The sequence below is a fragment of the Vibrio maerlii genome (assembly GCF_003415655.1).
GTDB classification, from domain to species: Bacteria; Pseudomonadota; Gammaproteobacteria; order Enterobacterales; family Vibrionaceae; genus Vibrio; species Vibrio maerlii.
On the sequence record NZ_QRHC01000016.1, the window covers coordinates 1 to 56,878 of the forward strand.

The window sequence follows — 56,878 nt, forward strand, 5'->3', positions numbered from 1 at the left end:
GCTAATCTTGACGCGAGAGGCCCGAAGGTCCCCCTCTTTGGCCCGAAGGCATTATGCGGTATTAGCCATCGTTTCCAATGGTTATCCCCCACATCAAGGCATATTCCCAGGCATTACTCACCCGTCCGCCGCTCGACGCCGTTAACGTTCCCCGAAGGTTCAGATAACTCGTTTCCGCTCGACTTGCATGTGTTAGGCCTGCCGCCAGCGTTCAATCTGAGCCATGATCAAACTCTTCAATTTAAGATTTTGTCGGCTCAATGAATACTGATTTAAGTTTCTAGTGACTAGAAGCTAGTTCCTAGAGACTTTGAATTGACTGTGCCGATAATAAATTATCGATTGGTCACTCAGTTCATTGAAAACCATTTTGATACCGAAGTATCTGTTTGCCTTTGCTTATAAAAGCGAAAACAAACTTAGTGATTATCATCAACGAGTGCCCACACAGATTGATAGGTTTAAATTGTTAAAGAACATTCCTTCTAACAAGAAGGGCCTTTCGGCTTGCTTTGTGATGTAACTCTCAAAGCGGATGTGCATTCTAGCGTTTTGAACTTCAGTGTCAAACACTTTTAAGAAGTTTTTTTGAATTTCTTTTCAATTCGAAACTCAATGCCAGATTGTCTTGCTCATCTTACTGACTATTCGATAAAGCCTTGTGGGCTCTGCCGTGTCAGTGGATGCGCATTATAGAGATCGCCGTCACATTGGCAAGCCCTTTTTTGAAAAAAAATGGAAAAAGTGGCATTTAATTCAATTTAACTTTGAAAGCCTTATTTATCCCACTTTGCCCCCCTATTAAAGAACAACTTACTCACAGAGTTATTCACATTAGAACAAAAAAGCAGCACAACTGCTGCTTTTCACTGTTCACGGTGAAAACTTTAAAGACTATATACCTGAACCGTAGTTCTCGACGTTGTCATCTTCATGTAGTCCACACTCACGCTTAAGCCCAAAAAAGCGCGTTTCTTCTTCCGTCATTCCAGGTTCCCACTTCTTAGTGGTATGTGTATCACCGACAGTTAGGTAACCTTCATCCCATAGAGGGTGATATGGCAGGTTTCTTTCCTCCAGGTAGTAGTGGACATCTTTATTAGTCCAATCTATTACCGGTAGGAATTTGAATACGCCGTTTTGCACCGAAAGAATGGGTAATGTTGCTCGTGAGTTTGATTGCTCACGCCTTAGGCCTGAGAACCAGATGGATACATCAAGATCATCTAAGGCTCTACGCATCGGCTCAACCTTATTTATCTTATTGTACTTATCTATTCCCTCTAGCCCCTGCTCCCACAGTTTTCCGAAGCGAGCTTCTTGCCATGCTGCAGATTGATGAGAACGGTAAACTTTTAGGTTCAAACTCAATCTTTCAGTGAGAGTGTCAATAAAATCGTATGTCTCTTTAAATAGATATCCGGTATCCGTCAAAATAACAGGCATGTCTGGAGAGACTTTTGTCACCAGATCTAGCATCACGGCAGACTGAATACCAAAGCTACTCGATACCGCCGCTTTACCTTCTAGGTTTTTAAGAGCCCACTCTATACGTTGAATTGGAGTTAACGCTTCTAGCTCAGCATTGACCTCTGCAAGACGGAGTATTTGTTCCGTCTTGGTCAGTTTGACTAGTTCCGCTAACTTCAAGCTTGAAGTCGCTGAATCATGCATGAAAATCCCTCTTAGATACTTTCACTTCAGAGATGATGCCAGCACGGATAGTGAAGTCACCAAACCCTTCATTAGTTTCTCTTTCTTTAGACCAACGCCCCACCAAACTATCGATTTCTTCTAGGATTTGCTGCTCTGTAATATTCTCTCTATACATCTTAGGCACACGCGTACCTGCTTGGTTACCGCCTAAATGTAGGTTGTATCGACCTGGTGCTTTACCAACGAGGCCAATCTCAGCCAACATTGCACGGCCACAGCCATTAGGGCAGCCCGTTACACGTAAGATAATGTTTTCTTCTTTATCTAAACCATGCTTATCAAGGATACCCTCAACATGTGTAACAAACTCTGGTAAGAAACGCTCTGCTTCCGCCATCGCCAGCGGACAGGTTGGAAACGCCACACATGCCATTGAGTTTTTACGCTGCTCACTAACTGTGTCGTCCATCAAGCCATGTTCACGAGCGATCTTTTCAATTTTGGCTTTTTGACTCTTAGCTACACCAGCAATAATCAGGTTTTGGTTTGCAGTCATGCGGAAATCACCTTTGTGGATCTTCGCAATCTCAGCCACACCGGTTTTTAGTGGCTTACCTGGATAATCAAGTAGACGACCATTCTCTATAAACAATGCAAGGTGATGTTTACCATCGATTCCTTCCACCCAACCAATACGGTCACCGCGATCGGTAAATTCATAAGGACGGCTCTCTTCAAACTGAATGCCCGCTCGTTTTTCAACTTCAGCTTTAAAGACGTCACTACCAACACGATCTAGTGTGTATTTGGTTTTGGCATTTTTACGATTTGAACGGTTACCCCAATCACGTTGAGTCGTCACAACCGCAGCGGCTACATCAAGTGTCTTTTCTAAAGGTACAAATCCAAAATCATCAGCACGACGTGGGTAGGTCGAAGTATCACCGTGCGTCATTGCAAGACCACCACCGACGAGCACATTGAAACCCACCAGCTTGCCATCTTGTGCAATGGCAACAAAGTTAAGGTCGTTTGCATGCACATCGACATCATTCTGTGGAGGAATTACCACGGTTGTTTTGAACTTACGAGGAAGATAGTTACTGCCCAAGATTGGTTCTTCATCTTGGGTATCTTCTACTTTCTCGCCGTCCAACCAAATCTCTGCGTATGCACGGGTCTTTGGAAGTAGGTGTTCACTGATCTTCTTCGCCCACTCATACGCTTCTTGATGTAGTTCAGATTCTACTGGGTTGGTCGTACACAACACATTGCGGTTTACGTCACCCGCTGTCGCAATTGAATCAATACCAATACTGTTAAGCGTTTGGTGCATTAGCTTGATATTGGGCTTTAATACACCATGGAACTGGAAAGTCTGGCGAGTGGTTAAACGAATACTTCCATACAGAGTGTGGTCCGTTGCAAACTTATCAATCGCCAGCCATTGCTCTGGCTTAATGATCCCACCAGGCATACGAGCACGTAACATCACGTTATGAAGTGGCTCAAGCTTTTGCTTAGCTCGCTCATTACGAATATCTCGATCATCTTGTTGGTACATTCCGTGAAAGCGAATGAGCTGGAAGTTATCCGCCGTAAATCCGCCAGTAATGCGATCTTGCAGATCGTTCTCGATTGTTCCACGAAGGAAGTTACTTTCTCTTTTAAGGCGTTCGTTATCTGCTAATGGGCCCAATACCTGCCCTAATACTTCTTGTTGTGCGATATCTTGCTTGCTCATTAGTACACATCCCTTTGGTAACGCTTCGCTTTACGTAGATCGTTGATATATTCTTCTGCTTGTTCTCTTGATAAGTTGCCTTGTTGTGATGCAACCGTGATCAGAGCTTCATGCACATCTTTGGCCATTCGCGTGGCATCACCACATACATAGATATAAGCCCCTTCTTGCAACCACCCCCAAAGCTGTTGTGCTTGCTCTAAGATTCGATGCTGTACATAGACTTTTTCATGCTGGTCGCGGCTAAACGCGACATCAAGTTGGGTCAACAGCCCCGATTTAAGATACTTTTGCCACTCGACTTGGTACAAGAAATCTTGCGTAAAGGTACGGTCACCGAAGAACAACCAGTTCTTACCTTCAGCATCGCGGTTGTCACGCTCTTGAATAAAGCTACGGAACGGTGCGATACCTGTACCTGGTCCAATCATAATCACTGGCACATCATCACTTTCAGGGAGTTTGAAGTTATTGTTGTTCTCAACAAATACCTTCACTTCACCGCCTTCTTCAAGGCGATGGGCTAAGAAGCTTGAAGCACCGCCAAAGCGTTTTTCGTCACATTTGTCGTATTCAACCAACCCAACCGTTAGATGCACTTCTTCATCCACTTCTGTTTGGCTTGAAGCGATAGAGTACAAACGTGGGGTTAACTTACGAAGTAAGCCGACAAGCTCTTCGGCCGACAATTTGGTTTTCTTCTCTTTCAGTACGTCAATTAACTGAGTATTTCCTGCGTATTCGCGCAGCTTGTCTTTGTCATCAACCAATTTAAGCAGCTTCTTACTGCCTGACAGCTCGGCATACTTAGTTACTAATTGAGGGTTCGACGCAGTAATCTCATACTTACTCACCAAAGCACTGTGGATAGATAAGCTCTCGTCATCGACATCAATACTTTCGACACCTGATAGTCCCACCTGAGCTAGAATCGCATTGACGAGATCGGAACTGTTTTCAAACCAAACCCCAAGCGCATCACCTGGCTGGTAGGTAAGTCCAGATTCTTCTAAGTCGATTTCAATGTGACGTACATCCTTACCTGAATCTCGACCAGTAATCTTTTGACTCGTTAATAGCGTTGCCGTGTATGGGTTTTGCTTGTTGTATTGAGAATGAGCAGCCTGTGCAAGAGGAAGCTGAACTACCTCCGCTTCAATTCCAGAGGAAAGTGCTTCTTTCACTTGTTCAAGTGCTTTTGCTCGCCAAGTTTGAGCCTCGCCTTCATAGTCCACATCACAGTCAATACGATCAATAAACGATGTCGCGCCTTGTTTTGCTAAGAAGGCATCAAAGTCTTTACCTGTCTGACAGAAGAACTCATAGCTAGAATCACCGAGGCCGATAACACCATATTTAAGGTTGGGTAGCTTAGGTGCTTTCTTTGATTGCAAGAACTCATGCAGCTCAATGGCATTGTCTGGTGCCTCACCTTCACCATTGGTCGATGCGACAATAATGACGTGCGTTTCTTTGGCTAGGTTCTTACCTTTGTAATCACTGGCATCAAATAACTCGACAGCGATACCTTCCGCCTTCGCTTCAGCTTCTAATGCTTCCGCCACACCTTTAGCGTTACCGGTTTGAGATGCAAAGATAATCGTCAGTTTTCCAGCCGGCTTTGCTGCAACTGCTGAAGCAGCATTGGCAATAGGAGCAGCTGCAGCTGAAGGTTGGGATTGACTTAAACCCCAAAAGTAGCCACTCACCCAAGCGAGTTGTTGGGGTGATAATTCAGATACGGTTTGTTGAAGTTGACCAAACTGTTGGTCATTGAGTGGAGCCGTCAAGCCAGCTATCCCTGATGGAGCGCTATTCTCTGGCGACGTATTATTTTCTTTCTTCTGTAAAGACATTGTCACGACATCCCTATTCATTGCGTGACGTAAGATTAACCACCTTTACTAATAACAAGAAAGAATAGAAAAGTATGTTTTATAACTTTTTGGAAGAAATATAAGAGGAGTTAAGATTCGATTCGAACCTGACTAAAACCGACTGCCATCGCTGAACGCGATGCGGAATCAAGGTTTTCATAATGGCACTCTTCGCCGTTCGCATCAGTAAGTAATACAAAGCCACCACGAGCATGACGAAACTCAACAATGTATGCATCTTCCTGGGAAGAAGGCTCGATGATCGCTTCTACCAGCTCTCTTTCGCGGTATAAAGCGCGCAGTTCATTAATGGTCATCGTTGCTCCATGCCACTAGACAGCTATTCCATTCTAGCTATAAGCATGGTCCAAAGTGAGCAAAGTGAGAAATGTTGTGAAGGGTTTATAATCAAAAGATATAAAAAAACGCCGCTAATAAAGCGACGTTCTAAAGAACCAAGACGATTAAAAGGTTACATCCGCCCCTAAGAACCAACCATCAGCAAAGATAAACTCTTTCCCTTTAATACCATCTTCTGCTGACGAGATGGCGAAGTCTTCAGACTCAAGATCAATCACTCGGTAGCCGCCACGGAAGTTGACGTCCACTTTGCCCATTGGGACTCGGTACTGCACACCAGCCATCAAGTCGGTACTTTTAATGCCGCTGCTGTCACCAAAGTTCATCTCACCAATGATCTCTAACTCAGTATTTGGGACTTTAATTTCACCATAGCCATACCAAGCCCAAATGAACGAATCGAAATCCGTTCTGGTGTCGTTATTAGCATCTCGATATAGCGTGTTTCCAAGATCACTGAACGTTAGCCCGGCATCAAAATGCAGTAGTTCATGATCCATGAGCTGGTATGATAGAGTCAGGTCATACTTATCAAACGCCATGTAGTCAGCGTCCACCGACGAGTAGCGCACGCGAACGTTCGGTACGTAATCAATATCATTTCTTACTGACAAATAAAAGCTTGGGTTGTCTGAGTCATCACGACGGACTTCGTTTACCTTAGTACTGGTCCACCACATTTCAGCACCTAGAGTGACATCAAAGTTCTTGCTCTCTGACGCGATGCTTTCTGGAGCATCGGTATTTGCGAATGCAGGAATTGCAAATGTGAAAGCAGCAACCGATGCAGTTGCCAATATTTTGAGAGTCATTCAGGCGTGCTCCAAGTTTCTATTAATTAATTCAATAACATCGAAAATAGTAGCACAGACTCTCTTAGCATCTATAGCGATTTCCGTCATTGCAAATTCAAGCTTTCGTTAGGAACGTTCCAACACTAGGGCCTATTCACCTAATAACGACGAGACTGCACCACGTAGTTTTTGAAGAACCAATAACCAACAGCAATCACAATGATCCACGGCAGCAACTTAAATACCATCCCTACCATACCGAGTATAAACATCACGGCAAATGCTAAGAAGGTAGCGCCAATCACAGTCACCATAGTAAAACCCGTAACAAGTAACGTCGCTGCAAATACAAGAATAAATATCAGCTCAAACATGGCTTAACCCCTTAAAGTCATATCGATTATTTGTTCTATTGCAGCAACCAAGCCAACTATGAAGAATTAACATAAGATCATGTTTTATAATAGAAATAAAAAAGAGCACTTAATCTAAGCGCTCTTCCTTATTACATGGTGTGGTATATATCGCCAAATAGGTGTAAAAAATACACCCTGGCTTACTAAGCTGGTTATTCTGTCGGGATCTTCTTTAATGCCGCTTCGACTACTTCAATACCTGCGCCTTTCTTATGCGCATTTTCACTGATATGACGACGCCATTGACGGCCACCTGGTTGAGCATGGAACAGCCCAAGCATATGGCGCGTGATATGACCAAGGTTCGCCCCTTTTGCCATTTCACGTTCAATGTATGGATACATCAGTTCAACCGCTTCATGACGAGATAATACTGGCGTTTGCTTGTCGAAGATTTGCTGATCTACCTGAGCCAAGATATATGGGTTGTGGTAAGCCTCGCGACCAATCATCACGCCATCAAGATGTTGAAGATGTTCTTTTGTTTCTTCAAGCGTGGTGATACCACCATTAACACCAATGTTTAGGTGTGAGAAATCTCTCTTAATGTGATAGGCGCGTGTGTAGTCTAGAGGTGGGATCTCGCGATTCTCTTTCGGGCTCAAGCCACTTAACCAAGCTTTACGAGCATGGATAGTAAACTGCTCACAGCCGCCTTTTTCTGAGACAACAGTGATGAAGTTAGTTAGGAACTCATAAGAATCTTGCTCGTCGATACCAATACGTGTCTTCACTGTCACCGGGATATCAACCACGTCTTTCATCGAAGCGACGCAATCTGCCACCAGCTCTGGTTCTGCCATTAAGCATGCTCCGAAGCGACCATTTTGCACTCGGTCTGACGGACAACCAACGTTAAGGTTGATCTCATCGTAACCACGCTCTTGAGCCAGCTTGGCACATTCTGCTAGCTCTTTAGCATTTGAGCCACCCAACTGCAGTGCTAGTGGGTGCTCTTCTTCACTATAAGCAAGAAAATCGCCTTTACCATGCAGAATTGCGCCTGTGGTCACCATCTCGGTGTAAAGAAGCGTCTCTTTAGACAGCAAACGGTGAAAGTAACGACAATGACGGTCAGTCCAATCGAGCATCGGGGCGACTGATAAGCGGTTAGCTGAGTACATATAAATTAACCTATATAATTTCAACGCCTTAGCTTATTCCGTGCATTGTGGCATTTGAGAGTCTAAATGAATTCGTTTGAGGACATACGCTAAACATAGCTTCAGCCCTATTTTGAGACAGGGATTATACATATCTGCTCGACCAGCGACAAACGTGATGGTACTGAGAAAAATGCTAATATTGAGATATTGTAAAAGCGTACAAAATTAGAACATGATATATTATTACGATCGTCACAAAATGATGGTATAACGATTGGAACAGTTAACGACCGGGCAGATCGAGAAAATCTGTCAGGCTCGAGGAGTTCGACTTACTCCTCAGCGTAGAAAAGTATTTGAACTCATTTGCGAAAGCAAAAAAGCATCCAGCGCTTATGAGTTACTAGAAAAGCTAAAAGTAGACGAGCCTCAAGCAAAGCCACCAACAGTGTATCGAGCGCTTGATTTCCTGCTTGAGCAGGGCTTTATTCATCGAGTTGAGTCAACCAACAGTTTTATCTCTTGTTGTGCGTGCAGTGACCACAAACACTTTTCCCAGCTATTGGTTTGTGATCAGTGTGGCAGCGTGATAGAACTCCAAGACGATAACTTAATAGCTTTATTAACTAAAAATGCACAAAAGCAGGGCTTTCAACTGACAAATCATGTCATCGAATCTCACGGTACCTGCGAAGTTTGTTTATCGAAGTGATAACTCACGATTTAAGAAAGAAGTATTATGCGAGCTGAATTTGTAAACCCGTTTTTAGCCTCTCTAATGAACGTACTAAAAACGATGGCTTCTATGGAATTGAAGCCTCAAAAACCACGTATTAAGAAAGATGAAATCGCACGTGGCGATGTATCTGGCCTAATCGGTATGGTTGGCCCACAGACTCGTGGCTCAATGTCGATCACTTTCGATGAAGCTCTTGCACTGCAAATCATGGAAAACATGCTGGGCGAACGTCCAAACGGTGTAAACGAAGAAGTGACTGACATGGTGGGTGAAATTACCAACATGGTAACTGGCGGTGCAAAACGCATTCTTGCAGAAAGCGGCTTCGACTTTGATATGGCAACACCTGTTGTGGTTTCCGGTAAGGGCCATACCATTCGTCACAAGTGTGAAGGTGCGATCATCATCATGCCATTCAACTCTGAATGGGGAAATGCTTTCATCGAGATTTGTTTCGAGTAAAAGCTAGAGAGCTAGAGAGCTAGAGAGCTAGAGAGCTAGAGAGCTAGAGAGCTAGAGAGCTAGAGAGCTAGAGAGCTAGAACTTTGAAGGGTTGACGATGTTCGTCAACCCTTTTTTATAGCTGTCATCCTCAAGAGGGAAGAATGACCGAGTTGGGGATCTTCAAACACTCACGCTAAGATCTCTTACTACGCTCCTTCGTCGCTATAGGTGATGACAAATATGAAAAAACGCCAGCATCAATGATGCTGGCGTTTTGCTATAACTTGGCTTCTGACTAACTTACGCTTTGAACGCTTTAAATGCGTTAATTAGACCGTTAGTCGAGCTGTCGTGAGAGTTGATTTCCGACTCGTCTGCTAGCTCAGGTAGGATTTGGTTTGCTAGTTGTTTACCTAGCTCAACACCCCACTGGTCGAAACTGAAGATGTTCCAGATAACGCCTTGTACGAAGATCTTGTGCTCGTACATTGCGATTAGGTTACCTAGAGAACGAGGAGTGATCTCTTTTACTAGGATTGAGTTAGTTGGGCGGTTACCTTCGAATACCTTGAATGGTACTAGTTCAGCCACTTCTTCTTCCGTTTTACCTGCCGCTAGGAACTCTGCCTTCACCGCCTCTGCTGACTTACCGAATGCTAGTGCTTCAGTTTGAGCGAAGAAGTTAGACATCAGCTTCTGGTGGTGATCGCCAGTTGGATTATGGCTTACTGCTGGAGCAATGAAGTCAGAAGGGATTAGCTTAGTACCTTGGTGGATAAGCTGGTAGAACGCATGCTGACCGTTAGTACCTGGTTCACCCCAGATGATTGGGCCAGTTTGGTAATCTACTGCGCTACCGTTACGGTCAACGAATTTACCGTTTGATTCCATGTTACCTTGCTGGAAGTATGCCGCAAAACGATGCATGTACTGGTCGTAAGGTAGGATAGCTTCAGACTCAGCGCCGTGAAAGTTGTTGTACCAAATACCGATTAGAGCCAGGATTACTGGGATATTGCTTTCAAGCTCTGTTGACTTGAAGTGGTTATCCATCTCGTGAGCGCCCGTTAGAAGCTCAACGAAGTTGTCGTAGCCAACACCTAGGATGATCGACAGACCGATTGCAGACCATAGAGAGTAGCGACCGCCAACCCAATCCCAGAATTCGAACATGTTTTCTGTGTCGATACCAAACTCAGAAACCGCGCCAGCGTTAGTAGAAAGTGCTGCGAAGTGCTTAGCAACGTGTGCTTCATCACCAGCAGAAGCTAGGAACCAATCACGTGCAGAGTGTGCGTTGGTCATTGTTTCTTGCGTTGTAAACGTCTTAGAAGCCACTAGGAATAATGTGGTTTCTGGGTCTACCTTCTTCAGAGTTTCCGCGATGTGAGTACCATCAACGTTAGAAACAAAGTGCATGTTTAGACGCGTTTTGTATGGTGCAAGCGCTTCAGTCACCATGTAAGGACCTAGGTCTGAACCACCGATACCGATGTTTACAACGTCAGTGATTTCTTTACCTGTGTAACCTTTCCACTCACCGCCAATCACGCGCTCAGAGAAGCCTTTCATCTTTTCTAGAACAGCATTAACAGCTGGCATTACGTCTTCACCTTTAACAGTGATTGGTGTGTTGCTGCGGTTACGTAGTGCTACGTGTAGAACAGAACGACCTTCAGTTTGGTTGATCGCATCACCGTTGAACATCGCTTCAATCGCTGCTTTAAGCTCAGTTTCGTTAGCTAGAGCGAACAGGTGCTTCAATGTTTCTTCATTGATAAGGTTCTTTGAGTAATCCACAAGCATCTCTTCACCGAAGCGAGTAGAGAACTTGTCAAAACGTGCTGCATCTTGAGCAAATAGCGCTTTCAGATCCATATCTTGTGCAGATTCAAAATGCGCAGTTAGCGCTTTCCAAGCTTGTGTTTGCGTTGGATTGATGTTTTTCAACATGGTGTCTATCCCATTAGTTCTTTTAGGTTTTAATTCCATCAGCACCGCCTAACGGCCGATTAGAATTCCCAATTTTAGCAAAACAGTTTGACGAGTCAGTGTAATTTTTTGTATCAACTGATAAGCCTAGAGGTATATCGCTGACTCTAAGAGCCCAGTGCGCTAAGTCACTAAACTTCGTAATATTTTTTCATCGTTAATCATTTGAGCGGTGTACATTATCGCCAATGTCACTTGCACTCACTTTGAGGTAGGTCACGTTAAGCAAAGTACTTTTCACTGCATAGCGTTATCTGTGTCACGATGAATGCCAATAAAGATAGCGACAAAGCCTCACTATTTCCAACACATTTCAAGGTATACACCATGTGGTTTCAGAAGCAATTCCAACTCTCAGCCCAAAAACGTGGTTTTCATCTCGTCACTGATGAAATTGAACAACATATTTCAGAAATTCATTCCCTATCTGTAGGCTTGGTTACCCTGTTCATTCAGCACACCTCAGCAAGCCTAACGTTGAATGAAAATGCAGACCCAACAGTCCGGCAAGATATGGAATCTCACTTTAATCAATTTGTACCTGAACGCGCCGCTTATTATCGCCACACCTATGAGGGCGACGACGACATGCCAGCACATATCAAATCGTCTTTGCTCGGTAGCAGCGTGACCATACCGATTACTAATGGGCGATTAGCACTGGGGACCTGGCAAGGAATTTACCTCGGCGAGCACCGTGACTATGGAGGCTCTCGTACCATCATCGCGACAATTCAAGGTGAACACGGATAACTAGATGACTATTCATACCAGACAGTTCATACCAAGTAGATAATAGCCACATACCTATAGTAAAAAGCCGCTCATCGAGCGGCTTCAAGCATAAAAGGATTGATATTTAGAACGGCTGATTGATCATGACTCTAAATAAACCTTCTTCTTCCCCGCGGGATATCTCTGTACGAACAACAATACCTTCAACCTGAAAACGTACTGCACCACCGATACTCCATTTCATATCCGTGTGTAATGTCTTGATGTCGTACTCTTCTGCGACACGTCCTACGTCAGCAAACACAACCCACTGCCACCAAGGTAGATCGTAATAATTGATAATTGGGATATCATCGAGTGGTTGCCAATCGGGAAGCACGCGATACTCTGCCGAATAATGGATCGCCGAGCGTCCGTGATATCGACCTCCGGTATAGCTACGCAGTCGGTAGAGGCCTCCTAAACGAACTTGTTCATGCTCTGGCGGACGAGCCCTATCTGATGTATAGCTTGCATTCCACGTTGGGGTGTCAGCCGTGTAAAAATCAAAAGCTAACACTTGCTTATCAAATATATTGCCCAGCGAGCCGATGTCAAAGTAGTGGCTGTTTTGGAACTCCAATTTCAACCATGGCTCCAGCGTGCCTAAGGTTTCAGAGCCGAACGTCAAATCGAATCGGGTGTGAGAACCTGTAGTTGGGTTTCGTGAATTATCACGATTGTCCCAATCAAATGCGATCTCTAAACCCGTCGTTTGTTTGCGTTCGTCGTCAATATCGAGATCTCGCGAAGAATAGAACGGGGTAAAGCTGATAGAGCTCACACCGGAGTCAACCGGAGAGGCAAAACTCACATCGCGATTCGCTTGAAACGCACCTAATAGGCCATTGTCCCTAACCGAGCCCCATGGAAGAAGATAGCGGAAAGTGGCTTCGTATCGATTTTCTAAGCCATTGGTGACGGTGCCTTGGAATAGCGGATCAGAGTCATTATTGCCTTGGTCACCAAGATAATAAGGATTCTCGTTGAATTGAGCCTGATAAAGCTGAGAGCTTACTAACCAATTGTCGGAAACGGCATAGTTTAAGGCAGATAGGAAGCCAACATAGCTATCTTTATCTGTGTACAACCCCATACCGAAGAGGACAGCCTGTGGTTGCCCTACCCCTTTCATTACACCTGCAACACCAAATGAATTGCCTAGTGTTTCAGTGCTGAAATAAAAAGGGACAAAAGCAGAATCTTTTGGCTCTCGGGGTTCTTTCTGCTCTTCCGCATATGACGGTAAACAGAGAGTTGAACAAAGTGTTGCTGCCAGTAACGACTTATACAGGCTTTTCATTAATTCGATATTCCATTTCGACACGTGAAGTTAGCTTTGTCACTAGCTCATAAGCGATAGTACCAATATGTGCAGCAACCTCTTCACTCGGGAGTTCCTCTCCCCAAAGAATAGCTTCATCGCCGACTTTATCTAGCGCACTCGGCCCAAGGTCAACGGTCAACATATCCATCGAAACTCGACCAGAGATCGGTACTCGACGACCATTAACGAGAACAGGAGTGCCATTTGGTGCAGTTCTAGGGTACCCATCACCATAACCAATAGCGATAACACCGACCTTAGTATCTCGCTCGCTGGTCCAGATTCCACCGTAACCAACACTCTCGCCAGCTTTAACTTCACGAACAGCAATCAAATGGGATTTGAGTGTCATTACGGGCTTGAAGCCAAGTTGTTGCGCGGTTTTATCACCAAATGGTGACACGCCATACATGATGATGCCAGGTCTCACCCAATCGAGTTGGCTTTCAGGCCAAGCCAGGCAACCAGCAGATGCAGCAAGGGAGCGCTCCCCCTCACAACCTTCAGTCAAAGATAAAAAGCATTGCGTTTGCTCAGCGCTCACTACGCTATCGAGTTCATCAGCGCTCGCAAAATGACTCATATAACGCAATGGTTTAGCAACATTAGGACAGGCCTGTAGACGCGCAACCACGTCTTGAAACTGTTCAGGACGAACGCCTAAACGGTGCATACCACTATCGAGTTTTACCCAAACAACCACAGGAACTTCCAGCTCCGCTTGCTCAAGGGCTTGGAGTTGCTCCTCACAGTGCACCACAGTTTGGATATTATTGGTGATAAGTACCGGAAGATCGCCAGCCGAGTAAAAACCTTCAAGTAGCAGAATAGGCTTTACTATGCCTGATGCACGAAGCTGTAATGCTTCTTCAATACGTGCCACACCAAAGCTGTCAGCCCCATCTGCATTTTTGGCAATATGACGCAACCCATGGCCGTAACCATTGGCTTTCACCACAGCCATCACCTTACTCTTTGGGGCTTGGTGACGAATCTGTTTTAGGTTGAATCTGAGTGCATCCAGATCGATCGCTGCCGTAGCAGCCTTCATATAACTCATCCTTGGTTACTCATCGTCATAATCGAAAGCAGGACCTGCATAATCATCAAAGCGAGACCATTGACCTTGGAAGGTCAGACGCACTGAACCGATAGGGCCGTTACGCTGCTTACCAAGAATGATTTCAGCCGTGCCTTTGTATTGGCTATCTGGGTTATAAACCTCATCACGGTAGATAAACATGATCAAATCGGCATCCTGCTCGATAGAGCCTGATTCACGAAGATCCGAGTTCACAGGGCGTTTATCCGCACGTTGCTCTAGGGAACGGTTAAGCTGAGATAGTGCGACAACCGGAACGTTTAGCTCTTTTGCTAGCGCTTTAAGCGAGCGTGAAATTTCGGCGATTTCCAAAGTACGGTTATCCGATAGAGCAGGAACACGCATTAACTGAAGGTAATCGACCATGATCATCGACAGACCACCATGCTCACGTGCAATACGACGCGCGCGAGAGCGAACTTCGGTTGGTGTTAGACCCGAGCTGTCATCGATGTACATGTTCTTCTTCTGCATCATCATCCCCATTGTCGAGGAGATACGAGCCCAATCTTCGTCATCTAGCTGACCAGTACGGATCTTAGTTTGGTCGACACGAGAAAGGGACGCCAGCATACGCATCATGATCTGTTCTGCAGGCATCTCTAGAGAGAAGATAAGTACAGGCTTTTCTTGCACCATCGCTGCGTTTTCACATAAGTTCATCGCAAAGGTGGTTTTACCCATCGATGGACGTGCGGCGACGATTACTAGGTCAGAACCTTGCAGACCCGCAGTCTTCTTATTGAGGTCAACAAATCCCGTGTCCACACCCGTCACACCATCTTGTGGTGACTTATACAGCTCTTCGATACGCTCTAACGTTTTCTCAAGAATAGAATCAACGTTTTGCGGACCTTCATTTTCATTGGTGCGCGCCTCCGCGATCGCAAAAACCTTGCTCTCTGCAAAGTCGAGCAGCTCTTCTGCATCGCGACCTTGTGGATCATAACCCGCATCGGCAATCTCATTCGCAACGCCAATCAGGCTGCGAACCTGAGAGCGCTGCGCAACAATTTCAGCGTAGGCATTAATGTTTGCTGCACTTGGTGTGTTCTTCGCCAGGTCAGCCAAGTAAGCAAAGCCACCCACATCATCGAGTTGTTCTTTTTGCTCAAGTGCTTCGGATAAGGTGATCAGATCCACCGGCTTGCTTTCTTCAAACAAGGTTTGAGCAGATTCAAAAATAAGGCGATGAGGTCGGCTATAGAAGTCTGACGGTACCACGATCTCTGCCACTGTATCCCAACGCTCATTATCAAGCATTAGGCCACCGATCACCGACTGTTCGGCTTCGATAGAATGTGGAGGAACTTTAATTGCGTCGACTTGAGAGTCTCGTTTGTTTGTCTGCGGTACGCCTGCCATGACTTCACTCGATAGATTTGTGCACTAGAACCGCCCATTATAACGAAGATATAAGGATTGTAATTAACTGATTCATTTTGGCTGCCTATCTCTTTATACTCATGAACTTTTGACGATTGGCTGACGTATTTTCGATTTGTTTGCCTACAATTAGGTCAGTCTAAATTCATTGATGAGGGTGATGTGTCGAATAAGTGGTTTCTAGGTATTTGGTTTTTCGGATGCCACCTCGCATACGCTGAACAAGCAAGCGAAGACAATACGACGCAAACGGAAATTGAAGTACCCTCTCCTCTTAAAACAGAGGTGGAATTCGGCTATCAGGCGCACTCCGGCAACTCTGATTCTAAGTCGATGAACTCACGACTCGGTGGTGAGTATATAGCTGGTCGTCACCGTACAACAGGTGAGTGGAAATACTACCTGCTGTATAAAGATGGTGAAGAAGACAAACGTCAATCTACCTACGCAATGCAGAGTGACTACAAGTTAGGCACTCAGACCTACCTGTATGGTAGCTTTCAAGGTATCGATTCCCGCTACGGCGCATACTTCAAGGATTACACTTTATCTGGTGGTCTTGGTTATCAGTTTTTCAATACTGATGACTTGGTACTAGAGGTGGAAGTCGGTCCGGGTTTTCGTTATCAAGAACCCAATCTCGATGAAATCGATGATGATGACTTGATCTTCCCAGAAATTGTTGAGGAAGGCATTTTTCGTGGACACATTAATGCACGCTGGCAAATGTTGAAGAACCTTGCCTTTGAGGGGGATTTAACGGTTATCTCTGGTCACAGCAATACAAGAACGGATACCGATGTGAGTGTGGTGAACAACATCACCGAAGATATTGCCCTGCGTGTCTCTCATACTCGAACCTACCATAACCGAGTTCCTGAAGGGCTGAGCAATGACGACACAATTTTCTCCGTCAACCTACTGTTCAAGTTCTAAAGAGTGATTGCTTCAGACATAAAAAAACACCCGCCGAGGCGGGTGTTTAAATTAGTCACGAATCAAATTCGTTTCTAAACTGAATTACTCAGCAGCAACTACTTCTAGGTTCACAGTAGCGAAAACTTCAGAGTGAAGTTGAACGCTGATCTCGAACTCACCAGTGTTACGTAGAGCGCCTTCAGGAAGACGAACTTCGCTCTTAGCTACTTCAACGCCTGCCGCAGTGATTGCGTCAGCGATGTCACGAGTACCGATAGAACCGAATAGTTTACCTTCGTCACCAGCTTTTGATGCGATAACAACAGCTTCTAGAGCGTTTACTTTCTCAGCACGAGCTTCAGCAGCAGTTAGTTGCTCAGCAACTTTTGCTTCTAGTTCAGCACGACGAGCTTCGAACATTTCAACGTTAGCTTTAGTTGCCATTACTGCCTTATTTTGAGGAATAAGGAAGTTACGAGCGTAACCAGATTTAACGTTAACAGTATCGCCAAGACCACCTAGGTTACCGATTTTATCAAGTAGAATAACTTGCATTGTTTAATCCTCTTTCTTAATAAAACGACCGATTACTGATGCTTATCAGTGTACGGTAGTAGAGCTAGGTAACGAGCACGCTTGATAGCGCGAGCTAGTTGACGCTGGTATTTAGCGCTTGTACCAGTGATACGGCTAGGTACGATTTTACCAGCTTCAGTGATGTAGTTTTTAAGAGTTGCTACGTCTTTGTAATCAATCTCTTGTACGCCTTCTGCAGTGAAACGGCAGAATTTACGACGACGGAAGAAACGAGCCATGGGCTATCTCCTGATCTAAATTTTGATGATGTTGTCGGCATGTAACACTAATTTTCCCAAGCCATTTCGGCCGGTTTGATAAGCAACAAAGCCGCTTACCTTAATGTGACTGCCTATAACTAATTCTTGAGTTAATTCTTTTGACCTTAGCCCACTAACAACAACCGGCATTCGACAATAAACTTGTCGCGGAAGGTTAGCTTCAACCACTGTAGAGCGATGTTCTAGCCAAAATCGGCAATGCTCAACACCCGCAGGGCTTTGGCTTCGAATCGGATCTTTTGCGACGGTGCCGCTAAGCTCCATTCGATTGGTCATAAGGGTTATTACTCAGCAGCTGCTTCTGGCTTAGCTTCTGAACGCTCTTCACGACGAGGAGCACGCTCTGCACGCTCTTCTTTTTGCTTAAGCATGATAGATTGCTCAGTGATAGCCGCTTTCTTACGCATGATCATGTTACGTAGAACTGCATCGTTGAAACGGAAAGCAGTTTCTAGTTCATCGATTACAGCTTGGTCAGCTTCAACGTTCATTAGAACGTAGTGAGCTTTGTGAAGCTTGTTGATTGGGTAAGCCATTTGACGACGACCCCAGTCTTCTAGACGGTGTACAGTACCGCCAGCTTCAGTGATTGAACCAGTGTAACGCTCGATCATGCCAGCAACTTGCTCGCTTTGATCAGGGTGCACCATGAATACGATTTCGTAATGACGCATGTGTTGCTCCTTACGGATTACTAGCTTCCACGTTTGGCCCGGTCGTCCAGAGGAAGCAAGGAACTAAAGATAAATGACCGAGTTTTAAGGACGGCAAATATTATAGAAGTCGACGGGTATTAGCAAGCGGAATTTGGTGAATAATGAAACAGTTTTTAGGAAGGAAGTTCCTGGAAGGAGTGGTTCCTAGTTCCTAGAGGTTCGACGCTCTAAAAACTAGGAACTAGTAACTAGTAACTAGTAACTTGGTACTAGGAACTAAAGATTTCGCTGGCGCACAGCTTCAAACAGACAAATACCGGATGCTACCGATACGTTAAGGCTCGAAACACTACCTGCCATTGGAATCTTAATTAAGTCATCACAGGTTTCACGCGTTAGACGGCGCATACCATCACCCTCGGCCCCCATAACAATCGCTAGTGGACCCGTGAGCTTGGCATTGAATACGTCATGAGTTGCCTCACCCGCAGTACCCACAAACCATACACCTTGTTCTTGCAACGCACGCATCGTACGAGCAAGGTTAGTTACACGTACAAGTGGTACCGTTTCAGCAGCACCCACAGCAACCTTGCTTACTGTCGCAGTCAGTGGAGCGGATCTGTCTTTAGGTACAATAACCGCAGCTACACCCGCTGCATCCGCATTACGCAGGCAAGCACCTAGGTTATGCGGGTCAGTGACACCATCAAGCACGAGCAATAACGGCTGTTCATGCTGGGCTAGAATTGCATCAAGGTCATGCTCATTGAGTTGCTTAGCCGGCTTTACCTTTACGATAATGCCTTGGTGGTTCGCACCCTTCGCTTTGTCATCAAGTACTTTACGACCCATCTGTTGAATCGAAACACCGCATTGCTGCAGTTCATTCAGCACTGGCATTAATCGCTCATCTTGGCGACCTTTTAGTACATAAGCTTCGATGAAGCGTGCTGGATCATTTGCCAGCACAGCCTTCACCGCGTGGATGCCGTAGATAAATTCGTTACTCATTTAATCTGTTCCGCGTTTATTTCTTATTACGAGCTTTATGCTTCTTCGCTCGTGCTTTGGCTTTGCGGGCTTTCTCCGCAGCTGATGTCTTGCGTTTCTTGTTACCAGAACCTGCCTCATCACAGCTTCCATCTGGACGCTTAGTTGGCTCTACCATAGGTGTTGCCTTGCCCGCATTACGGCTTTTCACTGCTGCGCGTTTTTTGCCTTGCGCTTTCTTCTTCGCGTCAGCTGCACGCTTCTTCGCCGTTTTTCCTTTGCCGCGTAGCTTACGGCTTGTCTCGGCAATTTCAAAGTCAATTTGTCGACTATCTAAACTAACAGATAGTACTTTGACTTTAACAGCATCACCCAAGCGATAAATCGCACCGGAGCTCTCACCTACCATACGCTGACCAATTGGATCGAACTGATAATAATCATTACCCAAAGAGGACACATGCACTAAGCCGTCAATGTGCAGTTCGGATAATCGAACAAAGAAACCAAAGCCAGTCACATTCGCGATCACACCGTCGAGTACTTCACCTACGTGGTCTTGCATGTACTCACACTTCAACCAATCAGCCACTTCACGGGTTGCATCATCGGCGCGACGCTCTGTCATCGAACATTGTTCACCATAGACATCCATATCATCGAATGAATAATGGTAACCACCAGTTGGTGTCCAACGGTCTTTGTTACGACCTTCTTGCTTAGCAATGAGGTATTTAATCGCGCGGTGCAGTAGCAAATCAGGGTAACGACGAATAGGGGATGTGAAATGGGAATAACGTTTCAGTGCCAAACCGAAGTGACCTACATTATCCGCGTTGTATACCGCTTGCTTCATTGAACGCAGCAGCATGGTTTGAATCAGCTCTTTATCCGCACGTTCGCCAATTTGATGCATGAGGTCAGCATAATCCGTTGGTGATGGCTCTAATCCCCCATTAAGAGACAAACCTAGTTCACCAAGAAAATCTTTAAAGCTTTGCAGGCGCATCTCACCCGGAGACTCGTGAATTCGGAACAACGAAGGCTCTTTGAGTTTTTCCACCAGCGATGCTGATGCGATGTTTGCCAAAATCATACACTCTTCGATGATCTTATGGGCATCATTACGAATCACAGGCTCAATGCTGTCGATCTTACGCTCCGCATTGAAGATAAACTTGGTTTCTACGGTTTCAAACTCAATCGCACCGCGCTGATCACGTGCGGTTTTCAGCACCTTGTACATTTTGTGCAGCTCTTCAAGATGCGGTACAACTGCTCCGTAGCGAAGACGAAGTTCCGCATCGCCATCTAGGATCGCTCCTACCTTGTTATAGGTTAGGCGAGCATGTGAATTCATCACCGCTTCATAGTGCTTGTAACCCGACAATTTGCCGCTTGCAGAAATAGTCATCTCACAAACCATACACAGGCGATCAACCTGTGGGTTTAGTGAACAGAGACCATTTGAAAGTACCTCTGGTAACATTGGTACCACTTGGCTTGGGAAATAGACCGAGTTACCACGGTTAATGGCTTCTTTGTCTAGCGCTGTGTCCGGGCGCACGTAGTAACTTACATCGGCAATGGCTACCCATAGACGCCAACCGCCACTTTTTTTCGCTTCACAGAACACGGCGTCATCGAAATCTCGCGCGTCTTCACCATCAATAGTGACTAGTGGCAAATCACGCAGATCCACACGCCCCTCTTTTGCTTCCTCAGGAACGTGTTCACCTAGGTTCTCTAACTGTTTAAGAACTTCGTTTGGCCATTCATTTGGAATCTGATGGGTACGGATAGCGATTTGCGTCTCCATACCTGGGTCATTGCTCTCACCGAGAACCTCAACCACCTTACCGGTCATGCCACGCGATCGACTACCACGATCAGTAACTTCAATCACTACCACATTACCCATACGAGCAGCTAAGCGTTGATCATTTGGAATGAGAATATCTTGGCTAATACGTGAATCATCAGGCACTACATAACAATAGCCTTGCTCTAGGAAGAATCGACCAACAATCTGCGTTTTACGCTCTTCTAGTACACGAACAAGACGTCCCTCTCTACGGCCGCGTTTACTATTATCTGTTGGCTGAGCTAATACGTAGTCACCATGAATGATGGTGCGCATCTGATGGTGTGGTAGCAAGATATCGTCATCTTTGCCTAAGCTGCCTTCTGGGCGAACCCAACCATGACCATCTTTATGGCCAATCACATAGCCCTTAACCAGCTCTAACTTTTCTGGAAGAGCGTAGCACTGGCGACGAGTAAAGATCAGCTGACCATCTCGTTCCATCGCACGCAGGCGACGACGTAGGCCTTCATACTGCTCTTCACCCGAAAGCTGTAGCGCTTCAAACAAATCATTGCGATTCATTGGCACATTCGCTCCCGTTAAGAATTCAATAATGAACTCTCGGCTAGGAACTGGATTTTCATAATTCTTTGATTCACGTTCCGCGAAGGGATCGTTATTGATAGTCTCTGACATAGGTTGACCTACTTAGAAGAGAGGGGAATTAAAGCTAGTATATCTGAGTAACGAGATAACCTACAGATTTGCTTTAAAAAAGCTGCTCAACCACCCCAGCCAATGCATATCACAACATAAGTTTTCACAACTTCACTTAACTCGAATCAAGATCACTTGCGACGCAGCAAACGTTTGCAATTGATAGAGAAGTCACTATCATTCGCGCTTATAAAACACCATACTTTGAGAGTTATTATGAATATTAAGCAAACGCTATTAGCAGCGACTATCGCTGGCTTAAGCACCTTCTCGCACGCTGCACAAAAAGTTGATCTAATGATCACTGATGCGTTGGTTCTTACCATGAACCAAGAGAAAATTGTGTATGAAAACGGTACGGTTGTTATCGATGACAACAAAATTGTAGCAGTCGGTGATCAAGCGCTTGCTAAACAGTACCAAGCTGAGCAGACGCTTGATGTTGATGGCGATATCGTTATGCCTGGGTTGATCAACACTCACACTCACGTATCGATGACGGTGTTCCGCTCACTTGCCGATGATGTGCCTGATCGCCTGCACCGCTACATCTTCCCTCTTGAAGCGAAACTGGTTTCTCGCGACATGGTTCGTATTGGTGCCAACCTGGGTAACGTTGAGATGGTTAAGGGTGGCGTGACTACTTACGCAGATATGTACTACTTTGAAGACGAAGTGGCGAAAACAGTAGATGAAATCGGTATGCGTGCCGTGCTTGGTGAGACAGTCATTAAGTTCCCAGTAGCCGATGCAGCGAACGCTGAGGAAGGTATCAAGTACGCTCTGAACTTCATTGAAGAGTACAAAGATCACCCTCGTATTACGCCAGCGTTTGCTCCTCATGCACCATATACCAACACAACCGAGATCCTACAGAAAGTTGCAAAACTATCGCTAGAACATGATGTGCCTGTGATGATCCATCTTGCAGAATCACATCGTGAAGAAGAGAAGATCGCAGCACGTGCTGAAGGCATGTCTCCGGTTCAATACATGCACAGCATCGGCGCACTAAACAAAAACCTGGTTGGCGCACACATGATTCTTGTTGATGATGAAGACATCAAGCTAGTGAAAGAGTCTGACATGGGTGTGGCACACAACATGAGTGCGAACATTAAGTCAGCAAAAGGCGTTTCACCAGCGCTGAAAATGTATGACGAAAATGTACGTATCGGCCTTGGTACCGATGGTCCTATGTCAGGCAACACACTCAGCACAATTGATGAGTTCAACCAGGTTGCTAAGGTTCACAAGCTAGTCAACAAAGACCGCGCTGCAATGCCACCAATCAAGGTTATTGATATGGCGACTATGGGTGCTGCAAGAGCACTGCACATGGAAGACAAGATTGGTTCTCTAGAAGCAGGCAAGCTAGCCGATGTCATCGTTGTTGATACTAAGGCGCCGAACATGGTTCCAGTCTACAACCCATACTCTGCATTGGTTTACTCAGCAAACTCTGCAAACGTTAAGCACACGATTGTTGACGGCAAGATCATCATGAAAGATCGCAACATGCTGACAGTCGATGAAGACAAGATCCGTGAAGAGGCGCTAGAATTCACTAAAGTGGTTCGCGAGACTGTCATCGAATCAGGTGAAGTCGTACAGTAATAACACTAAGTAAATGATACTAGATCAGCCGTTTGGGATAGCCCCAAGCGGCTTTTTTGATTTCATGACGGGACATACAATACGAAAAAGCCACATTGATTCACAATGTGGCTTCAGATTTAAGAGTCGTTTGGATTTGGAGAGTGTTACCAGAATGTCTCGCGGCGTTTGGCTCTTGCGATCACATTCTGTGGCATACGATTTTCTAAGCCATTTCGCAATACAGCGATGCGCTGATGTTGGCGTTTATCTGCCGTTACTGAGTTATACAACCAGCGGTAGGCATCTTCATAATCGAGAGGACTACCATAATCACGTAGTAGAAGCTCTGCAAGATGAATACGTGCTTTAAGATTACCCATCGCTGCTGCTTCACGAAGGTATGGGATTGCGCGTTCTTTATCTTGCTGGACTAATGTGCCACGCGAGTAATAACGACCAAGCTGCTCAAGAGCACTAGGTAAGCCTTGGTGAGCTGCATTTTCCATGTAGTAGAGACCAAGCTCTACATCTTGCTCAACACACACCCCCCAAGCCAACATGTCCCCGTAAAGGAACTCATAGGATGGCAAGCTTATGCGCGTTGCTCGAGCAACAATGTCTTCCACCAGCTGACATTGATCCGCTTTGACACGTTCAAGGTGCTGGTTGTTATCAATTAGTTTTATTAGTTCTGCTTCAGTGTAGATAGGTACCGGAGCTCCCACATCCGCTAAGTTAGCTTTCGCTAGGGGAGACATCACCGATATCAGCAATGAAGCAGCCACTGCTTTTATCTTCATACGAATACTCTTAAATCTCGACAAGCTGCATTTATCAGCCTGATAACATTATCGGCAAGCGTAAGGTTATCTTTAGACAATAATTGCCGCTCATGGGCAATATTTTGCCAGATGAAGTATGAAAGATCATCACGTGCAGTGATAGGAATGGAAACAACATACAAAAAAGCCGGCAATAAAGCCGGCTTTTGTAATCTAGATAATGCTACGCATTAAGCTTGGTATGGGTGAACCTTAATGATTGTTTCATTACGGTCAGGGCCCGTTGAGATGATGTCAATTGGCACACCAGTTAGCTCTTCTAGGCGCTTGATGTAGTTTAGAGCCGCTTGAGGCAGTGCATCGATAGTCTTAGCACCGAAAGTCGTCTCAGACCAACCAGGCATTGTTTCGTAGATTGGCGTCGCTTCTTCGAAAGATTCAGCAGCCATTGGAGAAACTTCTAGGATTGAGCCATCAGCCATCTTGTAACCAGTACAGATCTTAATTTCTTCAAGACCGTCTAGTACGTCTAGCTTAGTTAGACACATACCTGTTAGTGAGTTGATTTGGATCGCACGACGCATAGCAACAGCATCGAACCAACCTGTACGACGTAGACGACCGGTTGTTGCACCGAACTCATGACCAACATCACCAAGGTGCTTACCAACAGGGTCTTGCTTGTCTAGGCCATCGTAAAGCTCAGTCGGGAAAGGACCAGAACCAACACGAGTACAGTAAGCCTTAGTAATACCAAGGATGTAACCAATGTGACGAGGACCAAAACCAGAACCTGCAGCAACACCACCAGCAGTCGTGTTAGAAGACGTTACGTATGGGTATGTACCGTGGTCGATATCTAGTAGCGTACCTTGAGCACCTTCGAACATGATCTTGTCGCCACGCTTACGTGCCGCGTCAAGTTCGTCAGTTACGTCCATAACCATAGACGTTAGTAGGTCTGCGAAGCCCATGCATTGCTCAAGAACTTCTTCATAGCTTACTGTTTCAGCTTTGTAGAAATGCTCTAGCTGGAAGTTGTGGAATTCCATTACTTCTTTTAGTTTCGCGGCAAATGCTTCTTTATCGAAAAGGTCACCAACGCGTAGACCGCGACGAGCAACTTTATCTTCATAAGCAGGACCGATACCACGACCTGTTGTACCAATAGCCTTTGCACCGCGCGCGATTTCGCGAGCTTGGTCGATAGCTACGTGGTATGGAAGAATTAGAGGACAAGCTTCAGAAACGAAAAGACGCTCGCGTACTGGGATACCACGATCTTCTAGAGGCTTCATTTCTTTAAGAAGTGCTTCAGGCGAAAGTACAACGCCGTTACCGATAACACATTTAACGTTATCGCGTAGGATGCCTGATGGAATTAAGTGAAGAACGGTTTTTTCACCGTCAATTACAAGTGTGTGACCTGCATTGTGACCGCCTTGGTAGCGAACCACATATTTTGCATCTTCAGTTAAAAGGTCAACAATTTTACCTTTACCTTCGTCACCCCATTGGGTGCCTAGAACGACTACGTTATTTCCCATCTTTCCAGTATCTGTTGCTAGTTAAAAATGGATTCTAGCACCGAATCACAATTCTTGCAGTCATTTTTTGTTCACAATAATGGCAACTCAAGCTTTGTTTCGATTGGCTTCATTTTCTAGCCGTGGTAATAAGCTGATATCTTTGTCATTTTTAAATTCAGTGAGAAATAAAATGTCACACTCTATTTGGATCGCACTAGGGCTAGTATTGATTGTCGAGGGACTCGGACCGCTCATTGCTCCCAACGGCTGGCGTAATATGGTGGCTCAACTAAGCGAGCAGCCTGATAACCAATTGCGTCGAATCGGTGGCTGTCTAGTGGTTGCGGGTGCAGTGATTGTGGGGATGATGATTTAAGTGCCTAGTGCCTAGTGCCTAGTGCCTAGTGCCTAGTGCCTAGTGCCTAGTGCCTAGTGCCTAGTGCCTAGTAGAGCAAGATAGCCACCTTTATTCTAAAAACAAAAAGCGCAAATTGAATCAACAATCTGCGCTTTCTCTTACCTATAGGAAGAAGTCCGTTCTATAGCGAAGCGTCCTTCAACCTTTTCGCTTACTCAGCTGTCGCGCCTTTTGCGTTGTTCATGTATTGGAAGAAGTCGCTCTTCGGATCCAATACAAGAATGTCGCTCTTATCGCTGAATGATTTCTCGTATGCTTTCAGAGAACGCAGGAATCCGAAGAATTCTGGGTCTTTGTTGTAAGCATCAGAGTAAATCTTAGCAGCTTCTGCATCCGCGTCACCTCGAGTTACACGAGCTGTCTTGTCTGCTTCTGCAAGTACTGTTGCTACTTCTAGCTCAGCTTGTGCACGGATAACTTCGGCTTTCTCACGACCTTGAGAACGGTGACGACGAGCCACAGACTCACGCTCAGCTCTCATACGACGGTAGATAGACTCACTGATCTCGTCAGGAAGGTTGATTTTCTTCATTCGGAAATCAACAACTTCAACACCAAGGTCAGACATTGCGCTATCACGTGTGCCGTCTAGAACGTTTTCCATGATTTTATCACGCTCACCATCGATCTCTAGAGCTTCGATTGCCGCTTCAGTTGCACCCTCTTCAGTATCTAAACTTTCAGGTAGAACGTCCGCGTTGCGAGGACCAGATACGATTTGCTTGATTTCACGAGCACCGATCTCAGAACGAAGTACGTCAGTTACTTTACGCTCTAATAGTGCTTCTGCTGTTAGTGCGTTACCGCCACCTGTAGTTAGGTAGTAACGACCAAAGTCAGCAATACGCCATTTCACGTAAGTATCGATGATAACGTCTTTTTTCTCAGACGTTACGAAACGGTCTGAACGACCATCCATTGTTTGGATACGTGCATCAAGGATCTTCACACGGTCAAACAGCGGCATCTTAAAGTGAAGACCTGGTTCATAAGTCTTCGAAATGCCGTTTTCATCAAGTACACGGCCGAATCGGATTACTAGGCCACGCTCACCCTCTTGGATTACAAACATTGACATCAGCAATAGTGCAATCGTTACGACAATTACAGGGATCATTAACTTACGCATTCTTAATATCTCCCTTGACGTGAACTAGTTGAACGAGACTGTGAATCTGAAGTTGAATCGCTAGGTTGAGTTTCTAACTCAATCTGATCGTAAGTTGAAGATGATCTCGTGTTACGTTTAGTTTGAGTTTGACCTTCGCCTGCCAACTTATCGATAGGTAGGTACAACAGATTACCGCTCGACTCTGAATCAATCAGAACCTTAGATGTACTGCTGTATACTTGTTCCATCGTGTCTAAGTACAGACGGTTACGAGTAACTTCTGGAGCCGCTTGGTATTCAGGAAGCAGTTTTTCAAACTGAGCAACTTGACCCAATGCTTCGTTAGTTACACGCTCAGAGTAACCCAATGCTTCTTTCTTCAGACGCTCTGCACGACCTGTTGCTTTAGGTAGGATGTCATTTCGGTACGCTTCTGCTTCACGCTCGAAACGTTCCTCATCCTCTCGCGCTGCGATTGCATCATCGAATGCGTCTTTAACTTGCTCTGGCGGACGAGCCGACTGGAAGTTGACATCGACAATCACAACACCCATATCGTAGCTATCGACGATTTGGTTTAGTGTTTCTTGCGTACTTTGACGAATTTGCTGACGACCACTTGTTAGGATGCTATCCATTAATGAGTCGCCCACAACCGCACGTAGCGCAGAGTCGGTTGCTTGACGTAAGCTGTCGTCTGCATTTGTAACGCGGAATAGGTATTTGTATGGGTCCGCAACACGGTACTGAACGTCCATCGCAACAGTTACTACGTTCTCATCTTTAGTCAGCATTAGACCCGATGAACGTAGAGAACGGATTGCTTGTACGTTTACTGGAGCCACTTCATCGATGAAGCGAGGACGCCAGTTAAGACCTGGATCAACGATACGGTCGAACTTACCAAGGCGTAGTACTACACCACGCTCGGCTTCGCCAACAGTATAGATACCTGACAAACCCCAAACAAAAATAGCAATAACGGCAATCAAGCCAAAGCCAATCGCACCACCATTGCCAATCGATGGTCCATTACTACCACCACCTTTCTTACCAAATTTACCACCAAGCTTCTGACTCAGTTTACTAAAAACTTCGTCCAAGTCCGGTGGGCCTTGATCTCGGCCACCCGAGTTACGGCTTCCGCGATCATTATTACCCCAAGGGTCATTATCGCGGCCGTTGTTGCCGTTGTTATTACCAGGCTCATTCCACGCCATTAGAAAGCTCCATCATTTGATATGACGTTATACTGTAGCAGTCCTTTAAGTAACTATAAAGTCACGTAAAACTGCTTCTTCTCTTTTTTCAAGTCTAGACCAATCTACCTGTTGCATTCGAATATCGATCAACAGGTTTCCTTCTTCATCATATTCTTCTTGTTGAATACATTTCATGTTGAAGAAAGTACTACGAAGGCGGCCTTGAAATTGTGGAGGGATACGAAGTTGATACTGAACCATTTGGCTCGCTAAACGTTCAGTTAGCGCTTCAAACAGCAACTCAATACCGATACCTTCCATCGCCGATACCCACACTGCACGTGGGATACCTTCCTCATCTCTTTCAATACGAGGTTTTTGGCCTTCTAGATTATCGATCTTGTTCATCACGACTAGAGATGGGATCTCGATTGCATCGATCTCTTCTAGCACGTCATGGACAGCTTGAATATTCTCACGAAAACGCTCATCACTGGCATCGACAACATGTAACAAAATGTCAGCTTCTTGCGTCTCTTGTAATGTTGCTTTAAATGCGGCGACGAGGTCGTGAGGAAGATGACGGATAAAACCTACTGTATCAGCCAAGATCGCAGGTCCTACATCGGCAAGATCAATCTTACGCAGTGTTGGATCCAAGGTTGCAAATAGCTGATCAGCGGCATATACGCCCGCTTCAGTAATTCTGTTAAATAGTGTTGATTTACCTGCGTTGGTATACCCCACTAAAGATACCGTTGGTATTTCTGCTCGGTTTCGTGCTCGACGACCTTGTTCACGTTGCTTGGCTACCTTATCAAGGCGGCGCAAGATCGCTTTAATGCGATCACGCAATAAACGTCTATCCGTTTCTAACTGCGTTTCACCTGGACCACGTAGACCGATACCACCTTTTTGTCGCTCAAGGTGCGTCCAACCACGAATAAGTCGCGTCGAGATATGGCGTAGCTGAGCTAGCTCTACCTGTAGCTTACCTTCGTGAGTACGTGCGCGTTGAGCAAAGATATCCAGAATCAGCCCTGTTCGGTCGAGTACACGACACTTACAAAGTTGCTCTAGGTTTCGTTCTTGGGCAGGCGAAAGGGCGTGATTAAAAATCACGATTTCAGCACCAGTCAGCTGCACGGCTTGTGCAATTTCCTGAGCCTTACCCTCTCCAACGTAGTATTTAGGGTGTGGGGACTGACGACTACCCGTTACAACTTGTAAGGTAGAAACGCCAGCCGAAGAGACCAACATCTCAAACTCGTTGAGATCTTCCCACTCCCCTTCTTGCGTGAAGTTGATATGAACAAGTACGGCTCGCTCACCGGATTCATAACGGTCAAACAAGCAATCAACTCCTTCTTAGAAAACTAAGATGATTGTTCAAAAAGATTAATCTTCCGACTTTTCTTGTGAACGCTCTGCTGGGCGCTCACCACTGTGATGGCTCACTGCTCGAGCCGGAACAACAGTAGAAATCGCATGCTTGTACACCATTTGATTTACTGTATTCTTCAGCAAGATAACGAACTGATCAAAAGATTCGATCTGACCCTGTAGCTTAATTCCATTTACTAGGTAGATAGACACTGGGATACGCTCACGGCGTAGCGCGTTTAGAAATGGGTCTTGTAGAGATTGCCCCTTAGCCATTTTATTTTCCTTTTTAAAATTGTATTTGTTGTTATTTAGCTAGTGGTGCTGCGATGTTGCTGCTTTTGCATCTGAGCTAAACGATAAAACTTCCCCAAATCGACCTTGAACGAAGATCTCTTCAGGTCATTTACGCAAAAACGATCACATTATACACAGGATCATTGAGTAGATACTATTGCATCTGACATCAAATCAACGGCTTGTTCAATGTTCTCGCTATCTAACCAAGTTAAATCATCCCAGCTGCGTAACCAGGTAATTTGTCGCTTGGCCAATTGACGGGTTGCACAGACACCTTTAAAAATAGCATCATCCAAGGTGCAATTCCCATCCAAATAATCCCACATCTGACGATAACCCACGCATCGGATAGACGGCAGATCAGGGTGAAGATCTTCACGAGCATAGAGTTCTCGCATCTCTTCTTCGAACCCGGCTTCCATCATTTTATCGAAACGTAATTCAATACGACGATGTAGTTCAGCCCTTTCCTTGGGAGCTATAGCAAACTGTTTTACTCGAAACGGTAGAGGTTCACCCTGTGTTTGAGTCAGCTCTGTTAGAGTTTTACCTGAAATTCGGTAAACTTCCAATGCTCTCGACAATCTTTGCGGATCATTCTGGTGAATTCTTTCTGCAGAAACTGTATCAATCGCACGTAATTGTTCATGAAGCGCCGCCCAACCTAACTGTTGAGATTCTTTTTCAATCTGAGCACGGATCTCTGGATCGGCTTTTGGCAGAGGTGATAAACCCTCAAGCAGTGCCTTGTAGTAAAGCATTGTCCCACCCACCAGTAATGGGATCTTACCCTGAGCAACAATCTCATCCATCGCCTCTAGAGCATCACGACGAAAGTCTGCTGCTGAATAGCTTTCACTTGGATCCAAAATATCAATTAAGCGATGCGGTGCTTGTTCTAATTCCGTTTCATCAGGTTTAGCGGTACCAATATCCATCCCTTTATAAATCAATGCAGAATCGACACTGATAATTTCGACTGGATACTTTTGGCGTAAGCGAATGGCAAGATCCGTTTTGCCTGATGCGGTAGGCCCCATTAAAAATAGCGCTAACGGTAATTGTTTTGTCATGAAATCTATTTATCTATTAAAGAAGAGATTGTTGCAGCGAAATCGACCGACTGAACAAAGCTCGCCTCATTTAAAGGTAGTTGACCGTGGTAAAGCTGCTCAAGTTCCGCAATAAGTTGAATTGCTTCAGATAAAGTGTAGTCGCTTTTTATTAACGTCACATGATCTGCAAGCCAATGAGCGAGCTGAGAAGGCTCTACGGTTTGTTTATAAAGCGCGTAAGATAACAGATCTGGAATTAAGTTTTGTAAGTTTTGCTGCCTTAAAGGTTGAGGCACTCCCATCACCATTATAGTGGTGTGGTTACGAGCTTTAATCTGAATACCAAATGGACTAAATAAAGCATTCAGTTTCTCTAGCGCTTCAATCACAGCTTTGTCTACTTTGAGTGAAAGCGGCACCAGCAATGGCTGACTTTTCAGCCCTTCTTGATTCGGCAACAATTGTTGATAACTGCGATGCCACTCAGCACGAACCAGAGAGACTAACGCGGCCCCATTTTTATTACCGACCAGTAAATACTGATTGTCGACCACGCAGATGGCCTTACCTAACTCTGTGACAGGCTCGTTCTGCTTAGTTGGGGCACTTTTTGTTACCAGCGGCGCAGCTTCGCTTGCTTGAGCATCCGGCTCAGGCAATGTCTGCATTAGTTCAGAGTAAGCTTTGGCCTCTTTATAACTTGGTGCCTTATCCTGTACCTGCCCTACAGGTCTAGGCTTGCCCTTATTGCTTTCAACCCAATCATTACGAGTTGTAGATGGTGATGATACTTCCGTAGAACTCTGCCCATCAGAATAGCTGCGAGATTGATAATCGGATTGACCCGGGTAACTCGGTACGCTCTCCGCAGCTTGATATGATTGAGGAGAAACTGACAGTTGCTTATCTTCTGTATCCGCAGCTAGCTGCTCAACCGGCTCACGATAGTCATCAAAAGGCACATTATCCGATTGTGTTTCTGGTTGATGATATGCGGACTCTGTTTTCTGTGGTGCATCAATATGACGACTTTGCGCTAGTGCATCCGCTAAAGCTTGATAGATGAAATCATGGACCAAACGAGCCTGATGAAAACGAACCTCATGTTTAGCTGGATGAACATTCACATCAACATTGTGTGGGTCCAACTCAATAAACAAGATGTAAGCGGCATATTGGTCAGGTCGTAAGCTGGTCTCATAGCTCTGACGGATAGCATGATTGATCAGCTTGTCACGCATCATTCGACCATTCACATAGCAAAATTGAAGGTCGTTTTGCGCTCGGGCCCCATCAGGCGTGGTAATCCAACCGTGTAATTTTAGCCCTTGATGCTCAAGCTCTATTTTAAGCATGTTACGCACGAATGCAGTACCACACACGGCAGCAATACGTTTTTCAGCCTGAGCTTCAGTTTTTGCAGCACGATACTGTCGGACCATTTTTCCGTTGTGACGTAGGTTAATCGTCACATCAAATCGGCTCAGAGCAATGCGCTTAATCAGCTCATCAATATGAGTAAATTCAGTTTTCTCGGTTCTTAAGAACTTACGACGCGCTGGCGTGTTAAAAAACAAATCCAGCACCTCAACACTAGTACCAATAGGATGAGCTGTCGGCTGGAGTTTTACCTCCATATCTCGCCCTTCGCTATAGGCAGACCAAGCTTGTTCTTGCGTAGCAGGGCGGGAGGTCATAGTTAAGCGTGAAACCGAGCTGATACTCGCTAATGCTTCACCTCGGAAGCCCAGGCTAACAATAGCCTCGAGATCATCCAGAGTATGAATCTTCGATGTAGCATGACGGCTAAGTGCTAAGGATAATTCATCCTTATCGACACCTTTACCGTTATCTCGGATACGAATAAGCTTACTTCCGCCCTTTTCGATATCAATATCGATCCGAGTTGCACCCGCGTCGAGGCTATTTTCTACCAACTCTTTTACGACCGAAGCCGGACGCTCAACTACCTCGCCCGCGGCGATTTGGTTGGCAAGTCGAGCCGGAAGAATTTTTATGCTCATCAAAGAAACCTTATCCGCTACTTATTCGGAATCACCAGAACTTGGCCAACAGCCAAAGAGTCAGAACGCAGTTTGTTCACTTGTCGAATGCTTGATACCGATACGCCATATTTACTCGCGATCTTGCCAAGGTACTCGCCACGTTTGACGGTATGCTTGCGCACCGGTAAGTCTTTCAAGCTGACTGTTATCTTGAGCTTCTGACCTTTACGCAATGTATCGCTACGTAGATTATTCTCTCGCTTGATACTCGCGACACTCACCTTGTACTTGTTGGCGATCTTTCCAAGGTACTCACCCGATTGAACGGTATGAGTAATAGTCTTAGTTTCAACCGGGTTCGAAACCTTAGGCACCGAAACCGCAGATAGCCCACTCGAAGGCAGTTTTAATACCTGACCAATTGCCAGAGAACTACTCTTCAAGTTATTCAGTTTCATCAATGTGGAGGTCGAAGTGCCGTATTTCTTAGCGATGACAGATAACGATTCACCACGCTGGACTTTGTGGGTACTGATTTTACCTTTGTTTGCTAACAAGGTGCCTTCAGGTGGATTCGCCTCAAAGTATTTTACGATCGCCTTAGTCAACGAGCGTGCTAGCTTGTCTTGATGCGATCGCTGGAACAACAATCGTTCTTCTGTTGGATTGGTAATGAATCCTGTTTCTACCAGTACCGAAGGAATATCCGGAGACTTCAATACAGCAAGGCTGGCATTAACAGGTTCTTTCTTATGAAGGTGAATCCCAGCACGACTCATTTCACTCAGGATATTCTTCGCAACCTTGTAGCCTTCTTTCTGTGAGTGACTAAACTGCAGATCCAGTAACGTTTGACTCACGTTTCGATCATTGGTGTTTTTCGCTAGTACATCCCCAGCACCACCCAGTAACTCTGATTGCTTCTCGTGGTTTTCGACCCAACGGGCGATCTCTGAGTTAGCACGACGAGTGTTCAATACAAATACCGAACCACCACGCGGTTGCGGCGTGCGGAAACCATCCGCGTGGACAGAGACCAACAGGTGCGCTTTGTTCTTACGGGCAATCTCTGAGCGCTTATTCAGATTCACAAAGTAATCACCACTTCGTGTTAGAACCGCCTTCATACCAGGGATCGCGTTAATTTGTGCTGCTAACTTCTTTGAAACAGCTAGTGTCGCATGTTTTTCATACTTCTTGGATGGCCCGATAGAGCCTGGGTCTTCACCACCGTGGCCAGCATCGATAGCAACAACGATATCGGCAGTGCCAAGTAGCTGAGACGCATCACGGCTAACCGCTGTCGGACTGCTTGATGAAGATGTGCTAGTGCCACTTGCTGAAGACCCATGTGGAAGATCGATCACCAAACGGTGGCCATACTGACCACCAGGTGTTGGTTTTAACTTAAACAAGTTCGCACTGGTTTTGCCCTTGAGCTCGAAAACCAATCGGAAAGTGCCCGACTTTGGTGGTGAACTCTTACGGACTCGCTTAAGTATTTTACTGTCCTTAACTTCAAGAGGAAGCTTGGCATCGATATTGGTATTTTTAAGATCCACAACCAAGCGATGCGGACTGGTTAGCGTGAAGTAGCTAAAATCAGCCTCTGACTTAAGGTCAATAACAACTCGTGTTTCATCAGGCGATGGCCAAGCTCGCACTCCTTTAAGCGTGTTAGCGTAGCCATAAGATGAAAAGAGACAAAGTAGTAATACTGTAGAGGCAATGAATACCGACAGTAATCGCTGGGGAATAAAACTCAACATAACTCCATTTGAGCAAGAAGCTGATTTCCATATTCATTATTAGCACGAATAGTTGCCTCTCGCTCCTCTCCTTGGTAGCGAATATCGATATCTAAATCAGGTTGAGGAAGCATACCCTCACCTTTCTCAGGCCACTCAACTAAGCAAATTGCGTCTGGAGTGAAATAATCTCGGATCCCCATGAACTCTAACTCTTCAGGATCTGCTAAACGATAAAGGTCAAAGTGATATACCTGCCACTTATCCAACTGATAAGGTTCAACTAATGTATATGTTGGGCTTTTCACATTCCGCTGATGGCCTAAGGCACGCACAAAGCCACGACTGAAGGTCGTTTTTCCTGCCCCAAGATCACCGTGCAAGTAGATAGTGGTTTGTTGAGAGCAAATCATTGCGAGTGCTGTTCCTAGCTTAACAGTGTCTTGCTCATCTTTAAGGTGAAATTTTTGCGTGCTCATTAATGAATTACTCTAAAATTTGATCGTTGATTGTATAAAAATCAATTAAGTTGGAATAGTAAACCGTGTTGCTTTTGAGAGACAAGATCTGTTGTGCAAGTTATAAGAAAAACTTTCTTTATTCTCAATGTACATAGATGAAAATCCACACCCAAATAGCATAGATCCATCATAAAAGATCTTGTAAGATCCGTGCCCCTTTGACCACTCACCGAGTCTAATCATGGATTACCAGCAGTTAGCACAAAACATCAAACTTTGGGGCCAAGAACTCGGCTTTCAAAAAGTCGGTATCTGTGACGTTGACCTTAAAGAACATGAACCAGAGCTTCAACGTTGGATCGACGCTGGCTATTACGGTGAGATGGATTGGATGGCTCGCCACGGCATGATGCGTGCCCGCCCAGATGAGTTGCTGCCTGGGACAATACGCGTCATTAGTGCTCGTATGGATTACCTTCCACCTGAAGCACAGTTTGCTTCTAACCTAAAAGACCCAAACACAGCCTATATTAGTCGCTATGCACTCGGCCGAGACTATCACAAGCTAATACGAAACAGACTTAAACAGCTTGGCCAAAAAATCGAAAACGAAGTCGGTAAGCTTGGCTATCGTCCTTTTGTTGACTCTGCACCAATCCTTGAACGCCCATTGGCTCAAAAAGCGGGCCTAGGTTGGACTGGCAAACACTCCCTAATTCTGGATAAAGAAGCAGGCTCTTGGTTTTTCCTTGGCGAACTTCTCATTGATATCCCTCTACCCGTTGATACACCAAGCACCAACGAGTGCGGTCACTGCAAAGCATGCATTACTTCTTGCCCAACGCAAGCCATTGTAGATAACGAAGTGGTGGACGCACGCCGCTGTATCTCTTACCTAACCATTGAATATGACGGCGTCATTCCCGAAGAGTTCCGCAAGGCTATGGGCAATCGTATCTATGGCTGTGATGACTGCCAGTTAGTCTGCCCCTGGAATCGACACGCCGAGCTGACCCAACAATTCGATTTCCACCGCCGCGAAAGTTTTCAAAAAAGTGAACTACTGACGTTATTTAATTGGGATGAAGCGACTTTCCTTAAATCAATGGAAGGGTCGGCTATTCGTCGCATTGGCCATCTACAATGGCTACGTAACCTATCCATTGCAATTGGTAACGCACCGTACTCCCAAGATTACATCAACGCACTTGAGGCTCGTTTAGGCCTATCCGAAGTTCTCGACGAACATTTACACTGGGCGATCGCACAGCAAACCACTCAACTACCAACTGAAAGCACCCAAAAACAATCCCGCTTGATTCGAATTATCGAGAAGGGTCTACCGAGAGATGCGTAAGTTAGGCAAGTGATATATACAAGATAATTTCCATCAGTTTGCACTACAAATCATGACACACATCAAGATTTGACCTAAATGTGGAAAAACTTCGTTTGCGCAACAACTTCAGCATGACTTATGAAAGTTAAGCACAAGGCGAATAAATGATTAGGATCAAAAAACAACAAGTTATTGATCCTTCAATTTACGTTACCTAAATAACAAAAGTCAGATATAAGTATTTAAAATCATAAGGTTAACTGGATTAACCAAATTTACCATTAGCTTAATGTGAAGAGAAGATCCTGCTGAGCCAATAAAAAATGGTCGTGTTATTTTTGGTTATCAACCAACTTATCCACAAATTAAGTAATGTGGATAACTCTGTTAACTAAAACCGTAAATAGGCTCAAACGMACCATAAAGCTTAGCTTTTGGTGTTAAGAAATTTGCAATCCAATTGCAAAGATAAAATGTTAGAGACACAAAAACACCCCAACATTGTTGGTTAGTCATTTGTGTAGGGATTCATGCTTCTCAGCATTAGAAAGAGCGAAGCCGTGAGGCTTAAGACCAATCTAGGATTGGTAGAAGAATTTGGAGCGACACACGAGGTTCCCGATTTTCAAGGAACTAGGCGTGACCTCAACCTTGGCAAGGTTGCGCTTAACCAGATGAGATATTTCGCTTCATGTCATCATTTAAAGCATGATGATGGGCTTATTCCTCTCTCTTCGAAAAGAAAGTGGAGCGACACACGAGGTTCGAACTCGTGACCTCAACCTTGGCAAGGTTGCGCTCTACCAGCTGAGCTAGTGTCGCATAATCAACAGCAATCGCTATTGATTTAAATTTGGTTGCGGGGGCCGGATTTGAACCGACGACCTTCGGGTTATGAGCCCGACGAGCTACCAAGCTGCTCCACCCCGCGTCCGTAGTTCACCATTCAAAGCATGATGAAAGCTTATCAATTTGGAGCGACACACGAGGTTCGAACTCGTGACCTCAACCTTGGCAAGGTTGCGCTCTACCAGCTGAGCTAGTGTCGCTTCGTATCATCATTTAAAGCATGATGAGAGCTTATCAATCTGGAGCGACACACGAGGTTCGAACTCGTGACCTCAACCTTGGCAAGGTTGCGCTCTACCAGCTGAGCTAGTGTCGCTTCGTATCATCATTTGAAGCATGATGAGAGCTTATCCCGCTCTCTTCGAAAAGAAAGTGGAGCGACACACGAGGTTCGAACTCGTGACCTCAACCTTGGCAAGGTTGCGCTCTACCAGCTGAGCTAGTGTCGCATAATCAACAGCARTCGCTATTGATTTAAATTTGGTTGCGGGGGCCGGATTTGAACCGACGACCTTCGGGTTATGAGCCCGACGAGCTACCAAGCTGCTCCACCCCGCGTCCGTAGTTCATCATTCAAGGCATGATGAGAGCCTATCAATTTGGAGCGACACACGAGGTTCGAACTCGTGACCTCAACCTTGGCAAGGTTGCGCTCTACCAGCTGAGCTAGTGTCGCAGAGTTAATCGCTAATGCGCTTAACTGTAATTTGGTTGCGGGGGCCGGATTTGAACCGACGACCTTCGGGTTATGAGCCCGACGAGCTACCAAGCTGCTCCACCCCGCGTCCGTATTGTGTCACCGTTAAGTACCGTGAGAACTTTCCCTCTCTCTTCGAAAAGAAAGTGGAGCGACACACGAGGTTCGAACTCGTGACCTCAACCTTGGCAAGGTTGCGCTCTACCAGCTGAGCTAGTGTCGCATTCTGAAACGTCTTTCGTCGTTCAGGGCTGCGAATTATAAGAGCATTTTTTTGTGATGCAAGTCCTTATGCGAAAAAAGATCCTTTTTTTTTCTGATTGATGAAAAAGAAACCAACAAACAAATGATTTGTTTAGGTATTCATCACTTTATTGAGGTTCTCACCATCAACACATCATGCTCAACCAAGTCACCCTTAAATAGAAATGATCGTTTTTCGGTAATATTGCAACTCGGCGATCGATTCTCGAATGTCATCAAGAGCCAAATGAGAACCCGACTTACTAAAGCCGTCCAATACTTCAGGCTTCCAACGACGGGTCAGTTCTTTCAGCGTGCTCACATCGATATAGCGGTAATGAAAGTACTCTTCCAACTCAGGCATGTGCTTATACAAGAAACGACGATCCTGACCGATGCTATTACCACAAATTGGCGATTTGCCTTTTGGTACCCAGTTTTCTAGAAAGGCGATAGTTTGGCGAAGTGCCTCTTCCTCACTCACGGTACTTTCTTGGACACGCTTTACTAAGCCGCTATTCGTGTGTGTTGTTGTACACCACTCATCCATTTTAGCCAGTTCTGATTCAGGTTGATGGATAGCAAGAACCGGTCCCTCAGCAAGAATATTTAGCTCACTATCTGTCACGATAGTCGCTATCTCGATAATTTTATGTTGCTCAGGATCCAGACCTGTCATCTCCAGATCGACCCAAATTAGGTTCTGTTCGCTAAAGGACATCGTCGCCTCGCCTATTTGTTTAGTTGTAAAACAGGTACTATAACCAAATAAAACGGTTACTATAAGCCAATTCTAACGCCCCCCTTGCAGGGTGTTACATAACATTTAGACAAATTACTTAAGTAGAGCATTGTGGCAAAAAAGAAAAAGCTAACAAAAGGTCAGGTACGACGCGTTCGTAGCAACCAGAAGAAACGCTTAAAGCAAGAAGATTCGGTTCAATGGGATGAAGAGATGCTGGGCACAGCAAAAACTGGTCTCATCATTACTCGCTTTGGTCAGCATGCCGATGTCGAAGACATGGAAACCGGCGAGATCCAGCGCTGTAACTTACGCCGTGGCATCGAGAGCCTTGTTTCTGGTGACAAAGTTATTTGGCGCCCTGGTCTTGAATCTATGGCTGGTATTTCTGGCATCGTTGAAGCGGTAGAGCCACGCACATCTGTACTAACACGTCCTGATTATTACGATGGTTTAAAGCCAGTTGCCGCCAATGTCGACCAGATGATCATTGTTTCTTCAGTGCTACCAGAACTGTCGCTGAACATCATCGATCGCTATCTTGTCGCATCTGAAACACTAAAGATCGCTCCACTTATCGTACTTAACAAGATTGACCTTTTAAGTACTGAGCAAAAGTCGGAATACAAAGAGACCTTAGCTAACTATGAGAAGATTGGCTACGAGGTTCTATTTGTGAGTAAAGAGTCTGGCGAAGGTATCGCTGAGTTAGAAGCGAAACTAAGTGACCGTATAAATATCTTCGTTGGTCAATCTGGCGTTGGTAAATCGAGCCTAGTCAATGCCTTAATGCCTGAGCTCAATGTCGAAGAAGGTGCTGTCTCTGAGAACTCAGGGTTAGGCCAACATACAACGACCGCAGCGCGCCTTTACCACATCCCTAGTGGCGGTAAACTTATCGACTCTCCGGGGGTACGAGAATTCGGCCTTTGGCACTTAGAAGCTGACGAAGTCACTGAAGCTTTCATCGAGTTTCGTCCATTCCTGGGGGGCTGTAAGTTCCGTGATTGTAAGCACGATGACGACCCAGGCTGCATTATCCGGGGCGCAGTAGAAAGTGGTGAGATAAACGAAACCCGCTTTAAGAACTACCATCGCATTATCGAAAGCATGGCTGAGAACAAGGCAAATCGTCAGTACTCACGGAATAAAAAAGCTGACCTTTAGTTTCTAGCGATTTTAACCCGTTCAGAAAACATACTGACATGGCGTGGTGATTTGAGTAATATCACGCCCCTTAACCTCGAAAATAGATCGAATATTGGAACACAAACATGATTGATAAGATTAAAGTTGGGCTGCAATACTGGATCCCACAACACGGTTTAACTCGCCTAGTGGGTAAGTTAGCATCTGCAAAAGCAGGCGGTCTAACCACCAGCATTATTCGCTGGTTTATCAAACAATACAATGTGAACATGGACGAAGCGCTACATTCCGATCCTAAGCACTTCAAAACGTTCAACGAGTTTTTTGTGCGTGAGCTTAAAGAAGGTATGCGCCCTATCGTGGAAGGTGATGATGTTATCGTTCACCCTGCCGACGCTCGCGTTAGCCAGTTTGGCCCTATCACTGATGGTCGCCTAATCCAGGCAAAAGGCCACGACTTCTCTGCTCGTGAATTGCTCGGTGGTGATGCCGAACTAGCAAAAGAGTTTGAAGATGGTGAATTTGCAACACTTTACCTATCACCAAGCGATTACCACCGCGTACATATGCCTTGTGATGGCACACTACGCCAAATGATCTATGTTCCTGGTGACTTATTCTCAGTAAACCCATTAACGGCTGAGAATGTACCAAACCTATTTGCACGCAATGAGCGTGTCGTTTGTATTTTTGATACCGAATTTGGCCCTATGGCTCAGGTATTGGTTGGTGCAACCATTGTTGGTAGCATCGAGCAAGTTTGGGCTGGCACAATCACGCCACCACGCGGCAATACAATCTACAAGTGGGATTACCCAGCAGAGGGCAACAAAGCTATTGTTCTTAAGAAAGGTGAGGAGATGGGTCGCTTCAAACTAGGCTCAACCGTTATCAACTTATTTGCCAAAGATGCTATTACATTTGATGACAGCATGAAAAATGGCGAGAAGACCGTTTTAGGTACTGCTTACGCACACACAGCAAAATCCGAGCAACAAAATTCATCAGCTGAAGAGCACGCTGAACAAGAATAAATCTGCTAAACGAGTCCTTGATATCTTTAAGGACTCGTCTCTTTCTCTCCCGTCATTGCGCTGTAATTAATTGACCCAAAACAAGTTTTGCTTCGAAATACGCAACCAGTTTACAAAACTCCAACTCCCCTCTAAGACCAGCACGTGGTGATAATTTACTCTAATTTGAGTTAATTTCTCCTGGGGTCTTGTCCAATGTCTAAGCTCAATTCGGGCACGCTGATCAAGCTATTGATCTGCTTTGCCATCCCGCTAGGTGTGTTATTGATGCCAATCGATGCCATTCCTATTGCGGATCTCACTCTTATTCAACATCGATTACTTGCCATATTCTTACTCGCTGCTTTGTTATGGGTATTGGAGCCGGTACCGGTATTTGCCACCTCGATCCTCATCATCGCCTTAGAGTTGATTATGATTTCCAACAAGGGCTTGCATCTGTTTCGGCAACCACCAGCGGGGCATGAACTCGGCGAACTGATCAATTATACCGATATCTTTGCATCCTTCTCTTCACCTATCATTATCTTATTCATGGGTGGTTTTGCTCTTGCTATCGCCGCATCTAAATATGAACTAGATAACAACCTCGCACGGGTCTTGCTCAAACCCTTTGGCACACAACCTAAATTCATTATGTTAGGGCTGATGCTTATTACTGCCGTGTTCTCCATGTTCATGTCGAATACTGCGACAACCGTTATGATGCTTGCGTTGCTCGGGCCGATCGTTGCTTCTGCACCCAAAGGTGATGTGGGTATCAAGGCATTGGTGTTGTGTATTCCGATCGCGGCCAACACTGGTGGTATTGCAACCCCAATTGGCACCCCGCCCAATGCCATTGCGCTTCAATATCTCACAGGCGAAAACACCATCGACTTTCTAACTTGGATGATGATGGGTCTACCATTCGTTATCGTTCAGTTGACGATTGCATGGTTCTTACTCCAAAAGTTCTTCCCATCGACCCAACAAAACATGCAACTGAAACTCGATGGTAGCTTCAAGAAGAGTTGGCGCGCGATTGTGGTGTACATCACCTTCGCAACCACTATCCTGCTATGGATGACAACCAAGTTGCACGGAATGAACACCTACGTGGTGTCTATCTTGCCGCTCGCTGTCTTCACCCTCACAGGAATCATGGGGAAAAAAGAACTCAAGCTCATCAACTGGGATGTACTGTGGCTAGTCGCCGGTGGTATCGCCATTGGTATCGGTTTAGATAAAACAGGGCTAGCCTCGGCCCTTGCTCATGCGATTGATTATGAGTCCTTAACACCTGCTGCGGTGGTCATTACCCTATCGATTGTGTGCTGGCTAATGGCAAACTTCATGTCTAATACCGCAACAGCCAACTTGCTGATGCCAATTGCAGCTGCAATTGGAGCATCAATGGAAAGCCTATCAGCAATTGGCGGCTTGCAAGGTCTGCTCGTTGTTGTCGCGTTCTCTGCATCACTGGGTATGATACTGCCAGTTTCAACGCCTCCTAACTCTCTTGCTTACTCAACAGGCCTTGTTGAGAGTAAAGACATGGCGAAGATGGGCATCATCGTTGGCCTTATCGGTCTAGCGATTGTATACCTTGCGCTGTTTATTCTGACGTAGACACATTTATAAACTTGGTGCATCCTGAGCGACTACTTAATGGAATGAATGGATGCACCACCGATGGGATTCGAATGGCTGGCACTGGCCGCTGCTTTTCTTTGGGCTATAGCTAGCCTAATGTCTGTGACGCCTGCACGGCACCTAGGAACATTTGCCTATAGCCGTTGGCGTATGGGCTGCACTGCACTCATGCTCTCTACTATGGCTTGGTTAACCGGTGGTTGGTTCACTGTTGAAACCAGTTATATCACACCCATGCTGCTCTCTGGTCTCATTGGTATCTTCATTGGAGATACCGCGCTTTTTGCCTGCCTCAACCGCATGGGGCCAAGACAAGCTGGCCTGCTCTTTTCATGTCACGCGGTCTTCTCTGCGGTTCTTGGCTACTTCCTGTTTAGTGAGTCGATGTCTGGTATTGAGCTGATTGGCTCCGCCCTTGTTTTCTCCGGTGTTGTCACTGCCATCTTCTTTGGCCGTAAAGGAAACAGTAAAGGGTCTGCTACAAACAATGATTCCAGCAAGGCTTCTCAGTTGGAAGCTATCAAAGGAAACGTATGGGTTGGTGTCGCGTTGGGGCTTTTAGCCGCGTTATGTCAGGCACTTGGTGGCATTATCGCTAAGCCTATCATGCTGACAGAGATCGACCCCGTTGCGGCTTCTGCGATCCGAATGATCTCAGCATTTGTCGCACACTCACTGTTTCGTTTAACCGGAGCAAAACTGGCGAGACCCGTCCAACTGATGAATTCACGCATTTTCGTTATCACGGCCGTTAATGGCTTCTTAGCAATGGCTGTCGGGATGACTTTAATTTTGTATGCATTACAGGAAGGGAATGTAGGTATGGTCGCACTGTTGTCTTCGACCACACCCATTATGCTGCTACCAATACTATGGGTTTATACCGGCACACGTCCAAATCGGTATGCTTGGATGGGAGCAATATTAGCGGTTGTAGGTACAGGAATCCTGGTCGGCTGATAAGAGCGAGATTCCCTATAACTTGCGTGCATCGGGGATCTCACTTTTTATCAACACAAAAAACTAATAATCAAGTCCGTTCCATTAACTACGCAATTGGAAACGGAAACGCGGTTACCTGATCGATATGATCGCTGCCGATCGCGAGCATAATGAGACGATCGACCCCGAGTGCGACACCGGCACACTGTGGGAAGCCCGCTTCCAATGCCGCAATTAAGTTATGATCGATCGGTTGAGCGCTTAATCCCATGTGTAGACGCTTTCGGTTATCGTCTTCAAAGCGTTGAAGCTGTTCTTTGGCGTTATCTAACTCATGGAAGCCATTTGCCAATTCGATGCCTTTAAAGTAAACCTCAAAGCGATCAGCTACTCGCTCATCATTAGGATTAATCTTCGCTAATGCCGCCTGGGAAGCAGGGAAGTCATAAACAAAGGCTGGTGAGTCATGTTGACCTATCTTGCACTCAACTCCAATGCTGAACAGCAATTGCAGCAAAGTATCGCGGTCTTCTTCCTTATCGGCAATATCCGATAAGCCTAATGTTCCCGCGACTTGTTTGAGCTCACCCATCGACGCTTCAAGAGGACACACATTTAGAACTTGCAAAAAGGCTTGCTGGTAAGTCATTCGCTCTGCTGGCTGACATTTCAAAGTTACCTGGAGCAAATCGTCCATCTCATCCATCAAATCATGATGATCAAAGCCAACTCGATACCATTCCAACATAGTGAATTCAGGGTTGTGGTAGCGACCATTCTCTTCATTACGAAACGATTTGTTCATTTGATAGATAGAACCGCTGCCAGCTGCAATCAATCGCTTCATATGAAACTCTGGACTGGTCATCAAGTACAGAGTTTTCCCGCTCGCATACCCCGGACCATGAAACTCCGTCTTGAAGGTATGCAGATGAATATCGGTCACCGTGGCATGGCTCAAAGCGGGTGTATCCACCTCCATTACATCTCGTTCATAGAAAAACTGACGAATAGCGTGAGTAATGTAAGCTCGCTGTTTGAGCTGATCAACGGACGCAGTGGGTTGCCAGGTAGATTGAGTCATACCTTGTTCTCTTCTTACATAAGGGTTACCGCGTGGAAAGTATCACTTTTTCATTCTCGCACTCAATAGTATCGTTCAAGGTAATGATATTGACCTGCCAATTATTGATAATTCGCATTATTTTCTCTCATTCATTTAGCTCGAAAAACTAAGAGAAATAAGGCCAGTTTTACAGTATATCGGCAGCTCAATATATCCCGTCTAGGCCGTGACCCTACTCACATATCACAGAAACTTTACTCTCTCAGTTGCACTAGTCGAACAAAAGCGTAATCACATCAATTTTTTTGTGGTTTCTACCTCTTACACTGCAATTACCACTTTTGAGCTACAAGGTTGTATAACCTTTCCTCAATCAACTATAACGAGCGGATTTTTCCGCACACACACTGGAGGATAACTGTGAAAGCCATTACCACAGATATCGCAGTCATCGGCGCCGGCGGCGCTGGTCTTCGAACTGCCATTGCAGCGGCTGAAGCCAACCCGGATTTAGAAGTTGCACTGATTTCAAAAGTATACCCAATGCGTTCACATACCGTGGCAGCAGAAGGTGGCTCAGCAGCAGTAATCAAGGATGAAGACAGCCTAGACAACCACTTCAACGATACCGTTGGTGGTGGCGATTGGTTATGTGAACAGGACGTTGTTGAATATTTCGTTGAAAACGCAACCCGAGAAATGATCCAAATGGAGCAGTGGGGTTGTCCATGGAGCCGTAGGGAAAACGGTGAAGTGAATGTGCGTCGTTTTGGTGGCATGAAGGTTGAAAGAACCTGGTTTGCCGCCGATAAAACGGGTTTCCACATGCTTCATACCCTATTCCAAACATCCATGAAGTATGAGCAAATCAAACGCTTCGATGAATACTTCGTTGTAGACCTATTGGTTGAGAAAGGTGAAGTTCAAGGCCTTATCGCCATCCATATGTCAGAAGGTGAGTTAGTTACGATCAAAGCCAAATCTGTCGTACTAGCAACCGGTGGTGCAGGTCGCGTTTACCACTGTAATACCAACGGCGGTATTGTAACGGGTGATGGTATGGCGATGGCATACCGCCATGGCGTGCCTCTACGTGATATGGAGTTCGTTCAGTACCACCCAACCGGTCTTCCTGGCACAGGTATCCTAATGACCGAAGGTTGTCGTGGTGAAGGCGGGATCATCGTTAACAAAGACGGCTACCGCTACCTACAAGACTACGGCATGGGTCCTGAGACTCCAGTAGGCCAACCAAAAAACAAATACATGGAACTGGGCCCTCGTGACAAAGTCTCTCAGGCTTTCTGGCACGAACAACAGAAAGGCAACACCATCAAACACCCTCTTGGTGATGTGGTGCATCTTGACCTTCGTCACCTAGGTGAAGAGTACCTGCAAGAGCGTCTACCGTTTATCTGTGAGCTAGCAAAAGCTTACGTGAACGTTGACCCAGCAAAAGAGCCAATCCCAATTCGTCCAACCGTTCACTACACCATGGGTGGTATTGAGACCGACGGTCAATGTGAAACTCGTATTACAGGTCTGTTTGCAGTTGGTGAGTGCGCATCTGTTGGCCTCCACGGTGCAAACCGCTTGGGTTCTAACTCGCTTGCTGAGTTCGTAGTATTCGGCCGTGTTGCGGGTGAACACGCAGTGAAACGCGCAGAAGAGTTCAAAGGTTGGAATGACGACTCTATCGCTAAGCAAGTGAAAGCGGTGGAAGAACGTATAGCCGCTTTGATGAATCAAGAAGGTGATGAGAACTGGGCTGATATCCGCACTGAAATGGGCCACACCATGGAAGCCGGTTGTGGTATCTACCGTCAAGAAGACTTGATGCAAGCCACCATCGATAAGATCACTGAACTGAAAGAGCGCTACAAGCGCATCAGCATCAAAGACAAAGGCAAAGTATTCAATACCGACCTTCTGTACGCCATCGAAGTGGGTTACGGCCTGGAAGTCGCAGAAGCGATGGTTCACTCAGCGATTCTCCGTAAAGAGTCTCGCGGTGCTCACCAGCGTCTCGATGATAACTGCACAGAGCGTGATGATGAGAACTTCTTGAAGCACTCTCTGGCGTTCTACCAAGAAGGCGAAGCGCCATCTATCGACTACAGCAAGGTGACAATTACCAAGTCTCAACCAAAAGCTCGTCTATACGGTGAAGCGGCTGAGAAAGCGGCAGCAGAAGAGAAAGCAAAAGCACTGCAGGCTCAAGCTGAGAAAGCTGAACCTCAAAGCACTGAACAAGAGGAGCAAGCATAATGTCAGCGAATCGTATTCAGAAAGTCGATATCCTGCGTTACGACCCAGAAAAAGACGCAGAACCACACATGCAGACCTTCGAAGTACCCTTTGATGAGACGATGTCTATCCTTGATGCTATCGGCTATATCAAAGATAACTTAGACAAAGATCTGTCTTACCGCTGGTCTTGTCGCATGGCGATCTGTGGTTCGTGCGGCATCATGGTCAATAACGTGCCAAAGCTTGCATGTAAAAGCTTCCTGCGTGACTACCCAGATGGCGTGACCATTGAACCGCTGGCAAACTTCCCAATCGAAAAAGATTTGATTGTCGACATGACGCCGTTCATTGAGCGTCTTGAAGCCATCAAGCCATACATCATTGGCAATGATCGTAAGCCTGAAGATGGCACCAACATCCAAACACCTGAGCAAATGGCGAAGTACAAACAATTCGCTGGCTGCATCAACTGTGGCCTCTGCTACGCAGCGTGCCCTCAGTTCGGTTTGAACCCAGAATTCATTGGTCCTGCCGCATTGACTCTTGCACATCGCTACAACCTAGATAGCCGTGATAACGGCAAAGCGGAGCGTATGGGTATCATCAATGGTGATAACGGCGCTTGGGGCTGTACGTTTGTAGGTTACTGCTCTGAGGTATGTCCGAAGAACGTAGATCCTGCTGCTGCGGTAAACCAAGGTAAAGTGGAGTCTTCAATGGACTTCGTTATTGGCATGTTCAAGCCTGACGGCAAAAAAGTCGCTGAGGAGGTGTAACCATGAGTAATCGTAAACCTTATGTTCGCGATGTGAAGCGCACTTGGTGGAAGGATCACGCTTTCTATCGCTTCTACATGCTACGTGAAGCAACGGTATTACCGGTGATCCTGTTCACCCTGTTCCTGACTATCGGCCTAGGTGCTTTAGTAAAAGGCCCTGAAGCGTGGCAAAGCTGGCTCGGCTTTATGGCGAACCCAGTGGTTGTAGCAATCAACATTGTCGCACTGGCAGGTAGCTTGCTGCATGCACACACCTTCTTCAATATGTTCCCGCAAGTGATGCCTATTCGCTTCAAAGGGAAACCTATTGATAAGAAGATCATCGTTTTAGCTCAGTGGGCCGCAGTTGCGTTCATCTCACTGGTTGTTCTGATTGTGGTGTAAGGAGTAAAACAATGAAACCGAATTTCAAAGTCGACCGCACACCAAAACGTTCAGACGAGCCGATCTGGTGGGGGCTATTTGGTGCAGGTGGTACATGGTTTGCCATGATCACACCAATCACAATCCTGGTGCTAGGTATTCTCGCACCACTTGGTATTATCGACGCTGAAGCACTCAGCTATGAACGAGTGTCTGCCTTTGCGAAAACCATCATTGGTGCGCTATTTATCATCGCGACACTAGCGCTACCAATGTGGCATGCAATGCACCGTGTTCACCACGGTATGCACGATCTAAAGATCCATGCGGGCGTACTAGGTAAGGTGATCTGCTACTTTATTGCAGCATTGATCAGTGCGTTGTCAGTGATTTTCTTGATTATGGTATAAGAGCAGAGCGCTGCGCTTAAAGATTTTAGAACGCTGCGCTCACAGAAAGATCAAAAAGGCCGATGCAATCTGGATTGCATCGGCCTTTCTTTTAGAAGCTAGAAAACGTTCTTAGCTAGAACCTTATTCTATTTTACGCGACCAACGTACTCAGCAGAGCGAGTATCTACCTTGATCACTTCACCGATAGCGATGAATAGAGGTACACGTACTACAGCGCCTGTAGATAGTGTTGCTGGCTTACCACCTGTACCTTGAGTATCACCTTTTAGGCCTGGATCAGTATCAGTCACTTCAAGCTCAACGAAGTTTGGTGGTGTTACTGCGATTGGGTTACCGTTCCACAGTGTGATCATACAAGTGTTGTTTTCTACCAACCACTTAGCGTTCTCACCAACCGCTTTTACGTCTGCAGCGATTTGTTCGAATGTTTCGCTGTTCATAAAGTGGTAGAATTCGCCGTCTGTGTATAGGTAATCTAGATCGATATCCATAACGTCAGCAACTTCAACCGTTTCGCCAGACTTAAATGTCTTCTCTAGCACCTTACCAGAAAGAAGTTTACGAATTTTCACACGGTTGAACGCTTGGCCTTTACCTGGTTTAACATATTCGTTTTCCAAGATTACGCAAGGCTCGCTATCAAGCATTAGCTTAAGACCGCCTTTGAATTCATTAGTGCTAACTGTAGCCATTATTTCCTCTTACATTGTTAGAGTTTAATCCAATGCCGCACATAATAACCCGAAAAGCCGATTCTGTTGAGCAAAACTGGCTCAAACAACTAGCTAATGGGATCTCAACCCCTGAAGAATTGCTCAAGCAACTCGATATTGACCCAAGCAATTGGCAAAACGACTTTTCTGCTCGTGAGTTATTCCCGATGCGAGTCCCTCAAAGCTTTATCGATAGAATGGAAAAAGGCAATCCGCACGATCCACTTTTGCGTCAGGTATTGCCTATCAGCGATGAGTTTAAGATTAAGAAAGGCTATTCCCAAGATCCTCTGGAAGAGCAGAGCAACGATACGCCAGGGTTATTGCACAAATACAAAAACCGCGCATTGATGATTGTGAAAGGTGGATGTGCGATTAATTGTCGATACTGCTTCCGTCGTCACTTCCCGTACCAAGATAACAAGGGCACGAAGGCGGTTTGGCAACAAAGTCTAGATTACATTTCAAAGCATCAAGAGCTGAATGAAGTGATTTTATCAGGCGGCGACCCATTAATGGCAAAAGATGGAGAGCTTGAGTGGCTCATCAATCATATCGCTGATATTCAACACATCCGCACTCTGCGCATTCATAGCCGTTTGCCAGTTGTCATTCCTGCGCGAGTCACTGAAGAGCTGTGTAATTTATTGGAATCATCACGCTTACAGGTAGTGATGGTCACGCATTTGAATCACGCCAATGAGGTCAATGACGAGTTTCGAGAGGCAATGGCAAAGCTTAAAAAAGCTGGAATCATTCTGCTTAACCAAGGCGTTCTGCTCAAAGATGTGAATGATAGTGTTGAGGCACAAGTTGCGCTGAGTGAAGCCCTGTTCTCCGCTGGAATTTTGCCTTATTACCTTCATGTATTGGACAAGGTTCAGGGGGCTGCGCACTTTTTCGTTTCTGATCAAGAAGCAAAAAACATTATGTCGGGTCTAATTAAAGAGGTTTCTGGTTACTTGGTGCCTAAGCTGACTCGTGAGATTGGTGGACGCGACAGTAAAACACCACTCGATTTACACCTTGAATAGCTTTTTGCATGTTGAGTAAGTAATCGTTTAGACAAACATAATTCGTTAGAGCCTCGTAGAAGAAGTGTGCATAGTTCGCCGTTTCTGGAGGCCGACATGAACCCACATCCACTTAGCGATATTTTCAACTCAGACCTACTCAGTATCGAGCCATTCAATTGGCTGGCTCTGCTGTGTTGCGCCATTACCGGCACCTTGATTGGCAGTGAACGCCAAACACGCGGCAAGCCAGTTGGTATCCGAACCTCTATTTTGATAGTAGGTGGTACCTATGTGTTTATGACGCTGGTTGTGTCACTTTCCCCCAACTCACTCGATCAATCACGAGTACTCGGGCAAATCATCACCGGTATCGGCTTCTTAGGTGCGGGGGTAATGATGACTCGAGATGGTAAGATCCACGGCGTGACATCGGCGGCTATCATCTGGGTATTGGCAGGTTTAGGGCTGATGATCGGCTTAGGTTACTTCAAGCAATCCATTATCTTCACACTGCTGATGCTGAGTGTGTTACTTGGCGTAGATAAGTTAGAAAATAGCTTCCAGGCTCTGCGTCGTGGCGTTCATCAAAGAATGAAACTCACACGCAAACGCCATCACAAGTAATCGAAAACGAAAAAAGGAGCCATCGGCTCCTTTTTCAACATTCTGCGTTGTAGAGATTACTCTACTTCGTCCATCTTACCTAGAAGACCACGAATACGCTCTTGCCAAGCACCGTGCTCATCACGCATGCGTTGGTTCGCTTGTTCTAGTTCTTCACGGTTTGAACGTAGCTCGTTTGCTTCAGAAGCAAGCTGCTCTTTTTGTTCTTTTAGTTCTTCAACTTCCATTTGCAATAGTGCAATGGTATCAACTGCAGTTTGAACTTTTGCTTCTAGTTGCTCTAGCACTTCAAAAGACATGTTAGCCTACCTATAATTATCTGGTGTTCAGTGAAGTTCCCTTCACAATTTCTTTGTTCCATTCTACTCAGACAGCGGTTAATAGATACTCCCTAAACACGCTTTTTTTGTCATTTGGTCAAAAAAACAACGCAAATTAACAAAAGTCTTGCTTAAGTATTGAAACCAAGAGATTTAAGGCTCTAATAACCCTTCAATTTAGACACCAAGAATTAATCTATATCAACTCATCAGTCCACTTGCTCTAAAAAGGCAAACGTTTACTTGTAACTGTGGTAGAATATGCGCCGAAATTTTCCGTTCCTTTCAATCTAAGTTGGAGTCAACATGAAACGCGATTTAGCAATGGCATTCTCTCGTGTTACTGAAGGCGCAGCACTTGCTGGTTACAAGTGGTTAGGCCGAGGTGACAAAAACGCTGCAGATGGTGCAGCGGTAGAAGTAATGCGTAGCCTGCTCAATAAAACCGAGATCAGCGGTGAAATTGTTATTGGTGAGGGTGAAATCGACGATGCTCCAATGCTGTATATTGGTGAAAACGTAGGTATTGGTGGTGATGCTGTAGATATCGCTGTCGACCCTATTGAAGGAACTCGCATGACTGCAATGGGCCAAGCAAATGCACTGGCAGTACTTGCTGCGGGCGAAAAAGGTAGCTTCCTAAAAGCTCCTGACATGTACATGGAAAAACTGGTTGTCGGTCCAGCGGCGAAAGGCTGCATTGACCTCGATAAGCCACTAGCAGAAAACCTACGCAACATTGCAGATGCATTGGGTAAAACACTAGACACATTGGTTGTTATCACCCTAGCAAAACCTCGCCACGACGAAGTGATTGCAGAGATGCAAAAAATGGGTGTTCGCGTTTTTGCTGTGCCAGATGGTGATGTAGCAGCGTCTATCCTGACTTGTATGCCAGACAGCGAAGTTGATGTGATGTACTGCATCGGTGGCGCACCAGAAGGTGTAGTATCAGCAGCCGTTATCCGTGCGCTTGATGGCGACATGCACGGCCGCCTACTACCTCGTCACGAAGTAAAAGGCGATACAGAAGAGAACCGTAAGCACGGTGAGCTTGAGCTACAACGTTGCGCAGAGATGGGCGTTGAAGCAGGCAAACTTCTGAAGATGGAAGACATGGCTCGCAGTGACGATGTTGTATTCTCAGCAACTGGCATCACGAAAGGTGACCTACTTGAAGGCATCGGCCGTCAAGGTAACATCGCGACAACAGAGACACTGCTTATTCGCGGTCGTTGCCGAACGATCCGTCGCATCAAATCAATGCACTACCTAGAGCGTAAAGATCCGGAAGTACGTGATAAGATTCTTTAAGAGCTAGAGAGCTAGAGAGCTAGAAGAATTTAAGAGGGTTGATGTGAGAGCATCAACCCTCTTTTGTTACGTAAGTGTGAATTTCTCGCCCTTGAAAGCTAGGAACTTAATGCACTTTCCCCCATAATGCCCCCTGTAATACCAATTGCATCAATTAGATGTTCAGAAAATTGCTCAGGAAAAATCGCTTAGAACAAGGCAAAGATTGCAGCTAGCTAGTTGTTCTACCTACAAAATCTTTAACGCGGTTATCAGCGATTTTAACAAGCAAGAATGATCAGATAATTGATGTTATTGGTATAAGTAGGGAAAGAAGTATGAAGACCAGTGACAAAATCATCGACAAAATAAAGCGTGAAGGGGCAATCACTGCCAAACAGATCGCCGAAAGCTTTGGTATCACCTCGATGGGTGCACGGCAGCACCTACAAGGGCTAGAAGATGATGGCATCGTCGAGTTCTACGACCAAAAAGTCAAAGTTGGCCGCCCTACCCGTCACTGGAAACTGACTGAAAAAGGCCATCAGCAGTTTGCAGACCGTCATAGTGAGCTCGCCATTCAAGTCATTGATGCCGTAGAAGAGTTATTTGGTGAAGCTGGACTCACCCAAGTGGCGAACCAACGCGAACAACAAACCCTGCAACGCTACCTTCCTCTATTTTCAAACATTGATGACCTTGAAACTCGTGTAGCAGAGTTAGCAAAACTGCGCAGCGCAGAGGGCTACATGGCGGAATATCAAGCTACTCATGATGGCTTTCTACTGATAGAAAATCACTGTCCTATCTGCAAAGCCGCCACTCGCTGTGAGGCTCTGTGCCAATCCGAACTCAGCATTTTCCAGACATTGCTTGGGGATAATGTTTCGGTTTCTCGCACCGAACATATCGTGCAATCTCAACGTCGCTGCTGCTATCAAATCACGCAAAATCAGTAATTATCCATTCGTCAATTAATTGACACCGATATCAAACCTAGTCTATTCCTTGTATATGAGCACACCACATAGCTCAGCTATGTTCATAAACAAGGATGTGATGATGGGACGCATTTATACACACCAATTTTCTCGAGCAGAGAAGCCTGCAGAACCACTGTCTGGTTCGCTTCCGAGCTTCGATGAACTAGTGAAAATGGCGCAGGCCGACCCAGAAGCCTTTGAGGACTACCGTAAGCAGTGTTGCGAAGAGTTTATCTGTAGCTGCTCAGAGTCAATGCAAAACCGCTTGAGGGCGCAGCAATCTCACATAAATCGCCTCATCGATAACTGCAGCAATCCTAACCACGTCAATGTGGTGCTTTCTCAAGAGCTCGGCAAACAAGTCGAAAAATTTAAGCAGGCACTATCCGGAGAGCTAGCAACGCAGCGCAAAGATAGCGGGAATGTGGTTTCGTTTGCAGATCGTCAAACAAAGGGTATCCACTAAATGAAGAGCGAGCTTGCGAGTGCATAGAGGATCTCGCTCTTTTCTTTCTCTGTAAGCGAAGCGCTCTATAGGACGAAGTCCGTTCTACAAGCGCAGCGCTCTAAAATCTATATGTTTAATCAGGCTGCGGCCCATACTTATTCGTCCCAGTCGTGCCCTTCATAAAGCCACACTCAATCAAAATCCAAATACCACAAATCAATGCGCTGATAGAGACAGCGCTTTGTAGCGTGGTCATAGATTGCGTAGCAGCATCAGCACCACCAGAAGGCAACACCACTCGCCCGAGGATAAGAGGAATGTTTAAGGCTAGCCAATAAGCCGATTTGTTTCGGTCATGCCATCGCTTTAAGGTGATCACCAAGTCAGGAATCGCGAGAGCTATAAGTATAACGGGCAATATTAAATAGCTGTATGCAGGAAACAAGGTGTTCACGCCAACCGCTGAACCCAGAATGGTGATGTAATAAACCGCATTCCACATCCAAAAGGTCTTGCGGTTAATACGCCCTTGAGACGAAAACAATAATGCTTTTACAGACATTTCTTACCCTTAAAACTGGCGAATCGCCAACAATCAATTAATCACTTTTTGAAAACAGGTGGTATCCATATCTCGGATATTCACCGTTAAACTATATACAGAATGGGCTTGTTCTTGAAGCACTGCCATTAGTTGACGAGATAATTCTCGCTTTTGTTCTTCTGTTCTTCCTGCTAAAAGTTCGAAGTTGATATGGATAAAGTCCACATCATCCTCTTTATCGCCTATCAACCAATTATGGCAACGAAGCGTTCGTGATTTCACCGAAGGAACATCAAACAATCCGCAGTTAAGTACCACCTGATGAAGATCCTCAAGTAGACCTTGTACATTGACCCTTTCATCAACGGAGTTTGAATACTCTAGAACTAGATTCGGCATGACATGCACTTCCCTTTGCTTCATTCAAAAACGTAAAACTACCTTATCTCATCGTTTTCTCCGAGCAATATAGAAGAACTTAGCTATGATTTGTTTACTGGATCACTGAGCGCTTTTCCTCTCGATGAGCAAAAAACACTCAGGGTAATAAGATCCAGAAAGTCATGACCAGTATCATGATCTATACAAATTAATCTGTTATATTCCTACGAAGATTTTTTACATTAATTGATTAAATACGGAGATATTCCTATGCGTCGTCCTGTAGTGATGGGTAACTGGAAACTAAACGGTAGCAAAGCAATGGTAACTGAGCTACTAACTGGTCTTAACGCTGAGCTTGAAGGCGTTGAAGGTGTGGACGTAGCAGTAGCTCCACCAGCACTTTACATCGACCTAGCAGAGCGTCTAATCGCTGAAGGCGGTAACAAGATCATCCTTGGTGCACAAAACACTGACCTAAACAACAGCGGTGCATTCACTGGCGACATGTCTCCAGAGATGCTAAAAGACTTCGGTGCTTCTCACATCATCATCGGTCACTCTGAGCGTCGTGAATACCACAACGAATCTGACGAGTTCATCGCTAAGAAATTCAAGTTCCTACAAGAGAACGGCCTGAAGCCAGTTTTCTGTATCGGTGAGTCTGACGAGCAAAACGAAGCAGGCGAAACTGAAGCAGTATGTGCACGTCAAATCAACGCAGTTATCGACACATACGGTGTTGAAGCTCTAAACGGCGCAATCATCGCTTACGAACCAATCTGGGCTATCGGTACTGGTAAAGCAGCAACAGCTGAAGATGCACAACGCATCCACGCTTCTATCCGTGCAATGATCGCAGAGAAAGACGCAGCAGTAGCTGAGCAAGTAATCATCCAATACGGTGGTTCTGTTAAGCCAGAAAACGCAGAAGCTTACTTCGCACAACCAGACATCGACGGTGCTCTAGTTGGCGGTGCAGCGCTTAACGCTCAAGGTTTCGCAGCTATCGCAAAAGCAGCAGCTAAAGCGAAAGCTTAATTTAAGCCTCTCGGTTTAAATTGATGAAAAGGTCAGCTTCGGCTGGCCTTTTTTGATCTTCATCGCACCTCTTTTCTCAATATCCTTCCAGTAAAATCATCCCACCTAAACTTGCTTATTCTGTTATATGAAAAGGCAATGGAATGAACAAAATTTACACCCGCAAAGAAATGCTACCGATACGTGTGAAACTGCGTAATCAAATGCCTGAACCCGAAAGAAGACTTTGGTATTTTTTGAGAGCTCACAACTTGGTGTCAAATTCCGTCGTCAACATAGTATCAAACGCTATATAGTTGATTTCTTTTGTAAGGAAATAAAGTTGGCAATTGAGATTGATGGTAATAGCCATTTTAAGGAGGACTCAAAGAGCTCTGATGCTGTAAGAGATGATTATCTCAACGGGCTCGGAATACGTGTACTGCGATTCACCAATAGCGATATAATGCAGAACTTAGAGGTAGTGCTTTCTTCAATTAGGTCGGCGATTAACAGTCGAAAGTTCGATTAAGCATATATGCAACAACCCCTCCCAGCCTCCCCTTATCTCAAAAAGCATCGTTCACAAGACCTTCGCCGTTCAAGGGGAGGAGCTTTCTCTGTTCACTCACCATTCCATGACCAAAGCATCAACGACAAAGAAAAATACCATTCTCACAGCAATAATCTCACTCGGTGATGGTCAGTCAAATATCAGCAGCAGAGAATATCCCTCCCCTTTAACACCATAGTTTGGAGATCGAAGAAGCTTATACA

General features: G+C 45.5%; 55 protein-coding genes, 9 tRNA genes and 1 rRNA gene. 22 read left to right on the top strand and 43 right to left on the bottom strand.

All coding sequences use genetic code 11. The features are described from left to right. From DPF91_RS19910 to dusA, 8 genes are all read right to left on the bottom strand, one after another. A 16S ribosomal RNA gene (locus tag DPF91_RS19910) occupies positions 1–243 on the bottom strand; the annotation flags it as partial. A gap of 651 nt (positions 244–894) precedes the next feature. Beyond that, positions 895–1,674 carry a phosphoadenylyl-sulfate reductase gene (locus DPF91_RS19920; RefSeq protein ID WP_117236193.1) on the bottom strand — a complete coding sequence of 260 codons (780 nt, stop codon included), beginning with the start codon at positions 1,672–1,674 and terminating at the stop codon, positions 895–897. After that, a complete protein-coding gene (gene cysI, locus DPF91_RS19925) occupies positions 1,667–3,400 on the bottom strand; it encodes an assimilatory sulfite reductase (NADPH) hemoprotein subunit (RefSeq protein WP_117236194.1) in 1,734 nt (577 codons plus the stop codon). Before cysI ends, DPF91_RS19920 begins: the two co-directional genes overlap by 8 nt. Continuing rightward, positions 3,400–5,277 carry an assimilatory sulfite reductase (NADPH) flavoprotein subunit gene (locus DPF91_RS19930; RefSeq protein WP_206355587.1) on the bottom strand — a complete coding sequence of 626 codons (1,878 nt, stop codon included), beginning with the start codon at positions 5,275–5,277 and terminating at the stop codon, positions 3,400–3,402. Before DPF91_RS19930 ends, cysI begins: the two co-directional genes overlap by 1 nt. An 89-nt stretch (positions 5,278–5,366) precedes the next feature. Then, positions 5,367–5,594: a hypothetical protein gene (locus DPF91_RS19935; RefSeq protein WP_117236196.1), complete on the bottom strand. Its 228-nt coding sequence runs from the start codon at positions 5,592–5,594 to the stop codon at positions 5,367–5,369. Positions 5,595–5,741: 147 nt separating this feature from the next. Next, positions 5,742–6,449, bottom strand: coding sequence for a TIGR04219 family outer membrane beta-barrel protein (locus DPF91_RS19940; protein ID WP_117236197.1), 708 nt, complete (start codon positions 6,447–6,449; stop codon positions 5,742–5,744). Positions 6,450–6,589: 140 nt separating this feature from the next. Continuing rightward, a complete protein-coding gene (gene pspG / locus DPF91_RS19945) occupies positions 6,590–6,805 on the bottom strand; it encodes an envelope stress response protein PspG (RefSeq protein ID WP_117236198.1) in 216 nt (71 codons plus the stop codon). A gap of 194 nt (positions 6,806–6,999) precedes the next feature. Further along, positions 7,000–7,971 carry a tRNA dihydrouridine(20/20a) synthase DusA gene (gene dusA / locus DPF91_RS19950; RefSeq protein WP_117236199.1) on the bottom strand — a complete coding sequence of 324 codons (972 nt, stop codon included), beginning with the start codon at positions 7,969–7,971 and terminating at the stop codon, positions 7,000–7,002. A gap of 256 nt (positions 7,972–8,227) precedes the next feature. Between dusA and zur the strand changes: the two genes are divergently transcribed. Beyond that, positions 8,228–8,665, top strand: a complete 438-nt coding sequence (gene zur / locus DPF91_RS19955; protein ID WP_117236200.1) for a zinc uptake transcriptional repressor Zur — start codon at positions 8,228–8,230, stop codon at positions 8,663–8,665. A 27-nt stretch (positions 8,666–8,692) separates the two neighbouring features. Beyond that, positions 8,693–9,154, top strand: coding sequence for a chemotaxis protein CheX (locus DPF91_RS19960; protein WP_117236201.1), 462 nt, complete (start codon positions 8,693–8,695; stop codon positions 9,152–9,154). Positions 9,155–9,436: 282 nt separating this feature from the next. On the opposite strand, the gene pgi is transcribed toward DPF91_RS19960, so the two are convergent. Beyond that, positions 9,437–11,089 carry a glucose-6-phosphate isomerase gene (gene pgi / locus DPF91_RS19965; protein WP_117236202.1) on the bottom strand — a complete coding sequence of 551 codons (1,653 nt, stop codon included), beginning with the start codon at positions 11,087–11,089 and terminating at the stop codon, positions 9,437–9,439. A 366-nt stretch (positions 11,090–11,455) separates the two neighbouring features. Between pgi and DPF91_RS19970 the strand changes: the two genes are divergently transcribed. Next, positions 11,456–11,881, top strand: coding sequence for a secondary thiamine-phosphate synthase enzyme YjbQ (locus DPF91_RS19970; protein WP_117236203.1), 426 nt, complete (start codon positions 11,456–11,458; stop codon positions 11,879–11,881). A 106-nt stretch (positions 11,882–11,987) separates the two neighbouring features. Here the strand turns inward: DPF91_RS19970 and DPF91_RS19975 are convergent, their stop codons facing one another. From DPF91_RS19975 to DPF91_RS19985, 3 genes are read right to left on the bottom strand one after another with little or no spacing between them, the layout of a single operon-like run. Next, positions 11,988–13,205: a BamA/TamA family outer membrane protein gene (locus DPF91_RS19975; protein ID WP_117236204.1), complete on the bottom strand. Its 1,218-nt coding sequence runs from the start codon at positions 13,203–13,205 to the stop codon at positions 11,988–11,990. Beyond that, positions 13,189–14,280 (bottom strand): alanine racemase, encoded by a 1,092-nt coding sequence (gene alr, locus DPF91_RS19980; protein ID WP_117236205.1) that lies wholly within the window; start codon positions 14,278–14,280, stop codon positions 13,189–13,191. Before alr ends, DPF91_RS19975 begins: the two co-directional genes overlap by 17 nt. 15 nt (positions 14,281–14,295) lie before the next feature. Continuing rightward, positions 14,296–15,696 carry a replicative DNA helicase gene (locus DPF91_RS19985; RefSeq protein ID WP_117236206.1) on the bottom strand — a complete coding sequence of 467 codons (1,401 nt, stop codon included), beginning with the start codon at positions 15,694–15,696 and terminating at the stop codon, positions 14,296–14,298. 183 nt (positions 15,697–15,879) lie between these two features. On the opposite strand from DPF91_RS19985, the gene DPF91_RS19990 reads away from it, so the two are divergent. Next, the gene (locus DPF91_RS19990; protein ID WP_117236207.1) at positions 15,880–16,653 is read left to right on the top strand and encodes a DUF481 domain-containing protein; all 774 of its coding nucleotides are present in this window, start codon (positions 15,880–15,882) and stop codon (positions 16,651–16,653) included. Positions 16,654–16,737: 84 nt separating this feature from the next. On the opposite strand, the gene rplI is transcribed toward DPF91_RS19990, so the two are convergent. From rplI to rnr, 6 genes are all read right to left on the bottom strand, one after another. Beyond that, on the bottom strand, positions 16,738–17,190 hold the full coding sequence (gene rplI, locus DPF91_RS19995) for a 50S ribosomal protein L9 (RefSeq protein WP_117236208.1): 453 nt from the start codon (positions 17,188–17,190) through the stop codon (positions 16,738–16,740). A 32-nt stretch (positions 17,191–17,222) separates the two neighbouring features. After that, a complete protein-coding gene (gene rpsR / locus DPF91_RS20000) occupies positions 17,223–17,450 on the bottom strand; it encodes a 30S ribosomal protein S18 (protein ID WP_000090471.1) in 228 nt (75 codons plus the stop codon). A 15-nt stretch (positions 17,451–17,465) separates the two neighbouring features. Then, positions 17,466–17,768 (bottom strand): primosomal replication protein N, encoded by a 303-nt coding sequence (gene priB / locus DPF91_RS20005; RefSeq protein ID WP_117236209.1) that lies wholly within the window; start codon positions 17,766–17,768, stop codon positions 17,466–17,468. A gap of 8 nt (positions 17,769–17,776) precedes the next feature. Beyond that, on the bottom strand, positions 17,777–18,166 hold the full coding sequence (gene rpsF / locus DPF91_RS20010; protein ID WP_117236210.1) for a 30S ribosomal protein S6: 390 nt from the start codon (positions 18,164–18,166) through the stop codon (positions 17,777–17,779). 258 nt (positions 18,167–18,424) lie between these two features. After that, entirely contained in the window at positions 18,425–19,162 is a 738-nt protein-coding gene (gene rlmB / locus DPF91_RS20015; RefSeq protein ID WP_117236211.1) for a 23S rRNA (guanosine(2251)-2'-O)-methyltransferase RlmB, read from the bottom strand. Between the two features lie 16 nt (positions 19,163–19,178). Then, positions 19,179–21,644, bottom strand: a complete 2,466-nt coding sequence (gene rnr / locus DPF91_RS20020) for a ribonuclease R (protein ID WP_117236212.1) — start codon at positions 21,642–21,644, stop codon at positions 19,179–19,181. A gap of 237 nt (positions 21,645–21,881) precedes the next feature. Between rnr and DPF91_RS20025 the strand changes: the two genes are divergently transcribed. Beyond that, positions 21,882–23,282 (top strand): amidohydrolase, encoded by a 1,401-nt coding sequence (locus DPF91_RS20025; protein ID WP_117236213.1) that lies wholly within the window; start codon positions 21,882–21,884, stop codon positions 23,280–23,282. Between the two features lie 146 nt (positions 23,283–23,428). Here DPF91_RS20025 and motX read toward each other — a convergent pair whose 3' ends face one another. Both motX and DPF91_RS20035 read right to left on the bottom strand, forming a co-directional pair. Then, positions 23,429–24,064, bottom strand: a complete 636-nt coding sequence (motX, locus tag DPF91_RS20030) for a flagellar protein MotX (protein ID WP_117236214.1) — start codon at positions 24,062–24,064, stop codon at positions 23,429–23,431. Between the two features lie 212 nt (positions 24,065–24,276). Beyond that, the gene (locus DPF91_RS20035; RefSeq protein ID WP_117236215.1) at positions 24,277–25,593 is read right to left on the bottom strand and encodes an adenylosuccinate synthase; all 1,317 of its coding nucleotides are present in this window, start codon (positions 25,591–25,593) and stop codon (positions 24,277–24,279) included. A gap of 172 nt (positions 25,594–25,765) precedes the next feature. Between DPF91_RS20035 and DPF91_RS20040 the strand changes: the two genes are divergently transcribed. Further along, positions 25,766–25,951 carry a DUF2065 domain-containing protein gene (locus DPF91_RS20040; RefSeq protein WP_117236216.1) on the top strand — a complete coding sequence of 62 codons (186 nt, stop codon included), beginning with the start codon at positions 25,766–25,768 and terminating at the stop codon, positions 25,949–25,951. Between the two features lie 193 nt (positions 25,952–26,144). Here the strand turns inward: DPF91_RS20040 and hflC are convergent, their stop codons facing one another. The 8 genes from hflC to tsaE all read right to left on the bottom strand — a co-directional run bounded on the left by hflC (position 26,145) and on the right by tsaE (position 35,277). Then, entirely contained in the window at positions 26,145–27,122 is a 978-nt protein-coding gene (gene hflC, locus DPF91_RS20045) for a protease modulator HflC (protein WP_117236217.1), read from the bottom strand. A gap of 2 nt (positions 27,123–27,124) precedes the next feature. Next, positions 27,125–28,324: an FtsH protease activity modulator HflK gene (gene hflK / locus DPF91_RS20050; RefSeq protein WP_117236218.1), complete on the bottom strand. Its 1,200-nt coding sequence runs from the start codon at positions 28,322–28,324 to the stop codon at positions 27,125–27,127. A gap of 45 nt (positions 28,325–28,369) precedes the next feature. Continuing rightward, complete coding sequence (gene hflX, locus DPF91_RS20055; protein WP_117236219.1) at positions 28,370–29,659, bottom strand: ribosome rescue GTPase HflX; 1,290 nt, start codon at positions 29,657–29,659, stop codon at positions 28,370–28,372. Between the two features lie 45 nt (positions 29,660–29,704). Beyond that, positions 29,705–29,965, bottom strand: a complete 261-nt coding sequence (gene hfq / locus DPF91_RS20060) for an RNA chaperone Hfq (RefSeq protein WP_117236220.1) — start codon at positions 29,963–29,965, stop codon at positions 29,705–29,707. A 161-nt stretch (positions 29,966–30,126) separates the two neighbouring features. After that, positions 30,127–31,062 (bottom strand): tRNA (adenosine(37)-N6)-dimethylallyltransferase MiaA, encoded by a 936-nt coding sequence (gene miaA, locus DPF91_RS20065; RefSeq protein WP_117236221.1) that lies wholly within the window; start codon positions 31,060–31,062, stop codon positions 30,127–30,129. A 5-nt stretch (positions 31,063–31,067) separates the two neighbouring features. Continuing rightward, the gene (gene mutL, locus DPF91_RS20070) at positions 31,068–33,068 is read right to left on the bottom strand and encodes a DNA mismatch repair endonuclease MutL (protein WP_117236222.1); all 2,001 of its coding nucleotides are present in this window, start codon (positions 33,066–33,068) and stop codon (positions 31,068–31,070) included. Positions 33,069–33,085: 17 nt separating this feature from the next. Continuing rightward, positions 33,086–34,819 (bottom strand): LysM peptidoglycan-binding domain-containing protein, encoded by a 1,734-nt coding sequence (locus DPF91_RS20075; protein ID WP_117236223.1) that lies wholly within the window; start codon positions 34,817–34,819, stop codon positions 33,086–33,088. Next, the gene (gene tsaE, locus DPF91_RS20080) at positions 34,813–35,277 is read right to left on the bottom strand and encodes a tRNA (adenosine(37)-N6)-threonylcarbamoyltransferase complex ATPase subunit type 1 TsaE (protein WP_117236224.1); all 465 of its coding nucleotides are present in this window, start codon (positions 35,275–35,277) and stop codon (positions 34,813–34,815) included. Before tsaE ends, DPF91_RS20075 begins: the two co-directional genes overlap by 7 nt. A gap of 223 nt (positions 35,278–35,500) precedes the next feature. On the opposite strand from tsaE, the gene queG reads away from it, so the two are divergent. Further along, positions 35,501–36,616: a tRNA epoxyqueuosine(34) reductase QueG gene (gene queG, locus DPF91_RS20085; protein ID WP_117236225.1), complete on the top strand. Its 1,116-nt coding sequence runs from the start codon at positions 35,501–35,503 to the stop codon at positions 36,614–36,616. Between the two features lie 728 nt (positions 36,617–37,344). Here queG and DPF91_RS20095 read toward each other — a convergent pair. From DPF91_RS20095 to orn, 10 genes are all read right to left on the bottom strand, one after another. Beyond that, positions 37,345–37,420 (bottom strand) — tRNA-Gly (locus DPF91_RS20095). 32 nt (positions 37,421–37,452) lie between these two features. Beyond that, positions 37,453–37,529, bottom strand: a tRNA-Met gene (locus DPF91_RS20100). A gap of 42 nt (positions 37,530–37,571) precedes the next feature. Next, positions 37,572–37,647, bottom strand: a tRNA-Gly gene (locus tag DPF91_RS20105). Between the two features lie 40 nt (positions 37,648–37,687). Further along, positions 37,688–37,763: transfer RNA gene (locus DPF91_RS20110), tRNA-Gly, on the bottom strand. A gap of 57 nt (positions 37,764–37,820) precedes the next feature. Then, positions 37,821–37,896 (bottom strand) — tRNA-Gly (locus DPF91_RS20115). A gap of 32 nt (positions 37,897–37,928) precedes the next feature. Continuing rightward, positions 37,929–38,005, bottom strand: a tRNA-Met gene (locus DPF91_RS20120). Between the two features lie 42 nt (positions 38,006–38,047). After that, positions 38,048–38,123 (bottom strand) — tRNA-Gly (locus DPF91_RS20125). Between the two features lie 32 nt (positions 38,124–38,155). Further along, a tRNA-Met gene (locus DPF91_RS20130) sits at positions 38,156–38,232 on the bottom strand. Positions 38,233–38,291: 59 nt separating this feature from the next. Then, a tRNA-Gly gene (locus DPF91_RS20135) sits at positions 38,292–38,367 on the bottom strand. A gap of 195 nt (positions 38,368–38,562) precedes the next feature. Then, positions 38,563–39,108 (bottom strand): oligoribonuclease, encoded by a 546-nt coding sequence (gene orn, locus DPF91_RS20140; RefSeq protein ID WP_117236227.1) that lies wholly within the window; start codon positions 39,106–39,108, stop codon positions 38,563–38,565. 132 nt (positions 39,109–39,240) lie between these two features. On the opposite strand from orn, the gene rsgA reads away from it, so the two are divergent. The 4 genes from rsgA (at position 39,241) to DPF91_RS20160 (ending at position 43,907) form a co-directional block, all read left to right on the top strand. Next, positions 39,241–40,296: a small ribosomal subunit biogenesis GTPase RsgA gene (rsgA, locus tag DPF91_RS20145; RefSeq protein ID WP_117236228.1), complete on the top strand. Its 1,056-nt coding sequence runs from the start codon at positions 39,241–39,243 to the stop codon at positions 40,294–40,296. A 110-nt stretch (positions 40,297–40,406) separates the two neighbouring features. After that, positions 40,407–41,312, top strand: coding sequence for an archaetidylserine decarboxylase (asd, locus tag DPF91_RS20150; RefSeq protein WP_117236271.1), 906 nt, complete (start codon positions 40,407–40,409; stop codon positions 41,310–41,312). Between the two features lie 195 nt (positions 41,313–41,507). After that, positions 41,508–42,923: an SLC13 family permease gene (locus DPF91_RS20155; protein WP_117236229.1), complete on the top strand. Its 1,416-nt coding sequence runs from the start codon at positions 41,508–41,510 to the stop codon at positions 42,921–42,923. Positions 42,924–42,986: 63 nt separating this feature from the next. After that, positions 42,987–43,907, top strand: a complete 921-nt coding sequence (locus DPF91_RS20160; protein WP_117236272.1) for a DMT family transporter — start codon at positions 42,987–42,989, stop codon at positions 43,905–43,907. Between the two features lie 88 nt (positions 43,908–43,995). Here DPF91_RS20160 and epmA read toward each other — a convergent pair whose 3' ends face one another. Next, entirely contained in the window at positions 43,996–44,973 is a 978-nt protein-coding gene (gene epmA / locus DPF91_RS20165) for an elongation factor P--(R)-beta-lysine ligase (protein WP_117236230.1), read from the bottom strand. Between the two features lie 402 nt (positions 44,974–45,375). Here epmA and frdA point away from each other — a divergent pair, with 402 nt between their 5' ends. The 4 genes from frdA to frdD are packed head-to-tail and all read left to right on the top strand — an operon-like array spanning position 45,376 to position 48,756. Further along, positions 45,376–47,223, top strand: coding sequence for a fumarate reductase (quinol) flavoprotein subunit (frdA, locus tag DPF91_RS20170; RefSeq protein WP_117236231.1), 1,848 nt, complete (start codon positions 45,376–45,378; stop codon positions 47,221–47,223). Then, positions 47,223–47,981: a succinate dehydrogenase/fumarate reductase iron-sulfur subunit gene (locus DPF91_RS20175; RefSeq protein ID WP_117236232.1), complete on the top strand. Its 759-nt coding sequence runs from the start codon at positions 47,223–47,225 to the stop codon at positions 47,979–47,981. Before frdA ends, DPF91_RS20175 begins: the two co-directional genes overlap by 1 nt. Before the next feature lie 2 nt (positions 47,982–47,983). Further along, positions 47,984–48,367, top strand: coding sequence for a fumarate reductase subunit FrdC (gene frdC, locus DPF91_RS20180; protein ID WP_117236233.1), 384 nt, complete (start codon positions 47,984–47,986; stop codon positions 48,365–48,367). 11 nt (positions 48,368–48,378) lie between these two features. Beyond that, on the top strand, positions 48,379–48,756 hold the full coding sequence (frdD, locus tag DPF91_RS20185) for a fumarate reductase subunit FrdD (protein ID WP_117236234.1): 378 nt from the start codon (positions 48,379–48,381) through the stop codon (positions 48,754–48,756). Between the two features lie 128 nt (positions 48,757–48,884). Here the strand turns inward: frdD and efp are convergent, their stop codons facing one another. Next, complete coding sequence (gene efp / locus DPF91_RS20190; protein WP_117236235.1) at positions 48,885–49,451, bottom strand: elongation factor P; 567 nt, start codon at positions 49,449–49,451, stop codon at positions 48,885–48,887. 32 nt (positions 49,452–49,483) lie between these two features. Here efp and epmB point away from each other — a divergent pair, with 32 nt between their 5' ends. Together epmB and DPF91_RS20200 are read left to right on the top strand one after the other, a co-directional pair. Beyond that, positions 49,484–50,506: an EF-P beta-lysylation protein EpmB gene (epmB, locus tag DPF91_RS20195; protein ID WP_117236236.1), complete on the top strand. Its 1,023-nt coding sequence runs from the start codon at positions 49,484–49,486 to the stop codon at positions 50,504–50,506. Between the two features lie 96 nt (positions 50,507–50,602). Next, positions 50,603–51,112 (top strand): MgtC/SapB family protein, encoded by a 510-nt coding sequence (locus DPF91_RS20200; protein ID WP_117236237.1) that lies wholly within the window; start codon positions 50,603–50,605, stop codon positions 51,110–51,112. Between the two features lie 56 nt (positions 51,113–51,168). Here DPF91_RS20200 and zapB read toward each other — a convergent pair whose 3' ends face one another. After that, entirely contained in the window at positions 51,169–51,411 is a 243-nt protein-coding gene (gene zapB, locus DPF91_RS20205; protein ID WP_117236238.1) for a cell division protein ZapB, read from the bottom strand. A 327-nt stretch (positions 51,412–51,738) separates the two neighbouring features. On the opposite strand from zapB, the gene glpX reads away from it, so the two are divergent. The 3 genes from glpX to DPF91_RS20220 all read left to right on the top strand — a co-directional run bounded on the left by glpX (position 51,739) and on the right by DPF91_RS20220 (position 54,174). Next, positions 51,739–52,746: a class II fructose-bisphosphatase gene (gene glpX, locus DPF91_RS20210; RefSeq protein WP_117236239.1), complete on the top strand. Its 1,008-nt coding sequence runs from the start codon at positions 51,739–51,741 to the stop codon at positions 52,744–52,746. Positions 52,747–53,063: 317 nt separating this feature from the next. Beyond that, positions 53,064–53,684, top strand: a complete 621-nt coding sequence (locus DPF91_RS20215) for a helix-turn-helix transcriptional regulator (RefSeq protein ID WP_117236240.1) — start codon at positions 53,064–53,066, stop codon at positions 53,682–53,684. A gap of 79 nt (positions 53,685–53,763) precedes the next feature. Next, on the top strand, positions 53,764–54,174 hold the full coding sequence (locus tag DPF91_RS20220; RefSeq protein WP_277392961.1) for a DUF3135 domain-containing protein: 411 nt from the start codon (positions 53,764–53,766) through the stop codon (positions 54,172–54,174). Between the two features lie 115 nt (positions 54,175–54,289). Here the strand turns inward: DPF91_RS20220 and DPF91_RS20225 are convergent, their stop codons facing one another. Together DPF91_RS20225 and DPF91_RS20230 are read right to left on the bottom strand one after the other, a co-directional pair. Continuing rightward, the gene (locus DPF91_RS20225; RefSeq protein WP_117236242.1) at positions 54,290–54,718 is read right to left on the bottom strand and encodes a DUF805 domain-containing protein; all 429 of its coding nucleotides are present in this window, start codon (positions 54,716–54,718) and stop codon (positions 54,290–54,292) included. A 33-nt stretch (positions 54,719–54,751) separates the two neighbouring features. Then, on the bottom strand, positions 54,752–55,099 hold the full coding sequence (locus tag DPF91_RS20230) for a 5-carboxymethyl-2-hydroxymuconate Delta-isomerase (protein WP_117236273.1): 348 nt from the start codon (positions 55,097–55,099) through the stop codon (positions 54,752–54,754). A 252-nt stretch (positions 55,100–55,351) separates the two neighbouring features. On the opposite strand from DPF91_RS20230, the gene tpiA reads away from it, so the two are divergent. Next, complete coding sequence (gene tpiA, locus DPF91_RS20235; RefSeq protein ID WP_117236243.1) at positions 55,352–56,122, top strand: triose-phosphate isomerase; 771 nt, start codon at positions 55,352–55,354, stop codon at positions 56,120–56,122. Between the two features lie 226 nt (positions 56,123–56,348). Beyond that, positions 56,349–56,633, top strand: a complete 285-nt coding sequence (locus DPF91_RS20240) for an endonuclease domain-containing protein (protein ID WP_338116906.1) — start codon at positions 56,349–56,351, stop codon at positions 56,631–56,633. Positions 56,634–56,878 lie beyond the last annotated feature (245 nt).

What these genes read in the sequence shown, in the direction of transcription:
- DPF91_RS20155 (WP_117236229.1), top strand. Translation starts at nt 41,508, where the DNA reads ATGTCTAAGCTCAATTCGGGCACGCTGATCAAGCTATTGATCTGCTTT.
- glpX (WP_117236239.1), top strand. Translation starts at nt 51,739, where the DNA reads ATGAAACGCGATTTAGCAATGGCATTCTCTCGTGTTACTGAAGGCGCA.
- queG (WP_117236225.1), top strand. Translation starts at nt 35,501, where the DNA reads ATGGATTACCAGCAGTTAGCACAAAACATCAAACTTTGGGGCCAAGAA.
- DPF91_RS20220 (WP_277392961.1), top strand. Translation starts at nt 53,764, where the DNA reads ATGTTCATAAACAAGGATGTGATGATGGGACGCATTTATACACACCAA.
- DPF91_RS19920 (WP_117236193.1), bottom strand. Translation starts at nt 1,674, where the DNA reads ATGCATGATTCAGCGACTTCAAGCTTGAAGTTAGCGGAACTAGTCAAA.
- miaA (WP_117236221.1), bottom strand. Translation starts at nt 31,062, where the DNA reads ATGACAAAACAATTACCGTTAGCGCTATTTTTAATGGGGCCTACCGCA.
- hflC (WP_117236217.1), bottom strand. Translation starts at nt 27,122, where the DNA reads ATGCGTAAGTTAATGATCCCTGTAATTGTCGTAACGATTGCACTATTG.
- rplI (WP_117236208.1), bottom strand. Translation starts at nt 17,190, where the DNA reads ATGCAAGTTATTCTACTTGATAAAATCGGTAACCTAGGTGGTCTTGGC.
- DPF91_RS19930 (WP_206355587.1), bottom strand. Translation starts at nt 5,277, where the DNA reads ATGAATAGGGATGTCGTGACAATGTCTTTACAGAAGAAAGAAAATAAT.
- epmA (WP_117236230.1), bottom strand. Translation starts at nt 44,973, where the DNA reads ATGACTCAATCTACCTGGCAACCCACTGCGTCCGTTGATCAGCTCAAA.
- motX (WP_117236214.1), bottom strand. Translation starts at nt 24,064, where the DNA reads ATGAAGATAAAAGCAGTGGCTGCTTCATTGCTGATATCGGTGATGTCT.
- DPF91_RS20040 (WP_117236216.1), top strand. Translation starts at nt 25,766, where the DNA reads ATGTCACACTCTATTTGGATCGCACTAGGGCTAGTATTGATTGTCGAG.
- frdC (WP_117236233.1), top strand. Translation starts at nt 47,984, where the DNA reads ATGAGTAATCGTAAACCTTATGTTCGCGATGTGAAGCGCACTTGGTGG.
- frdD (WP_117236234.1), top strand. Translation starts at nt 48,379, where the DNA reads ATGAAACCGAATTTCAAAGTCGACCGCACACCAAAACGTTCAGACGAG.
- DPF91_RS19960 (WP_117236201.1), top strand. Translation starts at nt 8,693, where the DNA reads ATGCGAGCTGAATTTGTAAACCCGTTTTTAGCCTCTCTAATGAACGTA.
- hflK (WP_117236218.1), bottom strand. Translation starts at nt 28,324, where the DNA reads ATGGCGTGGAATGAGCCTGGTAATAACAACGGCAACAACGGCCGCGAT.
- DPF91_RS19970 (WP_117236203.1), top strand. Translation starts at nt 11,456, where the DNA reads ATGTGGTTTCAGAAGCAATTCCAACTCTCAGCCCAAAAACGTGGTTTT.
- pspG (WP_117236198.1), bottom strand. Translation starts at nt 6,805, where the DNA reads ATGTTTGAGCTGATATTTATTCTTGTATTTGCAGCGACGTTACTTGTT.
- DPF91_RS20075 (WP_117236223.1), bottom strand. Translation starts at nt 34,819, where the DNA reads ATGTTGAGTTTTATTCCCCAGCGATTACTGTCGGTATTCATTGCCTCT.
- zapB (WP_117236238.1), bottom strand. Translation starts at nt 51,411, where the DNA reads ATGTCTTTTGAAGTGCTAGAGCAACTAGAAGCAAAAGTTCAAACTGCA.
- DPF91_RS20175 (WP_117236232.1), top strand. Translation starts at nt 47,223, where the DNA reads ATGTCAGCGAATCGTATTCAGAAAGTCGATATCCTGCGTTACGACCCA.
- DPF91_RS19975 (WP_117236204.1), bottom strand. Translation starts at nt 13,205, where the DNA reads ATGAAAAGCCTGTATAAGTCGTTACTGGCAGCAACACTTTGTTCAACT.
- cysI (WP_117236194.1), bottom strand. Translation starts at nt 3,400, where the DNA reads ATGAGCAAGCAAGATATCGCACAACAAGAAGTATTAGGGCAGGTATTG.
- tpiA (WP_117236243.1), top strand. Translation starts at nt 55,352, where the DNA reads ATGCGTCGTCCTGTAGTGATGGGTAACTGGAAACTAAACGGTAGCAAA.
- DPF91_RS20200 (WP_117236237.1), top strand. Translation starts at nt 50,603, where the DNA reads ATGAACCCACATCCACTTAGCGATATTTTCAACTCAGACCTACTCAGT.
- tsaE (WP_117236224.1), bottom strand. Translation starts at nt 35,277, where the DNA reads ATGAGCACGCAAAAATTTCACCTTAAAGATGAGCAAGACACTGTTAAG.
- rnr (WP_117236212.1), bottom strand. Translation starts at nt 21,644, where the DNA reads ATGTCAGAGACTATCAATAACGATCCCTTCGCGGAACGTGAATCAAAG.
- epmB (WP_117236236.1), top strand. Translation starts at nt 49,484, where the DNA reads ATGCCGCACATAATAACCCGAAAAGCCGATTCTGTTGAGCAAAACTGG.
- DPF91_RS20230 (WP_117236273.1), bottom strand. Translation starts at nt 55,099, where the DNA reads ATGCCGAATCTAGTTCTAGAGTATTCAAACTCCGTTGATGAAAGGGTC.
- efp (WP_117236235.1), bottom strand. Translation starts at nt 49,451, where the DNA reads ATGGCTACAGTTAGCACTAATGAATTCAAAGGCGGTCTTAAGCTAATG.
- mutL (WP_117236222.1), bottom strand. Translation starts at nt 33,068, where the DNA reads ATGAGCATAAAAATTCTTCCGGCTCGACTTGCCAACCAAATCGCCGCG.
- dusA (WP_117236199.1), bottom strand. Translation starts at nt 7,971, where the DNA reads ATGTACTCAGCTAACCGCTTATCAGTCGCCCCGATGCTCGATTGGACT.
- rlmB (WP_117236211.1), bottom strand. Translation starts at nt 19,162, where the DNA reads ATGAGTAACGAATTTATCTACGGCATCCACGCGGTGAAGGCTGTGCTG.
- DPF91_RS19985 (WP_117236206.1), bottom strand. Translation starts at nt 15,696, where the DNA reads ATGGCAGGCGTACCGCAGACAAACAAACGAGACTCTCAAGTCGACGCA.
- DPF91_RS20160 (WP_117236272.1), top strand. Translation starts at nt 42,987, where the DNA reads ATGGGATTCGAATGGCTGGCACTGGCCGCTGCTTTTCTTTGGGCTATA.
- DPF91_RS20025 (WP_117236213.1), top strand. Translation starts at nt 21,882, where the DNA reads ATGAATATTAAGCAAACGCTATTAGCAGCGACTATCGCTGGCTTAAGC.
- DPF91_RS19940 (WP_117236197.1), bottom strand. Translation starts at nt 6,449, where the DNA reads ATGACTCTCAAAATATTGGCAACTGCATCGGTTGCTGCTTTCACATTT.
- DPF91_RS20035 (WP_117236215.1), bottom strand. Translation starts at nt 25,593, where the DNA reads ATGGGAAATAACGTAGTCGTTCTAGGCACCCAATGGGGTGACGAAGGT.
- priB (WP_117236209.1), bottom strand. Translation starts at nt 17,768, where the DNA reads ATGACCAATCGAATGGAGCTTAGCGGCACCGTCGCAAAAGATCCGATT.
- DPF91_RS20225 (WP_117236242.1), bottom strand. Translation starts at nt 54,718, where the DNA reads ATGTCTGTAAAAGCATTATTGTTTTCGTCTCAAGGGCGTATTAACCGC.
- DPF91_RS19935 (WP_117236196.1), bottom strand. Translation starts at nt 5,594, where the DNA reads ATGACCATTAATGAACTGCGCGCTTTATACCGCGAAAGAGAGCTGGTA.
- pgi (WP_117236202.1), bottom strand. Translation starts at nt 11,089, where the DNA reads ATGTTGAAAAACATCAATCCAACGCAAACACAAGCTTGGAAAGCGCTA.
- alr (WP_117236205.1), bottom strand. Translation starts at nt 14,280, where the DNA reads ATGAAGGCTGCTACGGCAGCGATCGATCTGGATGCACTCAGATTCAAC.
- hfq (WP_117236220.1), bottom strand. Translation starts at nt 29,965, where the DNA reads ATGGCTAAGGGGCAATCTCTACAAGACCCATTTCTAAACGCGCTACGC.
- orn (WP_117236227.1), bottom strand. Translation starts at nt 39,108, where the DNA reads ATGTCCTTTAGCGAACAGAACCTAATTTGGGTCGATCTGGAGATGACA.
- rpsR (WP_000090471.1), bottom strand. Translation starts at nt 17,450, where the DNA reads ATGGCTCGTTTCTTCCGTCGTCGTAAATTCTGCCGTTTCACTGCAGAA.
- DPF91_RS20215 (WP_117236240.1), top strand. Translation starts at nt 53,064, where the DNA reads ATGAAGACCAGTGACAAAATCATCGACAAAATAAAGCGTGAAGGGGCA.
- rpsF (WP_117236210.1), bottom strand. Translation starts at nt 18,166, where the DNA reads ATGCGTCATTACGAAATCGTATTCATGGTGCACCCTGATCAAAGCGAG.